Here is a 40727-nt window from a genome sequence, read left to right as displayed (position 1 = left end):
GGCGGGCACGGCCCGCCCTACGATAGGGCGACACGCTCCTGTAGGGCGGGCCGTGCCCGCCGATGGGCCTGCTTACGGGGGCCGAAGGAACGAGGGGGAGAGAGGTCACGAGACAGAAATACGTTATCCGGCCTTGCCCTCGTCGTCTTCAAAAGAGCCCAAGCTTAGGCCGTGCATGTAGAACTCGAGGACTTCCGGATTGTGAACCAGGAAGTTGTGGACGAACAGCGACATCCATCTCGCCTGCGATTCGTCAATATTGCCGAAAATCTCCTGCTGCGCGACATGAATCGCCTCGTGCCAGAGCGTGCTGAGACTCAGGGCCATATCCACCGATTGATCCAGATATATGACTCCGTCCCGGTAAGCTGCCAGGCCAAGCACTCCTTCTGAAACGTGAATCGGGCAAAGGTCCTGAACGTCGTACGTCCGGCCGAATATCATTACCTCTTTGGGAAGTTGCATGAATCTGCCTCCAGTCAATGTGATAGTTTGTTGCTATTGTCCGATGGGTTCTTCCCATTCGCCCCAGTAGAAGGGTTCCATCTCCTGGTACCTTTCCGACCATTGATGCCACTGCCCTTGAGCACACCAGTACCCGGCCGGTTCATCCACTTGAATGGGCTGGGGCTGCAACCGGCACGATGTGCCGTCAAACTTTACGCACTTTGTGCAAATCATTTCGGAACGCTTCATGGAATTTCCTTTCATGGTGATAGGGGTTTGGGGAAGCGGAAGAAACTGTTTACAAAGGGATTACACACTTTGCTTAGCCCTTTCTGATGCCTGACCAGTTGAAGCAGATAGGGCGAGCGAGGTGAGACCGGATCTCGTAGGGGCAGGCCTCGCGCCTGTCCTGATCTGCCCAGCAGACCCAACCAAGGGCGGACGCGGGGGTCCGCCCCTACACAAATCGGGGTTTTGCGTTGGGTGGCCTCACAATTCTTCGCAACCACTTCCGAACAAAATGGAGAAATGAAAGATGGGCTGAGCTAAGCGAATAATCTCCTTCCGAAAGGTCCTCCCCGCAATTCTTTCCTTCCCCTCTCCTATGCGGTTACCAGCGATCTGTGCCACGGGGCCTCGCGGAGCATTTCCTCAGGATTGATGAGCCTATTCATTTCGCGACCTTGATGCTGCCGGATCTGCATTTGGAGCGGTCTCTTGGTCAAGGCACGGAGTTCCCGGGCAGCCTGAGCTTCTTCATCCGAGAGAAAATTCGTGCAAGGCTCGGGGAAAACACACCTCAGGTATTCGGCATTGACCCTCTGAGACGGTGTACGGTCGCCGTTAAAATGCAGCACATACCGGGCGGCCCTCGATTGGTAGGAATGGCAGGCGTCGACGGTTATCCGGCACCCCCATCTGCAATCAACGAGGTTGCCGGCATTGAGTTCGGTCCAATGTTCCACCGTGGTGACCGGTTCTGTCATCGGACCGCCTCCTTTGCCGCGGACCTTTGTTCGTGCCAGTCGTAAGGGATGTCCAGGTGCAACCGGAGCTTGCGCATAGGGGCCAGCAGACCGAACTCCATGGACTCGAAGAGCCTGCGAGCTACCGGATCGTCCAATGAATCGACGTGTAGGCGGACCAGTGAAAGCTGTTCGTGGATTTTGTCAAAGGCTTGAGAAACGAACCTGCGGGGATCGACCGTCTGCATGGCATCCTCCTTTGTGCCGGGTATCCGGGGTTTTGGGTGTGGCTTTTTGTCCTGGGTCCGGAAGGTGGATCGGCCTGTAGTAACCAATAAAGTTAACAAGATGATGGCAGGAGCGATCCTGAACCACGGGTCTGGTTGGCTTTGCCCGTGGTTCCGTTCCAGGGCCAAAGGGAAACATATGTTCTCGTTTCCCCAATGGGACCATAATTAACCTGGCTTGTCAACTCAAAAATGAAAAGTAAAACGAAAGTGGGGTCAGCGCTGCTCCGGTGAGGATTTCCCGCCTGCTGACCCGGTGCAAGGTCCTTATTCCAATTCCCCTTGAAGCCAGTTGCCATCGCGACAGGGTGAAGCCCGACGCAATTTCATCAGGAACGGCGGGCACGGCCCGCCCTACGATAGGGCGACACGCTCCTGTAGGGCGGGCCGTGCCCGCCGGTGGGCCTGCTTAGGGGGGCCGAAGGAACGAGAGCGATAGAGGGCCTTTGTTGGAGCCACGTTACAGTTCCATCTCTCCTTGAGAGAGGGCCGGGTGAGGAGGGGTCGTACTATGATTCCATCTCTTTTATGACTTTTGGGGCAGTCTCAATAGGACTAGGAGCGGCGGGCACGGCCCGCCCTACGATAGGACGACACGCTCCTGCAGGGCGGGCCGTGCCCGCCGGTGGGCTACAAGAATTGGCTCGGCCGGAACTGCCGCCACGACCTTAGGAAGTAGCCTTAAAATCGCTTCGGGCGCTGCCCTTGCTGCTTCTGCCTCCGGATTTGGCCTCCCCGGGTTTACTGTAGCCCATCTGAACGCCAAGCCGGTCCATCCAGAGGTCGTCCAGAGCGGTCCAGCCCACAGCGTCGACTCCAACCCGAGAGGCCTCTCCCAATCTGGTCGCAAGCGCTTGCCACTTGATTTCCTGGTCTGTCCGGTCATTGATGGCCCGATTGCGATCCTGCTGTTCCCAGTAGTTCCGCAGTCGCTGCTCTTCCATTTGCCGTCTCGTTTGTTCCAACTGCAACTCTCTCGTCGGCTCAGAACGCTTCCAATCCACGTCGCCTCGCCAGTCCTGATGCATGGTGTCACCGAGGCGATTCCGCCAATCAGCCTGGCTGGTGAGGAACCGGTGCTGCAATCCCAACCAACTCTGCAAATCACGAATGCTGTCCTGGTACTGGCTGTAACTGGCTTCTTTTTGGGACTTGTTGTAGTTCATGGCCTCTCGAAATCGATCCGCATACCCCGCAGCCAGGGTCTTCATTGCCGACTGATGGAGCGCGGAATCGAGCGACGGGCCTCCTACCACGTTCAGGCCCCCGCGTTTGATCCCCGCGCCGGCTGCGCGTGCGACGTAATCGTCGAGGGTTTTTCGTTGCCCGCCCATGATATGAGACATGTATTCTTCGACTTCGGGATCGTCGAGCTTCGCTACGTTGGTTGACCATGAAGCGGAGGAGCCTCCGCTTGCCGCGGAGGACCGGCTGGAGACTAGTTTTGCTATGGATTTTGCCGCGTCCGCGAACGGATTGCTTCCGTACGCCTTTTGGTAATTGAATTCCCCGTAGTAATCGTTTTGTGGGATCATAAGAGTTTCCTCCTGGTGGATGATGTGTTTGGCCCAATTTGGGGCGATTGCCTTCATCGGGTCAGAGTATATGGGGACAAACGTAATAGCGCGTGGGATGCCGGCGATCCCGCGGTTCGCCCGAACCGCATCCTACGGGCTGTATTTCCGGCACCGAGGCCGATTGCCACAGGGCACCCGCAAGGGGTGCCCCTACCGATCGGCATTCGCCACGATTCCGCGGGGTGGCCCGGACGCCACTGCGTCCGGGTTCCGGAGGAACAGGAGGGGCTGTTTAAGGGCACCGCTCTGTCCAACAGCCTCGAAAGATTTTTCGCGGGTTAGAAGTCACCTCTTGTCGCTACGCGACCCGCTGGTGGGACCGGCATCTTGCCGGTCATCCCGATAGACAGGCTGGAAGCCCTGTCCCACCACACGTCCGGGCCACCCGACCCTGGGAGGTAGAACAGGGGCAGGAATCGTAGGGCCGGCGTCCCTGCCGGCCAAAATGTGCACCGGCACGGAGGCCGGCGCCTACAAGGTCCCGGCTTTCGCCGGGACGACGGATGCCAAATGGCCCTCCCTGGATATTTCATCTCAATTCCATTTCGCCGCATTCGGGGTTTTCGCATTTCCATACCGTTCTGTACCCGCATGCGTAGTCCTCGCTTGTAGGACAAAGGGTCTTCCAGACCGACCATTGGCTTCCGCATTCCGGGCATTTCGCGGTCACGACGGGAATCCCGTTCATTCGCTCAACCACCGCCGCCAGGTATTGAAGAAAGCCGATGTAGTTGTCCAAAGGCAGTCCCGCACTCTGTTCGCTCATTCATTTACTCCGCTATAGTTCTCCGGGCTTGAGGCGGCTCTGCGCCCGGCGAGAATGGAGGGGGAGACGCATCTCCCCCTCCATACCTCCCCCATCGTAATTCCAACACGTTACACTTATCTCAGTGAACGCTTACCTTTACTCTGCCGGGCAGCAGGGATTCCCCGCGCCGCTGAATATCCAGTCTCCATTGCTCATCGGTATGTTGCAGCATTTGCTTCCGCTGACGACGGCTATCGTGGATTCAAAGGCCGTCCCTTCCATGCCGTTGTCTGAATACCAGCAGCACGACGGGCCGCCGGACATGTTCCCGCAACCGCCCTGGCCGCTGAGGTTGGCAGCACCGGCCCCGCTGATCCCGGACACACATTCGCCAAGGGTGTAATAGTAGTCGCCGAAAGGATTGGAAAAGCCGCCATGCTGCCCCGCGCAGTACAGGTCTGCCCTGGCGACGCGGTAGTAATAGCCTGTGGGTGGGATACTCCTGAAAAAGCTCTCGCACTTGTACACACGACCTACCACGTCACTGTATGCCCCTGGGCCGAGACTGCGAGCCACTTGATACGAGGCGCTGTACGACCCTCCGCAGCCGTTGGTGAAGCCAATCAGCAGTGCCCCGTTGCCGCAGCAGCCCGAGCAATGATGGGTCCCGCTAAACGTCAAAGGCCCGCCCAAAGACAGGGTCATGTGACCGTTGTACCTGTTGAGAGTGCCGCCTGAATTGGTCAGACAGGATCGGCTGAACGTCATGCCCGCGTCTGCGGCATAAGAGCAAGCTTCGCTTCCGCTGAAAACGTAGCCGCTGGACTCGTACAAGGTAGTTCCTGACGCGGGAGATATCTGGCTGCTCGTGATTCGGCCCGCGATGGCCTGCTCGTTCCGGTCTCCACCGCCGCAGCCGTCAGTGCCGCTCCACTCAATAAAAGCCCCGCAACACATGGACTTGGAAGCGCTGCCGATTTCACCGTTGACCGCTCGGGACACAGATCTGCTTGACTGAGACCCCGAGTATTTGGTTGAGCCGGACCAGGGCAGTGAACCTCCCCCATTGATCCCGGAAAAACTCCCTTTGATTTGTCCACCGCTGCATCCTTCACCGTACGCGGAGCCGTGAAGATCAATCGTGTTCGACCAATCGTTCGTCGCTATTGGGTGGCTCAAGGTCATCAGAGGAGGTGGAAAAGACCCGTTTTCGCCGCAACAATCGCACCCGCATCCTCCCGGGTAATTCAGGCCCGCGTTGAGAGAGAACCTAAGGGTGTAACCGCCACAGAACTCTTCCGTCAGAGTTCTCGATCCGGAGCAGTTGCCGTACCAACCGTGGATAAGGTCCGGGTCGGGCACATAGTCCATGATCAGGATGTCGCCGGCTTCGAGGCCGAGGGACCTAAACGTCCCATACCGTCCTTTGAAGCTGCCGCCCCCTTGAAGGCTCGCGAAGTCCGTGCACATCGTCGGGCAGAGGATCTTGATGCGGCGGACTTTGGCGCCTTGTTGAGCACAGATCGCTGAGGCGCTTTCCACAGAGACTTCCAGGACCGTGCAGCCGGTGGCCTGGACACTGGATTTACAGTCTTTCGGGTTCATGGGCTTGAAGGATTCAACGTATTGAGGTTTGTTCTCGAAATTCCTTACCGGTTCGTTGCAGCAGCTCGTGTTGGCAGCATCGAAATGTGTGCGTTCCACCATGTTTTCGAACTGAAACAGGTACCCTCGCTGCGAATGGCGACATTGGTATTCCGGAAGCTTGTACGGCCTGGTCCCGGCCTTCTGGGCTTCCGGGAATGAGAGCCCCTGGTAGATGTGGTAAGCGGTGTACCGACCGGAAGTCATTTGATAGGTCCTTTGTGTTGATGATGAAACAGGAGATCATTCACCGCAGAGATCGCGGAGAGCGCGGAGAGTAGTCGTGCACGCACGCGTGCACAACTACCTCTCGTCTGGGCTGCCAGCGGTCCACTTCTTCAAATGACCGTAACAGGCGAAGAAATACCAAGGGGTTTGCCCTCGCCCCCACGCTCTCTCGGAGGGAGAGGGGGATTACCGGCGAGACGCCGGCGCTACTGTACGGCGCGACCCTTGTGGGCGCCCGTGAAGAGGGCAGGCACAAGACCTGCCCCTACAAATCGCCCTCGCCATTGCGGAAAATGGAAAGGGTGATGGCATCGTTCGAGGGATTAAACCCTCTACTCTGGCGGGAGAGGGTGAGGGTGAGGGGGATTTTCCCTCGTTCCCAGGCTGGAGCCTGGGAACGCGTACCGGGAGGCTCTGCCTCCCCTAAGACGCTCTGAGGGACATATCCGAGAATGTCCGGGCTGGAGCCTGGGAACGAGAGTGAAAGCATGGTTCGTGTGATTTACGAAAGCGGTGCGGCTCACCTCTTTCACCGCATCCCACGCACGGGAAAGGGCGTTTTTCCCGTCATTACTGAGCAAGCAGGAAACCAGAGTCTGGACCCCGGATCAAGTCCGGGGTGACGGTCTCATTCCACCAGATCCGTTGGTTACCGCATCCTACGTGCTACGTGCGGCTACATCAGTTTCATTTGATGATAAATCGGTACGATTTCGGCCAATATCTGATCAACCTCGCTGCGTTGTGCTCCCATCCTGGTTGAAAAGTCGATTGCGTCTATTTCTTTGCATACCTCTTCAAAAGCGCCGATGATGGCTCGCAAATCGCGGCGGGAAAAATTCATTTCTACATCTTGGTTACCCGATTTCTTCATTTTCCTGTAGATCGGGATGATTTCGTCCAGTATCCCCTCAGTCTCAATTTTGTCCGATCCCATCTTTATCTGGAAGTCGACTACGCGTAAGCCATTGCACACCTCGTTTAAAGCTTGACCCATGGCTCTCAACTCATTTCGTGACAAAACGAGCAGAACGTGATCAGCATCAAATCCAGTGAGCTTCATAATCACCTCCTGTCATTCGAGATTCTTATCATAATACCGCTTGCCGGCGTCAGGCCTAAACGCAGTCCCTCCATCGGGATGCCCGGGGTCGCGTATGACAACGGTTCCTGTTTTCTTGTCCCAGTAAGCGCCGCGGCCTCCGAATTAGTCTTCCCTCAGAGTTTCGTCCTCATAACAGCTCAAGGTTAACGGAATTCCGAGAGATGCCACGGAGTTCAAGAATTCTGGACTCATCTCCAGGTTGCATTGCCCTCCATAAGCCACAACAATGTCGATTTGAATATCGGTTGCCCCTGCTTTCCTGAAGTGGTGCAGGTTTTTAGCAACAAAGCTAATAATTTCAGGGTCAATAAGTTTCCCTCTTTCTCCACCCTCTCGCAGAATGAGTTTAGCGCTTCCGTAAGGAAGTGGCTGCCCGCGGAACCGACCGAAAGTAGCTATTTCGCCCGGTTCGCTTTTTTCGTCAAATGGCATTCCGGAGTTTCGTTCTGCTTTTGCAGGCGAGAATTCCTCGCCCCACAAACTGCAATGAGCGTAAATATTGAGCATTCTCTTCTCACTTACCATACTTTTTTAGGGGAACATCTGTGTTGATCTCTCTACCTGTTTCTTTGTTACGGAGAACGATATTACCCTTGGGGTCGACTCCGATGTCAACGTTTTTCGGTCGCCCTATTGCCTTCAATTCGGATGGGTGATCTTTCTTAATTTGCTCCTTAATTCGCATGTGAAAATCGTCTCTGGTTGTTCCCAGCCTCTTCGCTATCTCATCCGCAGAGGGGTACTTTGCCTGTATGGGGCTGATAACTGCGGGACCTAGGCCGGTCAAATAGTCTCGCAGCGCACGTAGCGCATCCTCCCAGTTGTCTCGTGCCCAGCCGTATGCGCTCCCGAATGATCCCTTTTCCGTTTTTTCGTCTTCACTATCGGGGTATTCGCCTTCCCCGAGGAACGCGAGCTTCTCGGCCGCGGTTTTCGGGGCAGCCTCGGTTCCATATCGGGACTTTACGTCTCGGAACACGTCTGTCCAAAAATCATCCTTCGCCTGCTTGAGCAGCTTGTCCATCCACACGTCAACATACTCCGGCGAAGGTCTGCCGGCCTCGTCATCATCGTCGTACGGATTACGCCTTTGTCCCTCGCGGGTCGAGCTGAACTCCGGGTGTGTCGCAAACCACCAGCGTCGTTGCTGCTCGGTTTCTATCAAGGTCCCTTCCTTTCGTTCACGAGGGGAATATGAAAGACTCCCCTGTTCCCAGGCTCCAGCCGGGAACGAGAGCAGAGATCACAGAGATCGCGGATGGGTACCACTAGTGGCGATGTCAGTGACTTGTGGGGCAGGCTTTCCAGCCTGCCTGGTCAAAATGTCAACTATGGCAGGCTGGAAAGCCTGCCCCACAAGAAAAGAGTCTGTCCTCGTTCCCAGGCCGGCCCCTACCATTCACAAAAAGGGCCTCCCCCGCAATTCTTCTCATTTCCCATCTTTCAAGAGGCGCCCCATTCTCTGATCAGGCTGACGCCGAGTTGCAGGCCGAACACGTCGGTAACATCGGAGAACTCGAACCGAAACTTGAAGAACCTGCCTTGAGTGTTCACGTTCTCTTCTTCCAGGCCAAAGAGCTGGTTTGGGAGACCCTCCAGGCTGCTCAAACAGATGCCGGCGACGGGATTGGATGCATCGGTCTTGCCGTCGGCCCAAATCTTGACCGTAATGCTTTCACCGGCCACGGTCCGACCGTAGAGCTGCAACCTTCGGACGATTTTGTACCATTGCGGGGAGCCGAAATGGAGCCATCCGGTTTCAGCCCAAGCCGTGATCGGGACACCCAGGTCCGTGGCGTCGTTCGGCCCGAAGAGCCGGAGGACCCTGCCCGAATAGTCACCGCCGTATAAACCGAGCTGTCCCAGCTTACCGGGAGCGTTTTCGTTGTAATGGTAAGCCGTTGTCAGAGAGGCCAGGCTGATGGTAAACGGCGGCAGCCACGTCCTGAGGGTAAGATCGTATATGATCAGCCGGTTGTTGGTCTCCTGGCCGAATCCCGTGGTGATCATCGGCACGGCCCAGATAACCCAGTTTCGCTCAGGCCAATAAACCCCGCAGGCCTCGTGCAGATGCGCGAGATCAAGCCGCGGGAGACTGTTGGTGTCATCCCACCAGGAGACCTCTTCGCTGATTTTGTAGACCTTTATTCCGGCAAAGTACCAGGCCCCTGTGCGGTTTATGTAGTAAAGGCCCATGAGGTTCTTGTCGTCGGCCTCGGTGAGCGGAGCCTTGACCACGACCTGGTTGTTAAGGGGCGCTTGTCCCGCTGCTTCGGCCCTTTCAAAAGAAAAAGTCTCGGGGCTGTATCCGTTGAACAAGTACCAATCTTCGGTCTTTGCTATGAAACCCTGGTTGAAGACGGTATGCGCGGCAACAATTGCATCTTGTCCCCCGATCCTTTGGCTTGCCGAGTCAATGCCGGCAAAACCGTATTCCTCGTATGCGCGGGAGATGTCGGCCTGGTCTGAGGCGTCCGGCCTGTTGAGCAGAACCATTCTGTCTCGCACGGTCAAAGCGAATTTGTGCTTTTTGAGCGGTTCAAGGACCGGCCAGATGCTCGCCTCACTGATGTAGGTCTTGGGAGTCAGTGAGGCTGATACGACAAGTTTCACCCAGTAACCATGCGGATATTCCGGCCCTATGGGCCTGCATTGCCGCCAGGCCGCGGGAGTGGTCCAAGAGAGGCGCCCCTTGACTCCCAAAGTCGTTCCGGCGGGCTTCTGGGTCCTGTCCGCGAATCCCGGCAGGCTTATCCATGCAAGTCCGTTCCAGTAATAGCCTGATACGATCGAGGCAACCTCATTGTGGTAGTCGTTGTGGGGTGTAAGATCCACACCGTTGAACGGCGTCAGATAGCCCACAAAAAGAGCGTCGCCCGAACCCATGCCGACGGGAGACTCCAGTTGTCCGTCGTTCAATCTCGCAAAGGACGGATAAGTGCTGTCACTAACCTCTACGGTGAAATCTTTGGCCGAATTCTCGGAATTGTCCCAGTAAATGAACCCGAGCGGCGTATCGGGCTGACCTTCGCCGATGACTTGCAGGTTTTGGCAGGGAGCTTGAAACAGTATTCTCCTCACCAGGGTCCCTGGGCCGGTTCCGCTGGGCCACGCGAAGGAAAACCAATATCCCGGCACATTGTTGACCACGTGGTAGTCCGCGGAAAAGACCCCTCCTTGGTGTATGACGGTTCCGTCAGTCAGGAGGCCGCTGGTGTGGTCCAGCCACCCACCGCCCGCGGCCCATTCGCCTGAATACCCCTGGACAGTCATTCCGCCGAGTCGATTATTAGGCGATTGCATTTCGAAATGGAAGCCGCTGACGCCCGACATATCCGTGCAGACCAGGAGCTGCCCGCCGGAACCGGACAGAGATGAAAGATCGCCGAATGTGTCCGGGTCTTTGTCGCAAACCTGATTTGTGATGTCGTGCCACGAAGAGCCGCCGTCGTAAGTGATTAGAGCCGCTTTTGGAACGGCCCAGTCCGATCCGGAAGGGTCCATGCAACCGGCAAAAACCAGTGGAGGCCTGTTAAGCCCATCGGTAATAACGGCCCGATCGTTGAGAACGGCCACGGAGCAGGGTCCCGCGTTAGACCCCAGGTTGTACAGTTCCTGAAAGGAAGGCGGACTGCCGGAGACAGGCAGTCGCTCGGCGGAGCCATGCAGGCTGTTGAGATTTTCGTGTTCAATCTGAGCTAAAAGGTAGCTGGACTGGTTTGTGGGAAAGCGGACCTGTGCCAGCGCTGTAAAACGGCCGGCCGGCTCGGGGAGGTCCCCCTGGTTGGTGTAAGAGCATGGGCCGCCATAACCGAAGCCCCACAGTTCGTTGGTCCCTACTCCGCCCAGGAAGATCACCCCCCGGCAAAGCTCATCGTAAACCGCTGAATGGTTGAACAAAGGATTGTTCGAAATACCCTCTCCGGACAAGGTTGTCTCGGAAAAGCTGTCCTCTGCGACGTTGTAGGTCCATATCTTGTCCTCTCCAGGGCCTCCTGCATTTGGCATGTGCCTATTTAGACCCCCGTTAATTATCATCGAGTGTAGAGCGTCAAAGTACACAGCCACATGATGATATACACGCTCGGGATGCGGCTCGGTTCCTCCATCCGGGCTTCTGATCCGGGTCCAGGCGTTTTCGAGGATGTCGTATTTCCACAGGTCCGCGACAACGGCTTCGTCTCCGAGGACAAACATCGGATCATACAAATGCCCCCCGAAGACGAGCATCGTGCGCCGGTCCGAATCGTACACCGCGGTGTGGCCGAATCGAGCCTCGGGCCACGGTCCGCCGGACGACAGCAACGTGCCCTCGTTGTTCTCAACGTCGTACTTCCAGAGATCATGGAAGAGCGAATCGTCGCCGGCCATCCCGCCGAACACGTACATGCACCTTCCGACCGGGTCGAAAATGGCCGAATGTCTCTGCCGGGGAGCCGCGACCGTGCCACTGGGAGAGACGGCTTCCCAGGTATTCGTGGCAACGTCGTATTTCCATAGATCGTTGAGCGTTGAGGAGCCGTCATATCCGCCGAAAACCCACATGGTCCTGTTCATTCGATCATAAACCGCGGAGTGATAGGCCCTGGGCGGTGGACCTTCGGAAGGGGGCCAACAAGGCCAGACGATCTCCCAAGTGTCTGTCGCTATGTCGTATATGCGAAGATCGTCCGAAGGCTCCCCGCCGACAAGGCCTCCGAAGACGAGCATGGCATGGACGTTAGGTTCGTAAACAGCGGAGTGGCCGTAAACCGGGTAGTCCGCCCCGGTGGGATCCGTTGCCAGGCTGGCCACCGGTCCGGGAGTGCCTGGCCCTGACGTACGCAGCGGGCTCACGAGCGCTGCGCTGCATCCACGTCTCGTTTTCATGCCACCATCTACCAGATCGACGTTCTCGCCGGACATAAGGGCGTTTTCGGGATACATGAGAGGATTCTGGCGCTTATCTCGCACGCCGCCTGTCCAATCGAACAGGTTGACGGTCCGGTACGGCTCCTGATTCGTGGAACGCATTTCAACACCTTTCTCGCCCTGAAAACGGGGAATTGCGGGGAGAACCTTTTTTGTAAATGGATTATGGCCTTAGCTCAGCCAATCCTTCAGAATCCGATCATGTGTTCAGGAATTGGAGAACACGGAGGTCTCCGCGTAGGGCAGATCGCCAAACAACCGTAGGGGCAGGCCTCGTGCCTGCCCTGAACTGCACCGCCGGGCCAACCAAGGGCGACCACGAGGGTCCGCCCCTACAAGTTCCGGTCTTGCCTCGCGCTCCTTGCCCCCTGCAAATTGCCGCCTGACTAAAGGAACTGCGCAAGGCATACAATCCATTCGCAAAAAGTTTCCCCCGGAAATTCTCCCTTTGCAAGCCGACTTTAGTATCAGCGGTATGGTCGCAAGGCCAATTTAGGCGGGTCCTTTTCGCCCAGCAGCCTTTGCTTGGCTTGCTCGTAGAGCCCCGAGTATTCCTGGAACTTGACTTCAGCTCCGGGCGCGTGCCGATCACGCAGGAAGGCTTGTTTGAGCACAAAGTAAACAAAGAGCATGTCGTTCGCGGCCGGCAGAGGAGGGGTGGGATTCTCCTCGGAACAGGTCAGATCGGCCGGCAAATAGGAATGATAGGCGCAAAAACCTGACGCCAGATTCGTTGCCGGAGGAGGCCACACATACATGGAATCGTTCTGCACCGCGTAGTATTCCGGCACGCCCGTAGCATTGGACCCGGTCTTTAGTTCTTCGTATTCCTCGAAGCTCCCCAGCGGCATCATCGGAGCGGTTTGGCCGCTGAAATGAACCTGGTGCACATCCTGGTAGCCCGCGATGGCTTCCAAGAGATCGACCCGGTTTTCGCCGGCCTCGGCAGGCATCCAGGTTTCTCGACGCCAGTAATTGTGCTGCCCGATATCCTGTAAGCAGCGATTGATGGACCGAAGAATAAAATTGTCAGGGAGAAAACCGCCTGTAGCCTCGTTGAATAAGTCGCGCACCGTGTCAAATATTTTCCCCACTCTGCCGGCACAATCAGAATCGGCTGAATCATCCACCCGAGCAACCAATGACACGTCAAAGACCTTTATGGCCGCGGGATCTTCCTGCGCAGACGCATTGACCCTCCGAAGAATGAAGCAAAGCACGTCCCCGGGGCTGATCACATGATCTTGGACCTGACCTTGCTTTGCCGAACCTGTCACCGGCAGAGTCCGGGTGGTGAGCCGATCCGCTGTTGAAGCGTCCTGACATTCAAGCGAGAACGTTTCCGTCACAGCGGCCTCATCCGTGACGTTCACCTCGGGACGCATAAGCAGGGTCTTCACCTGCCATTTGTGCCGCAACGACAGGGAAGGGGAAGATTCCTGAATGCGCAGATAAAAGTCATTGCCTGCGCGATAGGTTTCAGGGACTACAATGGAGAACCGGGCCTCGTCCCCGACTTCCCATTCGGTGAAGCCGGCGAGAGAAACCGCATCATACCCGTTGGATGGAACCGCGCCGGAGGACGGGATCAATGTCTCGATGGAGATAACAGCCATAATTGCCTCTTCTGAAAATCGTGAGCGTTACCCTAGATGGTTATCGTTTACCGGGAGAGCTGCCGTAAGGCTTTGGTGGGATGGGCATCTTGCCCGTCATTCTGCGACAGGCAAGATGCCTGTCCCACCCTCACGGCCCGTAGAGCCAGATCACATTCGATGGCAACTCCGGGTCATCGTCCACGTGAATGAAGTCCTTGCCGATCCCGATCCTATTGAACATGGGCAGAGCGGCAGTGAGGAAAGCAAATCTGAAGGCCGCGTCCGGGCAGCGGACATCCACGGCGTGACTGACATTGTCCTTGGGAACATGCGAAGAACGGGTCTTGCCGCCGAATTTCCTATTAAACCTTTCACATCGCGTTCCCGACAAGATCGTGATTGGCTTTCCGATGAATTCCCGGATCTTGTCGAGCTTGGACACCACGTTCATGGAAATAACAGAGGGATGATCACAGAACCCCTCGCATTTGCAGGTGAATTCCTTTGGCGTGAAATATTTTATCTCGTCCCAGGGGTTTGCAGGCCTTGATTTTTCAGGCTTGCCTTTGGGATGTCCCATTGTTTGACCTCCATTTATTGGGGTTCGGTCTGCAGCACAATCTCTTCCTTGGTGATCAGCCTCAAGGCAACGTTCACCACGGCCAGCAGCACAGTGGCGATCTCCGCCCATCGGCCGGAGTCGAACCCGATTGCTATTACGATGGAACCTACAAAAGCGATCAGGTTGGTCCAAATTGTCTTCGAGGTCCACCAGACTTTTGTGTTTGTCATTTTCAACTCCTTTATTGGTTCACCGGCCTTGAGGCGGCTCTACGCCCGGTGAGGATGGAGGGGGATAAATGGCTAGCGGAGCTGCCGAGAGGCCGCATGAGGATTTTTGCCAGTCTCACCACCGGCTTCTTCGTTAGGCCACGAGGTGTTCCAGACTTTCGGCGACACTACGGCTGCTCTGCAGCCGCCCCTCCAAGCCTCCCCCATCGTTATTTCAAGCGCCTTCGCTTCTCCCGGTGAACGTTTTCAATCTCCTATAGTCAGTCTGCGAACCTTTGACAGGTTCTCCAGCAGTTTTCCATTCAGAGGTTCCAGCACAACGCCCTTTGACATTCCCGCGTGAGTGACTGCTCGCCGGCCTCGGTTGTCATTGAGGAAGGCTCCCACGTGCCCGTTTTTCCTTGCCGGGCGGAAGGTCCAGAAGGGCAGATCGCATTCCCGGGCGTCTTTCAGGTCTATCTCTTTGGAAGTCCACCCTCCCAAGCCATCGGCCATCCGGTCCGATGTGGTTCGGGTAATGCCAGGGATACCGGCCCACTTTGCCGCGAGGAACAGGTAGCCGGAACAGTCCAGCCCCTGCTCGAGGTCACTCGATCCTCCCCACGTGTACTTGGGATGCTTTGCGATTATGAATTGTAGTTGGCCCTTCAGGGAACGCTTGTACGGGTCGGCAAGTCCCCAAGCGTCAGGTCCAGCAAAGGATAGCGCCGATAACCAGCACAACAGCAGCCATGATATAGCTACAAGCTTTCGGATCATTGCCAATGGCCTCCATCCAGTCGCCCGGCGTGACAAAATCGACCGCAACCATTAGGCCCGTAAGGACCGGCACGGCGATCAGCACTGCTGTCATGCGAATCAGGACGTACCGCAGGAGGCTGTATGGATCGTCGCCCATTATCAGCGGCGAGCTGAAACTGATGAATAAAAGGGTCACCAGCCCGATGGCCGATGCTGATGAGAGAATCGCCACTTTGATCATTTCCCGTTTCATTATCCCCTTCCTATGAAATAGCCGACAAAGGCGCCTACGGCTGACAGAGCCGTTCCCATAGCAATGACCATCTGCCAGGTCAGGTTTTCCGACTGTATGCTCTCCTTTCGGTGTGCTTCGGCCCCGTTCTTTGCGGCCTGTTTGTGTTCTACGTGTCTCAACCTGTGGTAAACCTTGTCCATTTCAATGTTGCACCGATTGACACACGCGGAGTGCATTTCTTTCAGTTCGCTCATATTCTTCTGGATGTTGGCCAGAATCGTGTTGATATGATTGAACCTCTCTTCAAGCCATTTCTGTTGTGCCTCGTAGGATTCCCACATGATGCTGACCACCTTGAGACCTTGTACCTGTCGGTAGGAAAACCTTGCTTGTTTCAATCCGGCAACCGGCGGGCGAGGACAATGGATTGTGTGTCCCGCCAACGCGGGACTGGTACGGCGCGGTTCGTGAACCGCCCGAAATCAGGGCGCTTCTCTGAGATTGTCTCAAAATCCATGGCATGGGTGGAATCGTAGGACGAATGGCCCTCACCCTGTCCCCAAAGGGCGAGGGATAGAGGAACTGTAGCGCCGGCATCTTGCCGGTGATTGGTCCCTCTCCCCGCGGGAAGGACATAGGGGAATACCGGCGGGACGCCGGCGCTACGGGGAATCCCCTCTCCCTTTGGGAGCGGGCAGGGTGAGGGTGCCTTCCTTTTGCCTCTGGTTCCCAGGCTCTGCCCGGAAAGGCCTGTCAGTTCAGTATGGTTAGGAAGTCAGAGCCTGGGAACGAGTGAAAACAAGGATTTCCGGGCGAGTCACGCCAAAATAGTTCCCTCAACATTTACGGCCCAATGAAGAGGACTAGTTCCGCTCACAAACCGCTTGCGGTAAAGATCTATGAAATGATAACCGGGTGCCGCAATCTCGATGATGTACATAGGTTGCCTGGCGATTGCCATGATTCCGGCAGTTCCAGGAGTGCTACCCTCTACTCCACCGGGGGCACCGTCCAAGGCCACCACCACGCTTAAGCGACCGGCCGCGTTGGCAGGATCCGTCTGTCCGCCGAATGGTGCGAAAACCGCGAATGTTTGAGTGCCGGCAAAAACTGCGCCTATTCCCGGCGAACCCCAATTGGTCCAAGGCGCGTAAGAGTCATCGGCCACCGCTGCTCCGTTAGCCTGAGCGCTGGCAGCCACCCTTACTTGCTCCGAATTGTAAATGTTGGAGATGAAGCGCTTCGTGACGGAATCGGTAAATTTGGGCGTGCCTGCGTCATTCCTCAGCCGGACTGTTCCCAGGAATCTGCGGCGCCTCCCTATATCGGTGTCCTTGTCGTAGACCAAAACCCCGTCCAACCGCGCCAGGTTTTGTGCCCTGGTGGTGTCGTTGGTCCATCGTTTTGCTACCAGGCGGAAATTGAAGGGGCTGCCGTCTCCCTCGGCGAAAACGTCGTAGTTGGCGTTGTCCGTCAACGTGTTGCCGTCAATATCAATCGCGGTGTTGGACATTGTTATGGAATGGGATGGCGTCACCACCCGCCAATCATCGCTCATCCACAAAGCCGCTCCATAGCCTCGAACAGGGTTCCATGCGAGTTCAGTGTCGCTACCCCACGCGAGCCTGCCTTCGACGACCTCTTTAATGCCTTCCCCAGTAGATGCGGCTTCTGAGGCCACGCTCCGGCACTCACCGAGGTTGCCGCTCGCGTCTATTCTTACAAGCCCGAGGAACAGGCAAGGCATGGTTGGGGGCGGCACGAGCTGCAACCAGTCGTTCGCTGCCAACTCCGCAGTCAGGTCACCTACGATTCGAATTTCGTCATGCGCGGCGTTGATTGTGTCCGCAATTGTATGGACGCTTCCGTCGTTCGAGTCGCATGACCGCTTTACGAGCCGATAGTCATTCCAAGCGCCATTCGAGAGAAAGAACCCGTCCTCATAATTTGCAGCGCTGTTGTGATTGCCCGGATTGATAATACTGTTGGGGGACGAGTAACTAATCGCCTTTACACGGACAAACGGCAACACCAGCACGTCGTTAGGGCTGTTCCCTACCAGGAAAACGCTGTACCAAGAATTGGCGACCTTGGCGCCTCCGATCATTCCCGGAGAGGTTCCAGGCGAGTAAGTGGAGTCAATCTTGGCCGAGAACCTGGAACTTACATCCCAATACTGCGCAATGCTCGCGGTGCCTTGAAATTGCCCTCTCCAACGAAAGCCGGCTTTGTAATACCTTCCCCGCGGGATGTATATTTCATCCGTGTCCTTGTAAACGAAACGAGGCGGTAGGTAATCCGGGGTCACGCCCGCGAGAGCGATTCCCGATGCTCCCACGGCAATACCCGAAGCTCCGTAAGCCGCGCCTGAAATGTCCGACCAGTTGGGTATCTGGCCCGAAGCCAAACCCGAGACTTCCGCAAAGATAATGTCCTGGCCTTGGCCGTCTCCGGATGTGGCGGCCAGAAATATCCCGGACCGTCCGGAAAAATTGAGAATGTCGTCGCCGGTGTTGGCCGCGATGGTCGCACCCTGGACATTGATAAACGCATAGGAGTTCCCCGAGCCCGACCCGCCGCCGGAACCGGTCTGATCCACCGCCCAGTAGAGATCGGTAAGGAGATTGCTTCCGGAAGCCTTCAGCACTTGCCCTGACAGCGGAGAAGCGGAAAAGACCATAAATCCGTTGCCGGAAGACAGCACTATACCGGACGTTTGATCCGTGTCATCGAGCTTGCCCGACGCGTAATGGGCCATTCCTGAAGCTCCGACGGCAACGCCCGAAGTCCCGGCTGCAATCCCGCTCCCGCCTGCGGCAATCCCTGACGCTCCGACTGCTATTCCGGAAGACCCAACAGCGATGCCCAGGGCCTGTGTAGCTGTTCCACTTCCACCCGAAGCCATGCCGCTCGCGGCTACAGCTATTCCGCTTGCACCCGTCGCGATCCCGGAGGCACCGGCGGCCATACCCGAACCACCTTCCGCTATGCCGGAACCACCCCAGGCTGTCCCGCTGATTGCCGACCAGTCGGGGATCTGTCCGCTGACCAACCCGGAAACCTCCAGCCGGATGCTGCTTGTTCCCGTGCCGGAAGATGTTTCCAAGGCCAATGCGATCCCGGAGACGCCGCTTAGATAAAGAGTGTCTTCGCTGCCGGTCGCGGTAAGTAAATTGCCTTCAACATCTATGAATTTGTACGCTTCATTGCCGGCAGGAACCATCCGTGAGCCGTCGGAAACCCACGTCTGGCCCGAGGAAAGATTTCCGCTGAGCAATCGGCCTTTAATGTGCGTTGCGTCACCAACGATCTGCGTCATTGTGCAGCCTTTCTTGTAACCTTGCGGAGAGTTTCCGGGGAGGACGTTTTTGCAAAAACGCCCTCCCCGGACCCCTCCCCAAAAACTCCCCAATTATGGTGTGTTATGGCAGGTAATTTGCGTCGAAGGGTCTAGGCTCCGAAGTGGGTTGGTACGCGCGAGAAGCCACATAAGGACAATGTCAGGCCCTTGGAAGCTGCCACATGTCAATTGCCGGAAATAGTCTCCGGCTTTCCCCAGCCTCTCTCCCAACAGTCCTGCTTTGCACACCCGTCGTTCCCGCGAAGGCGGGAACCCAGGAAATCCCGCGAGACGCGGGACTGGATTCCTGCCTTCGCAGGAATGACGGAAAGTCGTCCTTCCTAATCCGACAAAAAATTAACATGAGTCAAACGTTGCCACGGGCCTCTTCAAGAAACTCTATTTCGTTTCTGCTGGGCAGGCTTCAGCCCGCCGGCGGAGGCTGCTCAGCAGACAGGATACAGAAGTTTTTGGAGAGGGGCGTGGGGTTGGTAGGCACCGGCGTCCCTGCCGGTGCACCTCTGAGGGCCGGCACGGAGGCCGGCCCCTACCATTTTCAAAACGGGCCTCCCCACAAACGTTCTAGTGCAGCTATCACCGTGTCGGTCGATATCCCGGCCATACAGGGGTGGCCTGGAATCGGGCAAGCCTCTTTGTCCATGGCCCACTGGTCGTCGTTGATGCAGGGCCGTTCCAGGATCAAGGAATTGCCGTCCATAGGCGCACGGCCGTGCGTCCTTGCGATAGCAACACCCGATGCGTGATTCTGGACCGCGATGCCAGGACACTCCCCTTGAATGTTGATGATGTTCTCTTTCGTATATCCAAAATGACTGGCCTTGGAACGGCCCCACAAAACGACACCGGGGACCCCGAAAGCCGCGGCCGCGTGGTGAGCCATAGTATCCACGCTGACCATCAGCGAGGCTTTCTCCACAACCGCGAATGCTTCTCGCAGCGGCCGCTCGCACAGGTCCACATCCACTCCGTCAATCAGAGGCTCCTCCTTGGAACCTCTGAGCTGAACCACACGGAAACCTTTCTCATGGGCCCAAGCAACCACCTCCGGCCAACGGTCAAGCGGCCAATTCTTGTTTCCGCTCGGGCCGTAATAATCGAAGGTCTTGGCCGTGGACCACGGGGCTATGACTATATAAGGCCCCTCGGGGATGGTTTGAGCGAAAGAGCCCTTGTCACTGTTCCAGAAGAATCGCGGGGTCAGGTCCTTTGGTTCGGGCAGATCGAACATTCTGCAGTATGCCTGCGCCAAATGCCCCTTCCACCCGTTTGCGCTCGCCCAGGCATACACCGACTGTTCGAGCCTGACAGTTCGCTGCGCATCCAACGGGTGGTCGGCTATCTCGTCAAGATCGGGGTTGCCATCGAGAATCGCCTTTGCCCACGGCGCAAAAACCGCGAGGTTTCGGTTCGGGTTCATCTCCCGCATCATGTGGATCATTGGGGTGGCCATGAATCCGTCGCCAATGGCATGTCCCAGGTTGAGGTGAATGCCCGGTTTCATGCTTTTGCGTTGGGCCATGAACTTTCGGTGATCGTTCAGATAAACATCGGGAGAATAACCCCGAGATCCTCCTCCCGAAGCCCTGAGGTGCCACGCGATTGCCAGCGGATGGACAAACAGCCTGGCCCCTTCCACATGGAGACGCCAGGTAGCCTGAGTTTCGTCCCGGTGCTGGTTGTAGAGCAGGGTTTCAAATCCGCCTATCCTCTCCAGCCATTTTCTGCTGAATAGTATATTCGCTGTAAGGTGTTCGACCGGGACCAAATCCGAGGCTTTGTGGCGGCACCACTGGATGTTTACCTGATCGGAAAGCCCTTCTATGGTGGCGTGGCTGTACCTTGGGTCGTGAGGTTCAAGCGTTTCGATCTCCTGGCCGGGATGGAGAAACAATCCTCCGCATGCTCCAACGTCATCCTGCTTCATCACTTGTACGAGCCGCGAAAAGTAATCCGCTTCCAGCCACGAGTCGTCGTCGACTCTGAAGAACAGCGGGTTCTCGGTTTTCGCCACCTTGAGCCCGACCTGATAGGCCGCGCCTATGCGGCTGACCCGCGGGCCGGCCGCGATTCGTATATCGTGGCCTGTTCTGGTGATTTCACTGAATAGCCTGGGATAGACCCCGATGCTGTTCCAATTCACCGGAACGTCCGAGTCGTCCACAATCACGAGATCCCAGTCCTTGTATTCCTGCCGAATCAAGCTCCAAAGCAACTGGTGGAGCATGTCGGTCCGATTCTTTGTAGCCACGCATGCAGTTATGCGCATAATTCCCCCTGGATTGCGGGGAGACCCTTTTTGTAAAAAGGGTCTCCCCGCGCCCCTCCCCAAAAACTTCTATATCCTGTCCGCTGGGCAGCCTCCGCCATGAGCGGAGGCTGCCCAGCGGGCGAGATATGGAGTTTTTTGAAGGAGGCACTGCGGGAAACTTCCCTACACAAGGAACCTCCCCCGAAATTCTCCTCGCCTTCTAGTATTGGGTCCGACAAGTTACCTACATAACCAAAACGGCTTCCAGGACTCTTCGGGCCGACTGGAGTTATGCAAGCAGGGTGAGGGACCTGACGTTAGAAGCTGCTTCAAAACGTCGGAACGGGAATTTGGTGCCGCGGTCTCCCGTACCACACCATTGTCGCCGACGGCGACAATGGTCCAAAATCATGGGAGTTTTTGGGGAGGGGTCCGGGGAGGCCCTTTTTGCAAAAAGGGCCTCCCCGGATACTCTTCCAAAACTAGCAGGTTTTGAAACCATCCTAGCGCCAGGCCAAGACGGAGACGTTGATGGTGCCTGATTGTGCGGCCAGGGTCATAATGGGCTCGTTGGGTTCTTTCACCACGGGTATTTGGGGCAGGGTGAGGCCGTCGGAAGTCCAGATGATCTCTTCCGACCCTGAAACTGTCCCGGTGAGCCTGGTCTTCGGCGAGTTCCCTTCGATGTGGACGATCATTGCCTTCACGTCCGTATCCAGGGATATGGAGCGGCCAACGGTGTCCACCCCGGTGTAACGCTTGGTAATAAGCTCCGAACCGCGATCGAAGAGCGCAAATCCGTTAGCATCTCTTAATATCGGACTAATTGCCAACTTCCGCCACCTCCTTGATGGAAATGTGTTTTGGAACAGGTGTGCTTTGTGGAATGCTTTGTGGCACTTTTCAGCGCGCTTAATGGCATTCCCGCCTCAGAGGGACCGGACCCGGCGCAGGCGGTCCCTTGCAATTAAGGATCAATTATGAGCGCCGGGTCGTATCGGTAAGTGCAGTTGGAGAGGAGGGCAGGAACTTCCGGGGGAAACTTTTTTGTGTAAAAAAGCTTCTCCCCGCAATTTCCTTGCTCCTACAAGCGATCTCTTTGGTATCGAATCGTAGCGCCGAGCAGTGCCACAGGTATGTTGGACGAAACTGAACCGGAGTCCCTGGTGATCTTGAGGACAACAAGGTCCCCATGGCGGAAGTTGGTCCCTGCTGAAGGGTTTCCGCCGATGTGGCCGGAGACTTCCGCCCATGTGGACGCCATGAGTTTTGCTTCTCCGGAGTAAGCCGCGTTTCCGCTATAGTTTATCTCCTGGAAATCTCGGCCGTTGCCCACCGGCGTTTCATAGGCAATGCCGCTCATTTCCGCGCTTTCGCCGATTCTGGCGAAACCAAGCTTCCATGCCACCTTTCCGGACGCGGAACCAGTGGTCGCCTCAGCGGGAGCAGCGCTTGCGTAGACCAGTTGCACTCCGAGGCCCTCGCTCAAATTCATCTGCTGAGGGACCCGCCACACCAGATATGCGTCGTCACCGTGAGCATCCAGGGCCAGACCGGCAATCCCGGTGTTTTCCACCTCATCGAAGTCCGCGTCTCCGCAGTGCGGGAAATCAGTTTGAGCGTCACCGGATTTGCCGATCCAGGCAAAACTCTGAACAGGGCAATACTCTTCAAAATACTGCGACGCGGGTGGGGTTGACGCAGTTCTCCTGGGTGTCTTTCGCGAAATAGCAGCCATTTCCACTCTCCTATGGTGTATGTCGGTCGAGGTTCGATTGCAGGTCAAGGATTAGTAAGGACTACTTCGAGTAAACATTTGTAGGCTGAAGCGGGCCGCAGGGCAATGTTGGTCAAATCGAACGTGCTGGAGGTTAAAGCTTACAGGATATTCTCGGTCAGGTGTTCGGAACCGACAAAAAACGATCGGGTGGACCAAGTATGAGTGTAGCTACATTATGTATTTGAATGCAGTAACTATTGAAGGTGTTCTTTTGTTCCCCCACCATTTAAATACTATCATACACCAAATAGTTAGACGTGTCAACCATTGATTGAAATCACTAAGTCATGGGCAGTAACTTACTGATGTTTCACACATATGGCCCGGAAATGCCCCGACTCCTATCAGATCCTGCATTCACGGGCGAGATCTTTTACGACTTGTCTATAACTCGATGCCGGCCATCGCAGGTAAGCCTCCGCATAGCCCTCTGCCTGCCCATCTACATACCTGGCGTAATTGAGTCCGTTCCGTAACATGCACAATCTGGAGTAATTGATGAATCCGGACTGCGATTTGTAGTACGAGAGCATTTCCATCTTTTTTTCAAAGTGGGTGGTTATGTCTACGACGTGATTCGGAAAAGGGATATCCGTAGCAACCTCATATCCGTAAATCGGAATATGGTCGTAACTTCCTTTTTGAAGGGCCTCAGCCAGGACAAGATTAGCTGAGAAGTGGTCTTTGTGAGAGTCTATGCACGACGGCACAAAGACCGAGTCAGGCCTCCAGGCGTCCAGGATCGCGCTCAATTTCAAGCCGGCCTCAGTCACATGGTCACCTAAACGCTGGTCCTCGTATTGCCAGAAGACGCTTTCAAATCCAAAGTTCTTCGCAATCTCCTCCGCTTCCCTCTTCCGGACCTTCGCCAGGTCTTGCGCGACCAAAGTCGAGTCCCCTTTATCGCCGGCGGTCATGTACAGCACCAGTATTCTAGTCCCAGCCTCCAAATGCATGGCCATTGTACCGCCCAGGCCGATGATCTCGTCGTCCGCATGAGGAGCAAGCACCAAAACGCGGCCCCTGGTAATCCCCGGTTGCCGCACCAGCTTGTGAGAAAGCGGGAAATAGAATGAACTCCCGACGCACCGTATGTGCTTGAGCAGGAGAATCATTTCGGGAGAGGCCCGATCAAAAAGCAGTTTGCGCCAAATGGCTTTCAAGCTATCGAGCATGAATAACCTTCCATCCTAAATCCTGGTGGCGGCGACTACGATGTCGTTGCAGAAGGTTTTTATCGGCAGGAATCGCGACACTTTGGTTAGGAATCCCTGCAACCAAAGCCCGCCTTTGAGCCCAAAATTCTTTTCTACAAGCGGGAAGTTCGCAAAACCGTGTCTCACGAAGTCCTTGACCTGAAAACCGGATGCAGCGAGAAGCTGTGTCATACGACCAACACTGTAGCGATTGACCGTGAGGCTTTTGCCGCCGCGTTGTCCCCGAATGAATACTGTGGCACCGAACAGAGTGCTTAGAGACCGTTTGATAGGCCCGGAAACGATCAATACCCCGCCCGGCCTCAACAGCTCCCGAAAACGCCTGATCACAGCGAGTTCGTCGGTCTGATACTCCAGAAATCCCAAGGCTAAAATGCCGTCAAATGGCCCCGTGCCGAAATCCGCTTGCATAAAATCGCCGACAACAAAATCGCGATCGCTATAGATCAGGCCACAATCGGCAAAGTTTCGTTTGGAGAGTCCTACCATTTGAGGAGATATGTCGACACATTTCACTTTGTATCCCCTACGGGCCAGCCCAATTGCGTCAATTCCAGGTCCGCAACCTACATCGAGCACCGTGGAATCGGTGGGAAGGTGATTGGACAGTAGCTCCAGAGCGAAGGCCAAGCGATTTTGAAGCACTACATCGTTTGCAGAAGTGGGGAGCGTGTAAAGATCATTCCACGCCTTTGCGCTTTGGTCAAAGTGAGACAGAATATCACGGAGTTGGCTATCGTTATTGGATTTCTCGGGCATTCTTGCGTAACTCGGTTTCTTCGGACTCATACCAATGGGCGGTCATGCAGTTGATGTCATACTCGGTGCCAAAAATTTTGTCCGATTCGAGGCGGCCCGACATCGTCATTCCTGCGGAAGCAGGAATCCCGTCCCGCGTCTCCCGGGATTTCCCGGGTTCCGGCTTTCGCGGGAACCACGCGCGTCATGACGCTCTGGCAAAGTAGGCCCCGTCGATAGAGCCCGAACACCAGACTGATCGTTTAGTGGCCAAACGAGCATTACTTTTGACAACCGGTATAAGATATCCGCGTCCGTGCTCACAGGTTCTTTGGATTCAGGCTATTACTTATTTGTCATCACATCCGGCAACTTGAGCTTCGGACACATTATTCTCATCATGCTCAAATAGGTCCCGGTCATTATCTTCAGCTTTTCCATCTCGTTCTTTGCATCGGCCGGAATTTGTTTGTCGCCGGCCCGCCAAGAGTCTCGCGCCGTGGCCAGCAGTCCCTCGATGATGGTCAGATACTGTTTGACGATGCGGTCCACCTCGGGGTCTTTCGTGCCTGATTCCCGCATGTTTTTTAGGGATTCGGCCAGAGCTTCCGTAAGCTGGGATACCTTCTCATCCTCACTAGCTGCCGAGTGGGCGATATTGACCACCTTATCTATTTGGTTTTGAAGTCCCTCACACAGAGCGGGGTCCATCCCAAACGAACGGCCCATGTCCTGAATTTCCTTATCTTGCGGACCAAGATTTTGGTTCTGAGCCAAGCAGGGCGCCAAACCGATTACGGCAAAGGCCCACAGGAAGATTAGCGTTGTGGCGAAAAAACGTTTCATGATTCCCTCTCTGCTGAAAGCGGTTTCAAAATCCCTCTGCCTGAAGGAGATTTCGGACTTACCGACCCCCGACCGTTGTCGCTGAGAGCGACAACGGGCCAAGATCATGGGAGTTTTTGCGGTGGGGTCCGGGGAACGTCATTCTTGCGAACCCCGGATCGGTGTCCGGGGCAGGGTCCGGAATCGTAGGGCCGGCGTCCCTGCCGGCCAAAATGTGCACCGGCACGGAGGCCGGTGCCTACAAGGTCCCGGCTTTCGCCGGGACGACGGATGCAAAAAGGGCCTCCCCGGAAACTCTTCCAGAAATTCGCAGGTGTTGGCCCCCTGCTTTAATCTTTTAGCGCGGTCCTGATCTCTTCCAAACCCATCAACTTAATGCCCAAAAACTTGCCGTTGGCATCAAAATCGAATCCGAATTTCGCCTTTCCCAGTTCCTTGCACGCACGGCAAAGGTCGGTAAGTCGGTATTCCACCACGAAGCGCTGCCCACCGCCCGGAAGTGGTTCCACAACCGGCGCCTCAGTGCTAAAGCGGTCCTCAGGCCACATCTCGGCATTGGGAAATCGCTGGACCAGCTTTGTATAGGCCGGGTCTTTTACCAGTTGCTCTTTCGGCAGCTTCAGGCTGTCAACATCCACCATTGGCGGATCGCCGTTCACGAGCAGGTAACCGTAGTTGGTATTGGCCCTGAACGGATACGCTACATAAGCGATGTCCACCGGGCCGGCTTCACGAAAAGCCCGGAGGTAGCCAGTGTTGTCGGTAAGTCTGGCAAATCCCACGGCCTGCGGCGACGCTCCATGCTTTTGCATGAACGAGACAAAGCACTCGCCGAAGTCCGACGCCTTCTTTGAGCCGCATTCCTTGAAGACTGATTTGATATTCTTGTCGGCCTCCGTCCAGATAGCCTCTGGACCAATCGGTTGCAGCGAGCCTTTATCCGCGGAGAAGCAGATCTGAACGAAAAAAAGAACGCAACAAAAGGCCGTCAGAATAAGGAGCGCAGACCTTTTCACAATTTCCTCCTTCGGAACCGCTAACAACAGTAAGAAATAATTCTACCTGTATCCTTGTCCACGGAGAACTCTGGTGTCAAGGAAAGACGTGGCTGGCAGGGGAAGCAAGTTGGCATCTTATTTCACCAGCGACGCCAACTTGATAGCCTTGACGCGGTTTTTCCTCTTCGGAGAATGAACTACCTGGGAGCGGATTCAGGTTCAGATCCGGCTGATTCCTGCGCTTTTGCGGCTGACTTTGCCCTTAGCTTTCTCGATCGGTCTTCGTATTCGATTGCTTTTTCAGTGTCGTCGGTCATCCAGCAGGCCTGTGCCAAGGCGTCGAGCGGTTCCTCGAGTTTGGGGTGGTCAGGCCCCAGCGCCTTTTCCTTGATTTCCAAGGCCCTTGTCAATGGTTCACGGGCTTGTTCATACTTGCGCGCCTTAATAAGAGCAACGCCCAGATTGTAATAAGCAATTCCGACAGAGTCGTCATCAGCGCCGAAAAGGCCCTCCCGGATGCGAATAACCTCTCGGAACGACGCCTCGGCTTCGTCAAACCGAGAGGTCTTGGCCTGAGCACCTGCCAGCGCTTCCAGCATGGTGGCGAATAAGTAGTGTTGTCTTCCGACTTCTTGTTCCAAAATTGGCAATGCCCTTTCAAGAAGGGGCTTTGCCTCTTTATACCTCTCAAGCATGGTGTACACGCCAGCCAGTGCCGACAAGGCGGTACCCATGTTTAGCCTATCTCCTTGGGAGTCCTTCTCTGCCATTTCCAGGAGACGGCAGGCAACCGGCAATGCGTCTGCAAACCTGCCGTGTTGGAGCATCTGTCCAAACTCCTGAATGGCTTCGTTGTAGTAGACATCATGAGCCATACAGGGAACGGAGAGGACATACCATGCTAACCCAATCAGGCATGTAAGAAACCACAAATTTCGTCTCATCGAAGCCACTCCTTTCCATTACATGGAACTGGCTCCACAGCGGTGCCCCCGCCGCCGGATTGTTGTTTTGTATCAGATGACCATGCCTATGGCCAGCACTTCCATCGGGGAAAGCCAACTCCTCAGTTACTCGGGGCGTTACACCAGCATTGCCAGGACGTCAGCCCGAACCGATCTCGGCGGGGAGAAAATGCTTTCCCGCCGAACGCGAGACGTCGCTCTTCGCAATGACAGCTCACATCTAGTGTGTTACGACAATAATAGCGAACTGGTATAAGGCGCAACTCTTCCGAGTCGGCCGTAACCCAATCTCCACAGGGGGCCTCACTTTTTTGTCTGCCAGTTAACGGTTACGGAGCCATTTGTTGAAATCGCTAGGAATCTGGCCCCAGTTAAGTCGCAGTTCGCCCTGGACCACAAAATCGGGAATTTTGAACTTCTGTCCGCGAACATTGATTTCAAGAGGGCCGGCCTCCTGTTGCCCGGGTGAAGGTGGCATTGGGCCACCAGACCCTCCATCGGCATGGCCTTTGGTAGACCCCTGTTGGAGATGCTCCGCAAACTGTTTGGCCAGATCGATCATTTTCTCCGCGCCCAGCTTTGGGCCTTCTTTTCTGAGCCACTCGTTGAAAGCCGGCCCCAGACCAAAACGATAGGAGATCTCGTCGGCCACGTCGGTATAGAAGTCTCGTTCAGGGAACGCAGGCAAATTGGGGTCCCTGGCAGGCCAATAGTAAGCCCCAAGAAAAAGAACGGCCGAAAAGAGCGTCTCAAACCCCTCTCTTGCTATGAACATGATCCAGAGAATGTGATCAGGGCATTTATGCAGGTTGACCCTGAAGAGCTAAAAAGGTTCGAAGAAGAATAGTGGTTGTAATGGAGAGAAGAACCAAACGCAAAAGAAAAAAATCGCCAATCGTCCCCGCGTTTCGCTGGTGCGTCTATCTCTTTGTCAATTCTCGCTTGATGTTATCGAAAAGAGGGGCAACCAATCGCTGAACGAAAAGAGTAGGTTCCTCCCTTTCCGCCTCAAGGATTTTTCGCTCATGCAGATTAGGAAAGTACTCTTTCTCGAATTCATCGAGGGTTCTAAACTTTTTTCTTTCTCCCTTTGTTATTTTTGTCATCATCTATTCTCCTAAAGTAATTTCTGAAGAACTGTTGATTCAACTCAGCGGGGAAATAGCGCTTCCGTTTTATCCAAACAAAACCATCGCCTTTTGAGATGACGGCTACGTCAATAGGTTCCCCTACGGTTTCCGCCTCCATAGACATTTTCCGCTTGAATGAAGTTAGGCTAACCAAAGATTCTGCCATCAACGCTAGCGCGTCTTTGGGAAGCATAGTTACGACCTTAAGTACGCGGCTCGAAAACTCTTCCTTTTTAAACTCAGCCAACATTTTCTCAATGCCTTCAAATTGCTTCTGGGCTTCATCCGCCAATTTTGCCTTTAGCCCCTTCTTTTGAGCATGCGTCAAGTTGGGGATGTTGTCAATAATGACCTGGGGATACTGGTGCAGGATATTGGCAATAAGTCCTTTTGTGGTTCGCTCATATAAAGGGTCAACGCCGTCCATAAATCGAACCACCATTTCACTTTGCGCAAAAGGCGCGATTGATGCTCCCGTCCCAAGCCCCAGCTCCATTTCGCTATCGCGCACATATCGCAATACGTTGGCTGCAATACCATCAATCGAGAAAGAAACCAGGGAAGGGAACGCATCATCTGTGCCGAACCCCGCAACCACCAAACCAGAGATTCCCGTATGTGCCAGCGGAGATCTGCTAAAGTATTCAAGTGCAATATTGTTAATAGTTCGTGATGTCTTCTGGGACAGGGGCAGTTTCTCGAAAGCTTCCTTTTTGTACTTCTCTATAATTCCGATGTATTTCCTCTTGAGATCACGTTTGTAATCTGAGGGAAGATTCTCCAGTAATGGTCCCTTCAACCAGAACTCATAGTGCTGTTTAATCGCTTGAGAGGCTATTCTCTTGATGCCTGTTTCCGTCAATCGAACACCAGCGCACATTTTGTCATTGGCTGCTTTGATTACCTCTTTTGACAGGAAAGAGAACAATGCCGAAAGGGATGCAGCCACATACTGTTCTTGATGTGCCTCGCTAGAGATTGTCGATGCCGTCCCCAGGAAAGAAAGAAACCTATCAGCATATATACGGAGTGAAGGGAAATGTTGAGTGCCCAATTGTGACCGGTACATTTTGATTATCGTCTCCCATGGGATACCCATGAAAGAAGCACTGCCATAGACCATTATCCCAACCGGATGGTATTTAGACAGACTGAAAATCTTGTTGGCAGAGGGGAAGATCTTGTGACTTTCCTGGTCCCTCATCGTGACGGCACTATCCGCCGCAAGGGCAACGGCCTGATTATTCATGATGACTATTTCCGCGGTCATCGGAAAACCTGTCGAGGATGATTGGTTATAGGAAACATGTAATCATATCTTAATCGCGAGCACGTTGTCAAAATATTCTACAGGTAGACACGTAACCGCAAGAAGACAACGCTGAAAGCGATTAACTCTTATCATACTCGCGCAGGCCGTCAACTGAAATGCGATGATTGTGGTCCGTAGTGCCAAGTGCATACTTCCGAAAAAGTTTTTGGAGAGGGGTGCGGGGGGTTGGTAGGCACCGGCGTCCCTGCCGGTGCACCCCTGAGGGCCGGCACGGAGGCCGGCCCCTACCATTCACAAAAAGGGGCTCCCCGCAATTGTCCCCCTAAAGTTAGTCGGCCGGAAGGCCGTAGATCATGCCGATGTTGGCTCTGGGGTTTCGAGCCACAACTCCATAGGTCTGGAAGGAGATCAGCCAGCGCTGGTAACGGCCCTGAGTGGGAATCTCCTTGCGTTCGATCTGGTCATTGGCAAAGAACCCGTATTCCATTTCTTTGAAATTCACCATGATCAGCGTATCAGGCCTCATGTACCTGTCGGAAAGGATCGGAAAACGCTTGCCGATCTTCGCGTCGAAGGTGTCAACGTGGAATCCTATGTCCTTCTCGTCTTTCTCCATCCGGCGGTATGAAATGTCGAAATCATGGATGTACTGATGTGTGAGCGGATGGCACACAATCCACCAGTTGCCTGTGTTGTAGTTGGCATGCTCGTCGAGCCACAGGTGGCGGGCAAGATTGTCCAGGTCGGTCTTTGTTAGCGCGGCACCTGCTTTGTTCACGAAAACATTCGGATTGGAGAGTTCGGCCTGGGTTATTATCGGCCAGGTGCAGATGCCGCACATGGTCGGCTCTTCGGTCTTATTGCCGTACACAAAGTCCGAACCATCGTGGTAAGGCCTGGAGCGAAGCACCGCATAAGCCAACTGGCGTCTGAGCTTGGCCATGAGAGCCTTGACTTGATGATTGACCTCGTCGTTGACCACCTCGTACTTCGTGTTCTTGCGGGTTTTGGGGATCTCGAAGGTTTCCGCATGGATCTGAGTGCCCACCTCCCGGAAGATCCTGTCGAGTGCGCGAGGGTCAGAGGCATCCCGATAGTCGGACCATACCTCGGCGATGATATCCCAATAGACAGGCCCGGTGTCATCGCTCAGGGTGGTGTTGCCATATGCGGTCACGGAAGCGGTCAGACCATCGACCGAAACCGCTTTGGCCTGAACACCGTCCGACGGCCGTTCAAGAATGGTGCCCACGCGAACGGCTTTCCTTACCGATTCCGCATTGACCGGCTGGCCGAACAGGTGTCCGGAAAAGGTGAGAGTATCGCCGGTGAGCCTTGCAGTAATTCGCGACGGATATCCCCATTCCTCCATCCATCGAACCACGGGGCCGGCTACCGGATCACCGATCTTAACCTTGGACAGAACGTCGCTTTCCTCCTGGACCACCTTGTCGAGCCCACCTCGGAGGATTTTCTGAAGGGAGCGTTCGGATTCAGGGTCGCCCTGAGTCCAGAGCTTCATAAAGTCAGAAACATTTCCAGCCATTGCAATTGTCTCCTTAATTTGTTGGTTGTGATTCCAAAGGGCCCGGGCCTTCTCGGCAAGCGCCCCATATCAATTAGATTTTGATGGTGCGCAGACCCGCGAAAAGGTCATCCAGGGTCTTTGCGTCCTTAATTACCCGATCCAGGTCCTTGTCCTTGTCCACGGGTTCGCCCATTTCGCCACCGGTCTCAACAGCGGCCTGGTTCCTTATTTCCTTGGCCGCGGCCGCCCTGAGGCGGGATTTCTGCGAGCTGTTAGATTCGATGTCGCGGATGATGGCCCCGACCTCTTCCGGCCGTACTCCTCGGTCCATGATCAAATGTTCCACAAGGCGCTTATGTTTTTTCAGGCCTTCGTTCTTGGGATCATCGAGGAACTTTTGCAGAAGCATCTTGAAGTTGCGCTGGTCTTTGAACGCTCCGTCGATCCTCCTCTCCATCATTTGCCAGAGTTCCATCTGGGCCCGCTCCACGAGCTTGTTGATTGCCGAAAGCGGGTCAGCGTCGTACTGGGAACGAAGAGACTGCAGGAAAGTCTCATCGTCCGCTTTTTTCCGGAGCATCTGCGCATCCATGCCTGTCTGTTCCAGCATGCGGCGATAGGCTCCCGCCTGTTCCTCCATGGCCGCAATTCGAGTCTCGAGGGTCCTGTAAGTATTCAGGAGTTCCTCTTGCGGCGGCATGTCGCTTCCCGGCTCAGGCCCGGGGGATTCCGCCGCCTGCTCTGCTACTGGAGCCTCCTGGGAAGGTCCAGAGTCCGCGGTTCCCGGATCGACGTTTTCAGCGTCGATTTGGTCAATGGCTTCGCTGCCGGGCTTGAGCCTTTTTCTCTCCAGCAATTCTTTCAGATTCACCATTTCCTCCTTCCGGCGTCGTACTATTTCATGTGAGGCCGGGCTTTGATGTAGATACGATCCAGTTTGTTCAGAACCAGATCAATTCCCGCGACAAAACCGCGGTTGAATTCCAGGTTTTTGTCCTTGTCGAGGCATTCCATGATCTTGATAAACTGCTCCCGTTTGAGCATTTCCACGAATGCCGGCAGGAAGAGATTTTGCCAGGTTGGGCCGGAAGCCGCTTCCACAAGCCTTTCCTCGGTCTCCTTTTCTGTGTCCTCGTCCCACCCGTCGCGGAAAAGCAAATAGTCCCTGTAAACCATGGACATGGCACCACCCCCTTTCATGTGGCGATTTACATGAAGGAATTATGAAAAACGCGAGTCACGATGAAATGATGTTAGTTGACACGTCCCGGTGAAGTCGGGAAACGTGAGTCTATAGCAGTTGCCAAAAGAAATGTCCGATAGCGTGGTCCAGGCTAGTCTGTTGCCAGCAACCATCGGCGGGCATAGCCCACCCCAGGAATGGTGGGACGGGCATCTTGCCCGTCATTCTAACAGACAGGCGAGACGGCTGTCCCACCAATATAGGGCGTGCCATGACCGTCGGTCCCGAAATCCCGATGGCGGTCGAAGACCGTCCCATGCCCGTGGCGGTAACACCGCCATACCATATTGATGGCTTGCCATCTCAAATGGTTTCGAAATTGATTTGGAGCAATTCTCGTTCTAGACCGTGATAATTGCCGGCGCTGCAGGCAAGGAACCCATCAACACTAATAGTGAGATAGAGGCCGTCCACCACGAAATACAGACGTCATTTCGGTCGAGGCAACACATGAAGGCAGAGGTCCCACGTGACGCAGTCGAGTACTAAGGCCACGGGCAGATGCTGTATTTTGGAATTGTTGGGTTACGGACTCAGGAAAGACCTCCTACAGCCTTCATTCCGCATAATATCTAGTTGAGGGGCTCCCTGCTGAGTCAGTTGCGTTGGACTAAGGTAGCCGCGTGCGATAATGATTGATACGTTCGAGGAAATGATAAAATCCATCAGCGACGCATAACAGAGCCGCCACACAGATAGGTTCCAGTGAAGCGCGGAATGGTTTGGCTGCTACTGAATCACACCAAAAGAATCCTACGATCTCGTACTCTCGGGGATCCTTACAGGTAGCATCAATTAGTTCACGTCTGATTCTGATTGGAACTACCATAAGTGAGTTGTAATGCCTTGCCCAGTCGGGATTAGGGTTATTGAACCCGTTGCGCTTGGCATATTGCCTCAGCTCGTTGCGAACATAGGTAGATTTGTGCCTGAAATAGATCTCTTCTAGAGGAGCACATTGGCTTATTCTGAAACGCTCTCCGTCATCTGGCCGTCCAACGTTCACGTTGTTGCTTCGTACCACGGAAGCATATTCAGGATCGCTGCCCGTACTTACAATTAGTTTCAGTGTCGAAACAATGGGCTGTTTGGTCACGTCTTGCAGAATCTGAGAAAGAATGTCAACAAGGGTCTGTCCGGTATCACGAACCGCCTTACGAAGCGCGCGCTCATCCAATTGTCTCTGCTGGCATTTAAGGTACAGGTCAAAATAGTCGTCTCGAATGCGGTCTGTAGCAGTGTGAAGCCTGTTGCAGGTTTCGCGGAAGGCTCGTCCAAAGAGGAACATAGCGCCTCTTTGGAAGTGGTGCAACAGAAAGTGAGCAATGCCAAATCCTGCCTCCCCAATCCCTGACATGACGTTTCACCTTTCCGCGGCTGTAACAGGAAGCGGCATTATGGATGGATACTGACACCTGAAAATTGGTGGAACAGGTACGCCATCTAGGCTAACGGCTCAGCCGCTCACCCTTTAGATTTGTTCTCTCGGGGATATTGTTCAGCGAATTCTGCTATGAGTTTGTCAAAACTTTCCTTGCTGAGAATTGGTCTCGGCCTGTAGGAAATATTCTCCCGTTCCGCATGCCTTGTGCTTTCGCGCTTCCTTGGGGTGGAGTCGGCCGACAATCGGCTCCCTGTCTTCACTGCGGGTTTAGACATAATCAAACTCCTTGTGCTCCCCCTGAGATCCAACTCTTAACATTTGAGAGCACCAGACTTCCTCCGTAACTGCGCTTCGAGTCTTCTTGCGAACGACAAGGCCATCGCCTTGCATCCAACTCTCATTAATTACCCTTCATATCATATCTCACGGGGCCTTTGTCAAGAAGGAACATTCAGCCAAGGTCACCGGTGCTGCTGCCGAAGGGTCGAGGCACCTTCACATCGACATTGAAGTTCAACCTTACCACGTCGTGCACCACCAATCAAATGGATCATTCGGGAAAAAAACTGTGTCATTCCGCTCCAAACTCCGGTTGCAGTTCCGACGTCGCAGATGTCTCGTGTTCGAACCGCTTTGCATCCGGAGAACTCAGCTTTTCTAGCCGCTCCCCAAACTCTGTCGCCTTTTTCTTCTCGTTCCCAGGCTCCAGCCCGGACATACCGGGATATGTCCCGCACAGCATCTTGTGGAAGGCAAAGCCTCCCGGTACCCGTTCCCCGGCTGGAGCCTGGGAACGAGGAATCCTTAAATCCCCAATTGCTTTCAGCCGTCACTAGAAGCCGCATGGGCCGCAAGTTTTCCGGCATGAACGGATCGCCCCAGTGTCGTTCAAACAAGGCCTGTTCCACTGCTTCGAAGAGTTCTCCTGGAGTCGGTTGTTCATGAACTGTTTGGCTTTTCTGCTGTTCTTCGCGTGAGCGGCCTTTTCCTTTTCCGGGTTTAACTTTGGCAAAGAAAGCTCGTTTAGCGTCATCCGGAAGATCGTCAAAGTGGAATGGAATTATGCAATTGGCAAAGAAGAGACTGCTTAGCCTGTCATCGTCCGGACCTGCATCTCCTGATCCTGTAGGGGCGCATGGCGTGCGCCCGCATCAGGGCGACCACCGGTCGCCCCTACAGGAGCCAGGGGATGAGAACAAGAGCGGACATCCTGTGACCAGCGTGATGATCTCCACGGAAGTGGGGCATTCTTTGTAAAGTGAACAATTCCGTCTGCAAAAAGGTCCTCCCCGCATTTCCTCCATGTCATCCCCGTCCGCCTAGCGCTCCCGCGGCCTGGAGCTGTAAGAGTTGTGCCAGGGCGTTCCGGTCGGTTGGCTCAGGCCCCAGCGGTCCGCCGTCTTCCACGAGGCGAGTGGGCGAGTTCGGCGGCTCTGGGGTTCCACCAAGCCCATTCTCACCGTGAGCCATTATAGCGGCCATCATCTCTTGAGACGGCCCGGACCGCGGGTCCATCCTGCTCAGGACCCTTTCCACGCCGTCCACACCGATCAAGTCCAGATATCGCTTTATGATTTCCGAGAATGAGATCTGCACACCTTCCTGGGCCAAGATCGGCTGAAATTGCGCCAGAGTGGGAAGGACTCGTTCGATGCTCTGGGCCTTTGCCAGCCGAGTCGAGTCCTGGCGGGTGATGGTAGCCACCACCCTGAAACGGCCTGCCTGAATCTCACGGGCTGTGACGATGAGAGGCACATCTGTTCCATTGAAGTCCCGTACGGTGATGGTCTGATCTTCCAACAGGAACTGCTGAAGCATCGCAAGCGCCACCTTGCCAAGAGGCTCCAGAAAGCTTCGGGCGAATAGGTCCGTCCTGGTCGTAAAAGGCATTGTGGATGACTCTTGCAGGATGTGAGCTTCCGTGGCTGTCTTTCCCCTCGTCGTGAGCCCGAGAGTGGTTTCTGAAACCGATGTGCGCCTTTCCAAAAGGCCGTTGAGATAATCAATAAGGCTGTTCACCTCCTGCTGAGGGAAGTTCAGCGATGGAAACGGCAACACATCGTTGGGATCGTCAACCGTCCAAACCTTGCCCGGATAGACCACATCGCTTTCAGTACTTATCTGCCGGGCCGCGGAAGACCCTCGTCTAACCATGAGCTGTGCATTGGCCGTGAGCCTGGCATTGTCCTGGGACTGGCTTATGAACTGGGATATGGCATGAATCAGGTCCAGGTTGCTCTCAACAGCGCCGACTCCCAGCGGGCCGGCCATAGGAGTGTAGTGCGCTGCAAGGAAGGGTCGCAGCCCGGACCATAGCACGGGTGATTCCGTCAAACGAACCATTATGCCGTCTTCCGGCGAATCAGCTCCCTTTTCGGTTATGATCGTGCAGAGGCATTCCTTATGGCCGCTTCGTGTGGGAACTCGACCGTGCCATTCCCACACCGTCAGCTTGCCTATTTCATCCGCATCGAGATCGTCGCTGTCCTGGTCGTGGAGAAGTTCGTTACCTTCTGTTCCGCCGGACTGAGGCGCTGTTCTCCACCGTTCCAGGAACGCGGAGCGGTTCAGGTTATAGATGCCACGATCGAACTGTTCCAGCACATGCTCGTAGGTTTTGTCCACGGTATGGCCGATCCCGGTATGCCTTTGCACGTCACTGTGAGTGGCGGTCCAGTCCACCAGCAGCCGGTCAAGCGGGATCACCTGGACGATTGGACAGTCATAGACCGTCTCCTCGTCGTCCACCACTTCAAGCGTTTCATAATCCCATCGGTGCCGACTAACGGTTTTTGAATACCAGAAAACTTTGGCATATACAGACCCGTACAAGACCAGATGTTGGAGTATTTCGTACAGCCGCACGTGAATTTGACCTTCTGCCAGCCGGGTCAAAAGAAGCTCCTGGAGCTTGAAAGATGCGGGGAACTGAAGGTCCTCGGTTGAGGGGCCTTGCGGGTTCTCCGGCAGAATCGTCAACCATTCCGGTCCGCTGAAAATCGACTGGTAGGCCTTGTCAGCCCAATTGTCCACGATGTAAGAGGGAGACAGTATTATGTCTGCTTGCCAGCGATTCTTGTCCGAGAGCTGGCGTCTTCTGAGCCCGGCCCGGTTCTCCGAGACCGTCAAATTGGATCGAGCAGCCCATGAATTGAGTTCACGCCGATTGTGATACAGATCTTCCAGAAGCTTCCACCGCTCTATTTTCCGGCTGATGAACTCCTTTGCGGCTCCGCACCATTTGGTCACGTACGCAAAAGCGTCCTCCTGGAATTTCTTGGAAGGCGAGGGACGCGGGGCAATAGCCGGATGGTCAGGCTCGGGCTGTGGCAGCATGTCTGCGGTCATGGAAATCTCGGGGCTGAGGCCGTCATCAACCGGGAAGTCGTGCAGGGAGTCGGTCATGGTTACAATCCTATCTGTTTGGGGTTTTGAGTTAAAAGCTTGTGGCTCGATGAAGGTGCAAGTATTCTTCAGCGATGCAATCAGGGACACAAAGCTCTTCCACTACTTTGCGCCTTGCCATAGACCACATTTGGAGCCGGGATAGCTCTTTGGCGTGATCCGGAAAAGACAGATCGTATCTTTCTTTTGTGAAGCTCATGAATTCCATTTCCTGCAAAATCATACCTGCGAGCTTCATGTTGGCTTCGTAAGGGAGAGGACTCGTACCGTTATTTGTGTTCATGTGCGTAGTCCCTGTGTGTATTGGTGGTGGATTGGATTGCCTCAGGAAGGCAGCCGGTCGAGACTATCCCCCATGTCCCGAATTGCGCACTTCGAGACACAAGGCTTGGATGCAAGGGCAACAATCAGAATGTATGTTTATGCAAGAAAAGGTTAAATTCGCCGGCTGAGTTAAAGGTTTTCGGTTTGCTTTGAGGGAACATCATTCCGCGACCGAATTGTACTGGAGCCCATTGCCGGTGCGCTTCGCATACAATTCCGATCGGGGCGCAGCACGGAGGCTGCTCAAAACCTTGAGATGGACGGATTTCAGGGTAGGGGCGCTTCGAGAAGCGCCCTGATTCTGGGCGGTTCACGAACCGCGCCGTACCGACCAAGCGGTGAAACTGTCAGTTTTGAGACAGCCTCCACGCGGCGCCCCTACCCCCGGACGCAGTCGCCAATGTTTCTTATGTACGGCGCACGGCGTGCCGTGCCCATGGGGCCTAGCGTGAGGAAATATTATTTGTGATCTCACCACAAGATTGGCAGCACAGTCGTGCCAAGGGCTTGGTTATTGCTCTTTCTCGTTTGTATGCTAATAGTATGGCACAATCAGTTAGACGCGTCAACCATTCGTTGAAATGGCTATCTGGTGAAGTGACGGTAAGCCGATATAAAAGGCGTTTAGCGCGCAGATCAATTTCGTGCAAGGCCATGGATTGAACGGAATTCAGGAATGTCGCATGGGTCTGGTGTATTGAAGCAGCATTTAGCCACTATTTCAACTAGTTGTCAAAAAATCTTGCGGAATTCACGAATCGAAAATGAAATGTCCACATTGATGTAAAATCACAAGACATTCCGCGCCTTCTTGCAACAAGAGGATTTTCTGGACGCGGCCCCTGGATTCTTGTCCCCGGATGACGCAAGTCAGCAGCGTATTTCAATCGTAATGGAAAGAATTGAAGCCGTAGCTGCCTTGGCTGCTGAGGTCGAGTAATCCCTTTTTCGCCAAGTTGGCTACCTTGAGTGAAACACGTCTTATGGCGCTTTCTCAAGCGTAACTTGTCTTTCGTTCATGACCTTCTTGAAGGCCTTAGCATCCCCCGACACCTTGCCGATGATATTTACCGCGGATGCGGGCATTATCTTTCCAGGGCTGCTCACAGGCGTCATCCCAAAAAAGATGCAAAACGCCTTGCCGGTAGGCCAGTAACCGAGGTCGCCCACCTCGACCACTTCTTTGGCGCTTTCATCCAATGGGGCATCGACCGGGATGGAGAAATAGATCTCATCGCCCCACGTGCTGAACGAAGTCGTGAAGGGCAGGGCATCGGCCACTTTCTTGGCGGTTGCGGTATCATTGAGTTCCGCATCCATGGAAAGGTTGCCTATCTTGATCTTGATTTTCATGGCTTGACCTCTGGTTGGTGGTTTCTCTTTCAAAAGGGTTTACCTGTTTCCACAGGGTTTGCAAAGGAGTTTTCCCGCCGCAGTGGTTTCCATCTATCCTAAGGGGCTTATAGGAAGTGTCAAAAATAATGTCCGATTGCGCAAAGCGGTTCCGGGAAAGTAGTAGGTGCCGGCCTCCGTGCCGGCACATTTTGCCAATATAAATCAATCACGCCCCTGGCGTGACAGGAACCCCGGATCGCGGTCCGGGGCAGGCTCTGGTCCCTACTGGTTTTTTAGGCACCCGGGTTGTACAAACGGTCAAGAATTGTGGCAAGTGGTATATGGTGTCTAAGAGTCCTGCCGCAAGTCGTTACGCATGAGGGTCAAGTCAGCTCTCGGCTTATTGCTGAGACTCGCACGTCGAGAGGTAGGCTGGCATGAACCAAGGGGCAGATGTGACCGCTTGTGTTCTGGCTTTGAACATTGCCGAAAAAAAAGTTACCCCGACCTGCTAACTTCCCGCTGTAAGTACTGGACCTGACTGGAACAAGGTGATATAGGCGGGGGCCATTACAACGTGGAGGTTGAGTCATGCCAAAACCCGCTAAGCCAAGCCCCGCTAAAGCAAAACCTGTTAAAGCAAAACCCGCTAAAGCGAGCCCGGCTAAGGCAAAACCAGTTGCGGCAAAGCCTGCTAAAGCAAAACCGGCCAAAGCGGCACCAGCCAAAGCAAAACCAGCCAAGGCAGCACCGGCCAAAGCAGCACCCGCCAAAGCAAAACCTGCTAAAGCGAGCCCTGCTAAGGCAAAAGCTGCAAAAGCAGCACCTGCAAAAGCGAAACCTGTTAAGGCAAAACCCGCTAAAGCAGCGCCCGCTAAAGCTAAGCCTGCTACGGCAAAACCGGCCGCGAAACCGGCCGCAAAGAAGGCCCCAGCTGCTACCGGCGCCGCAAAGAGCAAGAGATAATAGGCACTCTCGGTCGGGAAAGTTGAGGCCAGAGGCTTTCGGCAGGATGGCGAGGCTGATCAAGCCAGGGAACCGCAAGTTGTACGCACCCACGGGGTCCTGCTGTCCTGCCGCGTCCTTACGATGATGCAATGGAGCTGAGGGGGCCGGTCTGCTCTGGGCTCATGCTACCCCTATTTCTGCTTTACTGCCCTTCCACGACTTGCTTCACGAAAGCCGACAGACCTTGCTGCGCCGTCTACAGGTGCCACATCTGCTTTTGAATCATCTTCTTTGCTCGGGGCGTCGCAAGGTAGCCTGACATGAGCCAAGAGGGGGTTGACCGCTCGCACAGCCCCGCTCCTCCTCCATCAATAGTTCCTTTTTCGCAAAACCTTCTCAAAATACCGAATGTTTATCAACCGGAATCATGCAGTGACCTCGCCAGCAGGCGCTCATTGGGCGGATAAGCGGGCCGGGGAGTCAGGAGGGTGGGGATAGAAGTCGAACCTGCTCTTAACTGCTATCGGAGGCTCGCCGCATTGAAAGGTGGCGCTACATGAGCCAAGAGCGGACTTGACCCCTCTGCGGACCGGCGTTGGTACCAAGGATTCAGTTCGAGGTCCCCGCTCTTGTGAAGATTGATTAGATCTTGAATAATCAGTTTCTCGTATTCCACACGGTCCATGTAACACCTTCCTTCTTCAAAGTGGGTTGTGACACACCCTT

38 protein-coding genes and 1 pseudogene are annotated in these 40727 nt (G+C 54.8%); 1 reads left to right on the top strand and 38 read right to left on the bottom strand.

Annotated elements, in window-relative coordinates; all coding sequences use genetic code 11:
• Nucleotides 1-123: 123 nt before the first annotated feature.
• The 37 genes and pseudogenes from HY913_18965 to HY913_18785 form a co-directional block, all read right to left on the bottom strand.
• Complete coding sequence (locus HY913_18965) at nucleotides 124-465, bottom strand: hypothetical protein (GenBank protein ID MBI4965365.1); 342 nt, start codon at nucleotides 463-465, stop codon at nucleotides 124-126.
• 33 nt (nucleotides 466-498) lie between these two features.
• Nucleotides 499-696 (bottom strand): hypothetical protein, encoded by a 198-nt coding sequence (locus tag HY913_18960; protein MBI4965364.1) that lies wholly within the window; start codon nucleotides 694-696, stop codon nucleotides 499-501.
• Between the two features lie 353 nt (nucleotides 697-1049).
• A complete protein-coding gene (locus tag HY913_18955) occupies nucleotides 1050-1433 on the bottom strand; it encodes a hypothetical protein (protein MBI4965363.1) in 384 nt (127 codons plus the stop codon).
• Nucleotides 1430-1660: a hypothetical protein gene (locus tag HY913_18950; protein ID MBI4965362.1), complete on the bottom strand. Its 231-nt coding sequence runs from the start codon at nucleotides 1658-1660 to the stop codon at nucleotides 1430-1432. Before HY913_18950 ends, HY913_18955 begins: the two co-directional genes overlap by 4 nt.
• 707 nt (nucleotides 1661-2367) lie before the next feature.
• Complete coding sequence (locus HY913_18945) at nucleotides 2368-3234, bottom strand: hypothetical protein (GenBank protein ID MBI4965361.1); 867 nt, start codon at nucleotides 3232-3234, stop codon at nucleotides 2368-2370.
• A gap of 571 nt (nucleotides 3235-3805) precedes the next feature.
• A complete protein-coding gene (locus tag HY913_18940; protein ID MBI4965360.1) occupies nucleotides 3806-4042 on the bottom strand; it encodes a hypothetical protein in 237 nt (78 codons plus the stop codon).
• A gap of 138 nt (nucleotides 4043-4180) precedes the next feature.
• Nucleotides 4181-5875, bottom strand: a complete 1695-nt coding sequence (locus HY913_18935) for a hypothetical protein (GenBank protein MBI4965359.1) — start codon at nucleotides 5873-5875, stop codon at nucleotides 4181-4183.
• A gap of 697 nt (nucleotides 5876-6572) precedes the next feature.
• The gene (locus HY913_18930) at nucleotides 6573-6959 is read right to left on the bottom strand and encodes a hypothetical protein (protein MBI4965358.1); all 387 of its coding nucleotides are present in this window, start codon (nucleotides 6957-6959) and stop codon (nucleotides 6573-6575) included.
• 12 nt (nucleotides 6960-6971) lie between these two features.
• Nucleotides 6972-7097: pseudogene (locus HY913_18925) on the bottom strand (mAFB alternative).
• A 6-nt stretch (nucleotides 7098-7103) separates the two neighbouring features.
• The gene (locus HY913_18920) at nucleotides 7104-7508 is read right to left on the bottom strand and encodes a hypothetical protein (GenBank protein ID MBI4965357.1); all 405 of its coding nucleotides are present in this window, start codon (nucleotides 7506-7508) and stop codon (nucleotides 7104-7106) included.
• 7 nt (nucleotides 7509-7515) lie between these two features.
• A complete protein-coding gene (locus tag HY913_18915; GenBank protein ID MBI4965356.1) occupies nucleotides 7516-8166 on the bottom strand; it encodes a hypothetical protein in 651 nt (216 codons plus the stop codon).
• Nucleotides 8167-8444: 278 nt separating this feature from the next.
• On the bottom strand, nucleotides 8445-12014 hold the full coding sequence (locus HY913_18910; GenBank protein ID MBI4965355.1) for a hypothetical protein: 3570 nt from the start codon (nucleotides 12012-12014) through the stop codon (nucleotides 8445-8447).
• Between the two features lie 365 nt (nucleotides 12015-12379).
• Nucleotides 12380-13528, bottom strand: a complete 1149-nt coding sequence (locus tag HY913_18905; GenBank protein MBI4965354.1) for a hypothetical protein — start codon at nucleotides 13526-13528, stop codon at nucleotides 12380-12382.
• 130 nt (nucleotides 13529-13658) lie between these two features.
• Nucleotides 13659-14090, bottom strand: a complete 432-nt coding sequence (locus tag HY913_18900; protein ID MBI4965353.1) for a hypothetical protein — start codon at nucleotides 14088-14090, stop codon at nucleotides 13659-13661.
• 14 nt (nucleotides 14091-14104) lie between these two features.
• Complete coding sequence (locus HY913_18895; GenBank protein ID MBI4965352.1) at nucleotides 14105-14302, bottom strand: hypothetical protein; 198 nt, start codon at nucleotides 14300-14302, stop codon at nucleotides 14105-14107.
• 246 nt (nucleotides 14303-14548) lie between these two features.
• Nucleotides 14549-15061, bottom strand: a complete 513-nt coding sequence (locus HY913_18890; protein ID MBI4965351.1) for a C40 family peptidase — start codon at nucleotides 15059-15061, stop codon at nucleotides 14549-14551.
• A complete protein-coding gene (locus tag HY913_18885; protein ID MBI4965350.1) occupies nucleotides 14988-15296 on the bottom strand; it encodes a hypothetical protein in 309 nt (102 codons plus the stop codon). The genes HY913_18890 and HY913_18885 overlap by 74 nt, the downstream gene beginning before the upstream one ends.
• Complete coding sequence (locus HY913_18880; protein ID MBI4965349.1) at nucleotides 15296-15619, bottom strand: hypothetical protein; 324 nt, start codon at nucleotides 15617-15619, stop codon at nucleotides 15296-15298. Before HY913_18880 ends, HY913_18885 begins: the two co-directional genes overlap by 1 nt.
• Nucleotides 15620-16095: 476 nt before the next feature.
• Nucleotides 16096-18597: a hypothetical protein gene (locus HY913_18875; protein MBI4965348.1), complete on the bottom strand. Its 2502-nt coding sequence runs from the start codon at nucleotides 18595-18597 to the stop codon at nucleotides 16096-16098.
• 577 nt (nucleotides 18598-19174) lie between these two features.
• A complete protein-coding gene (locus HY913_18870) occupies nucleotides 19175-20905 on the bottom strand; it encodes a glycosyltransferase (GenBank protein MBI4965347.1) in 1731 nt (576 codons plus the stop codon).
• Between the two features lie 485 nt (nucleotides 20906-21390).
• Complete coding sequence (locus HY913_18865) at nucleotides 21391-21720, bottom strand: hypothetical protein (protein ID MBI4965346.1); 330 nt, start codon at nucleotides 21718-21720, stop codon at nucleotides 21391-21393.
• 251 nt (nucleotides 21721-21971) lie between these two features.
• Nucleotides 21972-22625: a hypothetical protein gene (locus HY913_18860; protein ID MBI4965345.1), complete on the bottom strand. Its 654-nt coding sequence runs from the start codon at nucleotides 22623-22625 to the stop codon at nucleotides 21972-21974.
• A gap of 386 nt (nucleotides 22626-23011) precedes the next feature.
• Nucleotides 23012-23842, bottom strand: a complete 831-nt coding sequence (locus HY913_18855) for a PIG-L family deacetylase (protein MBI4965344.1) — start codon at nucleotides 23840-23842, stop codon at nucleotides 23012-23014.
• A gap of 15 nt (nucleotides 23843-23857) precedes the next feature.
• Nucleotides 23858-24643, bottom strand: a complete 786-nt coding sequence (locus tag HY913_18850) for a methyltransferase domain-containing protein (protein ID MBI4965343.1) — start codon at nucleotides 24641-24643, stop codon at nucleotides 23858-23860.
• Between the two features lie 324 nt (nucleotides 24644-24967).
• Nucleotides 24968-25468 carry a hypothetical protein gene (locus HY913_18845; protein MBI4965342.1) on the bottom strand — a complete coding sequence of 167 codons (501 nt, stop codon included), beginning with the start codon at nucleotides 25466-25468 and terminating at the stop codon, nucleotides 24968-24970.
• 329 nt (nucleotides 25469-25797) lie between these two features.
• A complete protein-coding gene (locus tag HY913_18840) occupies nucleotides 25798-26484 on the bottom strand; it encodes a hypothetical protein (GenBank protein ID MBI4965341.1) in 687 nt (228 codons plus the stop codon).
• A gap of 179 nt (nucleotides 26485-26663) precedes the next feature.
• Nucleotides 26664-27410 (bottom strand): tetratricopeptide repeat protein, encoded by a 747-nt coding sequence (locus tag HY913_18835; protein ID MBI4965340.1) that lies wholly within the window; start codon nucleotides 27408-27410, stop codon nucleotides 26664-26666.
• Between the two features lie 343 nt (nucleotides 27411-27753).
• Entirely contained in the window at nucleotides 27754-28206 is a 453-nt protein-coding gene (locus HY913_18830) for a hypothetical protein (GenBank protein MBI4965339.1), read from the bottom strand.
• Nucleotides 28207-28351: 145 nt separating this feature from the next.
• Complete coding sequence (locus HY913_18825) at nucleotides 28352-28540, bottom strand: hypothetical protein (protein MBI4965338.1); 189 nt, start codon at nucleotides 28538-28540, stop codon at nucleotides 28352-28354.
• Nucleotides 28500-29810 (bottom strand): hypothetical protein, encoded by a 1311-nt coding sequence (locus HY913_18820; protein ID MBI4965337.1) that lies wholly within the window; start codon nucleotides 29808-29810, stop codon nucleotides 28500-28502. Before HY913_18820 ends, HY913_18825 begins: the two co-directional genes overlap by 41 nt.
• A 352-nt stretch (nucleotides 29811-30162) precedes the next feature.
• Nucleotides 30163-31380, bottom strand: a complete 1218-nt coding sequence (locus tag HY913_18815; GenBank protein MBI4965336.1) for a DUF5309 family protein — start codon at nucleotides 31378-31380, stop codon at nucleotides 30163-30165.
• A 73-nt stretch (nucleotides 31381-31453) separates the two neighbouring features.
• Nucleotides 31454-32236 (bottom strand): hypothetical protein, encoded by a 783-nt coding sequence (locus HY913_18810; protein MBI4965335.1) that lies wholly within the window; start codon nucleotides 32234-32236, stop codon nucleotides 31454-31456.
• A 20-nt stretch (nucleotides 32237-32256) separates the two neighbouring features.
• Nucleotides 32257-32544: a hypothetical protein gene (locus HY913_18805; protein ID MBI4965334.1), complete on the bottom strand. Its 288-nt coding sequence runs from the start codon at nucleotides 32542-32544 to the stop codon at nucleotides 32257-32259.
• Nucleotides 32545-33215: 671 nt separating this feature from the next.
• The gene (locus tag HY913_18800; protein MBI4965333.1) at nucleotides 33216-33962 is read right to left on the bottom strand and encodes a hypothetical protein; all 747 of its coding nucleotides are present in this window, start codon (nucleotides 33960-33962) and stop codon (nucleotides 33216-33218) included.
• Between the two features lie 1332 nt (nucleotides 33963-35294).
• The gene (locus tag HY913_18795) at nucleotides 35295-37394 is read right to left on the bottom strand and encodes a hypothetical protein (GenBank protein MBI4965332.1); all 2100 of its coding nucleotides are present in this window, start codon (nucleotides 37392-37394) and stop codon (nucleotides 35295-35297) included.
• A gap of 31 nt (nucleotides 37395-37425) precedes the next feature.
• Entirely contained in the window at nucleotides 37426-37677 is a 252-nt protein-coding gene (locus HY913_18790) for a hypothetical protein (GenBank protein ID MBI4965331.1), read from the bottom strand.
• Between the two features lie 1022 nt (nucleotides 37678-38699).
• The gene (locus HY913_18785; GenBank protein MBI4965330.1) at nucleotides 38700-39071 is read right to left on the bottom strand and encodes a hypothetical protein; all 372 of its coding nucleotides are present in this window, start codon (nucleotides 39069-39071) and stop codon (nucleotides 38700-38702) included.
• Nucleotides 39072-39644: 573 nt separating this feature from the next.
• On the opposite strand from HY913_18785, the gene HY913_18780 reads away from it, so the two are divergent.
• The gene (locus HY913_18780; protein MBI4965329.1) at nucleotides 39645-40019 is read left to right on the top strand and encodes a hypothetical protein; all 375 of its coding nucleotides are present in this window, start codon (nucleotides 39645-39647) and stop codon (nucleotides 40017-40019) included.
• 502 nt (nucleotides 40020-40521) lie between these two features.
• On the opposite strand, the gene HY913_18775 is transcribed toward HY913_18780, so the two are convergent.
• Nucleotides 40522-40686 (bottom strand): hypothetical protein, encoded by a 165-nt coding sequence (locus HY913_18775; protein ID MBI4965328.1) that lies wholly within the window; start codon nucleotides 40684-40686, stop codon nucleotides 40522-40524.
• Between the last annotated feature and the right edge of the window lie 41 nt (nucleotides 40687-40727).

The organism is Desulfomonile tiedjei, assembly GCA_016212925.1.
GTDB lineage: Bacteria > Desulfobacterota > Desulfomonilia > Desulfomonilales > Desulfomonilaceae > JACRDF01.
This window is presented reverse-complemented; position numbering and strand designations above follow the sequence as displayed.

What these genes read in the sequence shown, in the direction of transcription:
- HY913_18965 (MBI4965365.1), bottom strand. Translation starts at nt 465, where the DNA reads ATGCAACTTCCCAAAGAGGTAATGATATTCGGCCGGACGTACGACGTT.
- HY913_18960 (MBI4965364.1), bottom strand. Translation starts at nt 696, where the DNA reads ATGAAGCGTTCCGAAATGATTTGCACAAAGTGCGTAAAGTTTGACGGC.
- HY913_18955 (MBI4965363.1), bottom strand. Translation starts at nt 1,433, where the DNA reads ATGACAGAACCGGTCACCACGGTGGAACATTGGACCGAACTCAATGCC.
- HY913_18950 (MBI4965362.1), bottom strand. Translation starts at nt 1,660, where the DNA reads ATGCAGACGGTCGATCCCCGCAGGTTCGTTTCTCAAGCCTTTGACAAA.
- HY913_18945 (MBI4965361.1), bottom strand. Translation starts at nt 3,234, where the DNA reads ATGATCCCACAAAACGATTACTACGGGGAATTCAATTACCAAAAGGCG.
- HY913_18940 (MBI4965360.1), bottom strand. Translation starts at nt 4,042, where the DNA reads ATGAGCGAACAGAGTGCGGGACTGCCTTTGGACAACTACATCGGCTTT.
- HY913_18935 (MBI4965359.1), bottom strand. Translation starts at nt 5,875, where the DNA reads ATGACTTCCGGTCGGTACACCGCTTACCACATCTACCAGGGGCTCTCA.
- HY913_18930 (MBI4965358.1), bottom strand. Translation starts at nt 6,959, where the DNA reads ATGAAGCTCACTGGATTTGATGCTGATCACGTTCTGCTCGTTTTGTCA.
- HY913_18920 (MBI4965357.1), bottom strand. Translation starts at nt 7,508, where the DNA reads ATGCTCAATATTTACGCTCATTGCAGTTTGTGGGGCGAGGAATTCTCG.
- HY913_18910 (MBI4965355.1), bottom strand. Translation starts at nt 12,014, where the DNA reads ATGCGTTCCACGAATCAGGAGCCGTACCGGACCGTCAACCTGTTCGAT.
- HY913_18905 (MBI4965354.1), bottom strand. Translation starts at nt 13,528, where the DNA reads ATGGCTGTTATCTCCATCGAGACATTGATCCCGTCCTCCGGCGCGGTT.
- HY913_18900 (MBI4965353.1), bottom strand. Translation starts at nt 14,090, where the DNA reads ATGGGACATCCCAAAGGCAAGCCTGAAAAATCAAGGCCTGCAAACCCC.
- HY913_18895 (MBI4965352.1), bottom strand. Translation starts at nt 14,302, where the DNA reads ATGACAAACACAAAAGTCTGGTGGACCTCGAAGACAATTTGGACCAAC.
- HY913_18890 (MBI4965351.1), bottom strand. Translation starts at nt 15,061, where the DNA reads ATGATCCGAAAGCTTGTAGCTATATCATGGCTGCTGTTGTGCTGGTTA.
- HY913_18885 (MBI4965350.1), bottom strand. Translation starts at nt 15,296, where the DNA reads ATGAAACGGGAAATGATCAAAGTGGCGATTCTCTCATCAGCATCGGCC.
- HY913_18880 (MBI4965349.1), bottom strand. Translation starts at nt 15,619, where the DNA reads ATGTGGGAATCCTACGAGGCACAACAGAAATGGCTTGAAGAGAGGTTC.
- HY913_18875 (MBI4965348.1), bottom strand. Translation starts at nt 18,597, where the DNA reads ATGACGCAGATCGTTGGTGACGCAACGCACATTAAAGGCCGATTGCTC.
- HY913_18870 (MBI4965347.1), bottom strand. Translation starts at nt 20,905, where the DNA reads ATGCGCATAACTGCATGCGTGGCTACAAAGAATCGGACCGACATGCTC.
- HY913_18860 (MBI4965345.1), bottom strand. Translation starts at nt 22,625, where the DNA reads ATGGCTGCTATTTCGCGAAAGACACCCAGGAGAACTGCGTCAACCCCA.
- HY913_18855 (MBI4965344.1), bottom strand. Translation starts at nt 23,842, where the DNA reads ATGCTCGATAGCTTGAAAGCCATTTGGCGCAAACTGCTTTTTGATCGG.
- HY913_18850 (MBI4965343.1), bottom strand. Translation starts at nt 24,643, where the DNA reads ATGCCCGAGAAATCCAATAACGATAGCCAACTCCGTGATATTCTGTCT.
- HY913_18845 (MBI4965342.1), bottom strand. Translation starts at nt 25,468, where the DNA reads ATGAAACGTTTTTTCGCCACAACGCTAATCTTCCTGTGGGCCTTTGCC.
- HY913_18835 (MBI4965340.1), bottom strand. Translation starts at nt 27,410, where the DNA reads ATGAGACGAAATTTGTGGTTTCTTACATGCCTGATTGGGTTAGCATGG.
- HY913_18830 (MBI4965339.1), bottom strand. Translation starts at nt 28,206, where the DNA reads ATGTTCATAGCAAGAGAGGGGTTTGAGACGCTCTTTTCGGCCGTTCTT.
- HY913_18825 (MBI4965338.1), bottom strand. Translation starts at nt 28,540, where the DNA reads ATGATGACAAAAATAACAAAGGGAGAAAGAAAAAAGTTTAGAACCCTC.
- HY913_18820 (MBI4965337.1), bottom strand. Translation starts at nt 29,810, where the DNA reads ATGAATAATCAGGCCGTTGCCCTTGCGGCGGATAGTGCCGTCACGATG.
- HY913_18815 (MBI4965336.1), bottom strand. Translation starts at nt 31,380, where the DNA reads ATGGCTGGAAATGTTTCTGACTTTATGAAGCTCTGGACTCAGGGCGAC.
- HY913_18810 (MBI4965335.1), bottom strand. Translation starts at nt 32,236, where the DNA reads ATGGTGAATCTGAAAGAATTGCTGGAGAGAAAAAGGCTCAAGCCCGGC.
- HY913_18805 (MBI4965334.1), bottom strand. Translation starts at nt 32,544, where the DNA reads ATGTCCATGGTTTACAGGGACTATTTGCTTTTCCGCGACGGGTGGGAC.
- HY913_18800 (MBI4965333.1), bottom strand. Translation starts at nt 33,962, where the DNA reads ATGTCAGGGATTGGGGAGGCAGGATTTGGCATTGCTCACTTTCTGTTG.
- HY913_18795 (MBI4965332.1), bottom strand. Translation starts at nt 37,394, where the DNA reads ATGACCGACTCCCTGCACGACTTCCCGGTTGATGACGGCCTCAGCCCC.
- HY913_18790 (MBI4965331.1), bottom strand. Translation starts at nt 37,677, where the DNA reads ATGAACACAAATAACGGTACGAGTCCTCTCCCTTACGAAGCCAACATG.
- HY913_18785 (MBI4965330.1), bottom strand. Translation starts at nt 39,071, where the DNA reads ATGAAAATCAAGATCAAGATAGGCAACCTTTCCATGGATGCGGAACTC.
- HY913_18780 (MBI4965329.1), top strand. Translation starts at nt 39,645, where the DNA reads ATGCCAAAACCCGCTAAGCCAAGCCCCGCTAAAGCAAAACCTGTTAAA.
- HY913_18775 (MBI4965328.1), bottom strand. Translation starts at nt 40,686, where the DNA reads ATGGACCGTGTGGAATACGAGAAACTGATTATTCAAGATCTAATCAAT.